The sequence below is a fragment of the Pseudomonas sp. TE12508 genome (assembly GCF_056279485.1).
This window is the reverse complement of the sequence record NZ_JBWCCN010000001.1, coordinates 228,611-286,281: the sequence shown is the minus strand read 5'-3', so window position 1 is coordinate 286,281 and position 57,671 is coordinate 228,611. Positions and strand designations below refer to the sequence as shown.

At 59.8% G+C, this 57,671-nt stretch carries 50 protein-coding genes and 2 pseudogenes (2 of these 52 running past the window's edge); 22 read left to right on the top strand and 30 right to left on the bottom strand.

The window, feature by feature from the left end:
* Positions 1-274 carry the final stretch of a class II poly(R)-hydroxyalkanoic acid synthase gene (phaC, locus tag ACZ9IM_RS01265; RefSeq protein ID WP_476223209.1) on the top strand. The gene continues 1,409 nt to the left of window position 1, outside the view, so only the last 274 of its 1,683 coding nucleotides appear in the window; the start codon falls outside the window, past its left edge; the stop codon is at positions 272-274.
* Positions 275-333: 59 nt separating this feature from the next.
* Positions 334-954 carry a TetR/AcrR family transcriptional regulator gene (locus tag ACZ9IM_RS01260; RefSeq protein WP_218397020.1) on the top strand — a complete coding sequence of 207 codons (621 nt, stop codon included), beginning with the start codon at positions 334-336 and terminating at the stop codon, positions 952-954.
* Between the two features lie 271 nt (positions 955-1,225).
* Here ACZ9IM_RS01260 and ACZ9IM_RS01255 read toward each other — a convergent pair whose 3' ends face one another.
* The 3 genes from ACZ9IM_RS01255 to ACZ9IM_RS01245 all read right to left on the bottom strand — a co-directional run bounded on the left by ACZ9IM_RS01255 (position 1,226) and on the right by ACZ9IM_RS01245 (position 2,982).
* The gene (locus tag ACZ9IM_RS01255; RefSeq protein WP_007899258.1) at positions 1,226-2,026 is read right to left on the bottom strand and encodes a phasin family protein; all 801 of its coding nucleotides are present in this window, start codon (positions 2,024-2,026) and stop codon (positions 1,226-1,228) included.
* 10 nt (positions 2,027-2,036) lie between these two features.
* Positions 2,037-2,459: a phasin family protein gene (locus tag ACZ9IM_RS01250; protein WP_007899266.1), complete on the bottom strand. Its 423-nt coding sequence runs from the start codon at positions 2,457-2,459 to the stop codon at positions 2,037-2,039.
* Positions 2,460-2,706: 247 nt separating this feature from the next.
* Positions 2,707-2,982, bottom strand: coding sequence for a polyhydroxyalkanoic acid system family protein (locus ACZ9IM_RS01245; protein WP_476223208.1), 276 nt, complete (start codon positions 2,980-2,982; stop codon positions 2,707-2,709).
* A 155-nt stretch (positions 2,983-3,137) separates the two neighbouring features.
* Between ACZ9IM_RS01245 and ubiE the strand changes: the two genes are divergently transcribed.
* The 11 genes and pseudogenes from ubiE to ACZ9IM_RS01190 all read left to right on the top strand — a co-directional run bounded on the left by ubiE (position 3,138) and on the right by ACZ9IM_RS01190 (position 11,320).
* Positions 3,138-3,908 carry a bifunctional demethylmenaquinone methyltransferase/2-methoxy-6-polyprenyl-1,4-benzoquinol methylase UbiE gene (ubiE, locus tag ACZ9IM_RS01240; protein WP_008005057.1) on the top strand — a complete coding sequence of 257 codons (771 nt, stop codon included), beginning with the start codon at positions 3,138-3,140 and terminating at the stop codon, positions 3,906-3,908.
* Positions 3,908-4,531, top strand: coding sequence for a ubiquinone biosynthesis accessory factor UbiJ (locus ACZ9IM_RS01235; protein WP_427625371.1), 624 nt, complete (start codon positions 3,908-3,910; stop codon positions 4,529-4,531). The genes ubiE and ACZ9IM_RS01235 overlap by 1 nt, the downstream gene beginning before the upstream one ends.
* On the top strand, positions 4,528-6,132 hold the full coding sequence (ubiB, locus tag ACZ9IM_RS01230; RefSeq protein ID WP_427625373.1) for a ubiquinone biosynthesis regulatory protein kinase UbiB: 1,605 nt from the start codon (positions 4,528-4,530) through the stop codon (positions 6,130-6,132). The genes ACZ9IM_RS01235 and ubiB overlap by 4 nt, the downstream gene beginning before the upstream one ends.
* Before the next feature lie 91 nt (positions 6,133-6,223).
* Positions 6,224-6,625, top strand: coding sequence for a phosphoribosyl-AMP cyclohydrolase (hisI, locus tag ACZ9IM_RS01225; protein WP_007899278.1), 402 nt, complete (start codon positions 6,224-6,226; stop codon positions 6,623-6,625).
* Complete coding sequence (locus ACZ9IM_RS01220; RefSeq protein ID WP_007899279.1) at positions 6,618-6,950, top strand: phosphoribosyl-ATP diphosphatase; 333 nt, start codon at positions 6,618-6,620, stop codon at positions 6,948-6,950. The genes hisI and ACZ9IM_RS01220 overlap by 8 nt, the downstream gene beginning before the upstream one ends.
* Positions 6,951-6,974: 24 nt before the next feature.
* A complete protein-coding gene (locus ACZ9IM_RS01215; protein WP_427625374.1) occupies positions 6,975-7,247 on the top strand; it encodes a twin-arginine translocase TatA/TatE family subunit in 273 nt (90 codons plus the stop codon).
* 10 nt (positions 7,248-7,257) lie between these two features.
* Positions 7,258-7,689, top strand: coding sequence for a Sec-independent protein translocase protein TatB (gene tatB, locus ACZ9IM_RS01210; RefSeq protein ID WP_427625376.1), 432 nt, complete (start codon positions 7,258-7,260; stop codon positions 7,687-7,689).
* A complete protein-coding gene (gene tatC, locus ACZ9IM_RS01205; protein WP_007899282.1) occupies positions 7,686-8,480 on the top strand; it encodes a twin-arginine translocase subunit TatC in 795 nt (264 codons plus the stop codon). The genes tatB and tatC overlap by 4 nt, the downstream gene beginning before the upstream one ends.
* Positions 8,477-9,184 (top strand): 16S rRNA (uracil(1498)-N(3))-methyltransferase, encoded by a 708-nt coding sequence (locus ACZ9IM_RS01200; RefSeq protein WP_427625377.1) that lies wholly within the window; start codon positions 8,477-8,479, stop codon positions 9,182-9,184. The genes tatC and ACZ9IM_RS01200 overlap by 4 nt, the downstream gene beginning before the upstream one ends.
* A 198-nt stretch (positions 9,185-9,382) precedes the next feature.
* Positions 9,383-10,462, top strand: a pseudogene (locus tag ACZ9IM_RS01195) (methyl-accepting chemotaxis protein); the annotation flags it as partial.
* Complete coding sequence (locus ACZ9IM_RS01190; RefSeq protein WP_476223271.1) at positions 10,448-11,320, top strand: methyl-accepting chemotaxis protein; 873 nt, start codon at positions 10,448-10,450, stop codon at positions 11,318-11,320. The pseudogene ACZ9IM_RS01195 and the gene ACZ9IM_RS01190, both read left to right, overlap by 15 nt.
* Positions 11,321-11,463: 143 nt before the next feature.
* Here ACZ9IM_RS01190 and mdoH read toward each other — a convergent pair whose 3' ends face one another.
* From mdoH to hutC, 18 genes are all read right to left on the bottom strand, one after another.
* A complete protein-coding gene (gene mdoH / locus ACZ9IM_RS01185) occupies positions 11,464-14,034 on the bottom strand; it encodes a glucans biosynthesis glucosyltransferase MdoH (protein WP_427625379.1) in 2,571 nt (856 codons plus the stop codon).
* Positions 14,027-15,832: a glucan biosynthesis protein G gene (locus ACZ9IM_RS01180; protein WP_427625380.1), complete on the bottom strand. Its 1,806-nt coding sequence runs from the start codon at positions 15,830-15,832 to the stop codon at positions 14,027-14,029. The genes mdoH and ACZ9IM_RS01180 overlap by 8 nt, the downstream gene beginning before the upstream one ends.
* A gap of 321 nt (positions 15,833-16,153) precedes the next feature.
* Positions 16,154-16,591, bottom strand: a complete 438-nt coding sequence (gene dtd / locus ACZ9IM_RS01175; protein ID WP_008068825.1) for a D-aminoacyl-tRNA deacylase — start codon at positions 16,589-16,591, stop codon at positions 16,154-16,156.
* Positions 16,588-17,559 (bottom strand): prolyl aminopeptidase, encoded by a 972-nt coding sequence (gene pip / locus ACZ9IM_RS01170; protein WP_427625382.1) that lies wholly within the window; start codon positions 17,557-17,559, stop codon positions 16,588-16,590. Before pip ends, dtd begins: the two co-directional genes overlap by 4 nt.
* Positions 17,560-17,664: 105 nt before the next feature.
* On the bottom strand, positions 17,665-18,594 hold the full coding sequence (locus tag ACZ9IM_RS01165) for an alpha/beta hydrolase (RefSeq protein ID WP_427625384.1): 930 nt from the start codon (positions 18,592-18,594) through the stop codon (positions 17,665-17,667).
* A gap of 207 nt (positions 18,595-18,801) precedes the next feature.
* Entirely contained in the window at positions 18,802-19,749 is a 948-nt protein-coding gene (locus tag ACZ9IM_RS01160; RefSeq protein WP_476223270.1) for a choline ABC transporter substrate-binding protein, read from the bottom strand.
* Between the two features lie 249 nt (positions 19,750-19,998).
* Complete coding sequence (gene hutG / locus ACZ9IM_RS01155; protein WP_476223207.1) at positions 19,999-20,799, bottom strand: N-formylglutamate deformylase; 801 nt, start codon at positions 20,797-20,799, stop codon at positions 19,999-20,001.
* 10 nt (positions 20,800-20,809) lie between these two features.
* The gene (gene hutI / locus ACZ9IM_RS01150) at positions 20,810-22,015 is read right to left on the bottom strand and encodes an imidazolonepropionase (protein WP_476223206.1); all 1,206 of its coding nucleotides are present in this window, start codon (positions 22,013-22,015) and stop codon (positions 20,810-20,812) included.
* 16 nt (positions 22,016-22,031) lie between these two features.
* A complete protein-coding gene (locus ACZ9IM_RS01145) occupies positions 22,032-23,441 on the bottom strand; it encodes an amino acid permease (protein ID WP_476223205.1) in 1,410 nt (469 codons plus the stop codon).
* A gap of 151 nt (positions 23,442-23,592) precedes the next feature.
* Positions 23,593-25,131, bottom strand: a complete 1,539-nt coding sequence (gene hutH / locus ACZ9IM_RS01140) for a histidine ammonia-lyase (protein ID WP_085985196.1) — start codon at positions 25,129-25,131, stop codon at positions 23,593-23,595.
* Between the two features lie 114 nt (positions 25,132-25,245).
* Positions 25,246-26,769: a histidine ammonia-lyase gene (gene hutH, locus ACZ9IM_RS01135; protein ID WP_476223204.1), complete on the bottom strand. Its 1,524-nt coding sequence runs from the start codon at positions 26,767-26,769 to the stop codon at positions 25,246-25,248.
* A 158-nt stretch (positions 26,770-26,927) separates the two neighbouring features.
* Positions 26,928-27,758, bottom strand: a complete 831-nt coding sequence (locus ACZ9IM_RS01130) for a quaternary amine ABC transporter ATP-binding protein (RefSeq protein WP_008005095.1) — start codon at positions 27,756-27,758, stop codon at positions 26,928-26,930.
* Complete coding sequence (locus tag ACZ9IM_RS01125) at positions 27,755-28,606, bottom strand: ABC transporter permease (protein WP_007907826.1); 852 nt, start codon at positions 28,604-28,606, stop codon at positions 27,755-27,757. Before ACZ9IM_RS01125 ends, ACZ9IM_RS01130 begins: the two co-directional genes overlap by 4 nt.
* A 71-nt stretch (positions 28,607-28,677) precedes the next feature.
* Positions 28,678-29,646 (bottom strand): ABC transporter substrate-binding protein, encoded by a 969-nt coding sequence (locus ACZ9IM_RS01120; RefSeq protein WP_123500000.1) that lies wholly within the window; start codon positions 29,644-29,646, stop codon positions 28,678-28,680.
* 68 nt (positions 29,647-29,714) lie between these two features.
* Positions 29,715-31,187, bottom strand: a complete 1,473-nt coding sequence (locus ACZ9IM_RS01115) for a purine-cytosine permease family protein (RefSeq protein ID WP_476223203.1) — start codon at positions 31,185-31,187, stop codon at positions 29,715-29,717.
* A gap of 162 nt (positions 31,188-31,349) precedes the next feature.
* On the bottom strand, positions 31,350-33,032 hold the full coding sequence (gene hutU, locus ACZ9IM_RS01110) for a urocanate hydratase (RefSeq protein WP_008068815.1): 1,683 nt from the start codon (positions 33,030-33,032) through the stop codon (positions 31,350-31,352).
* Positions 33,033-33,530: 498 nt separating this feature from the next.
* On the bottom strand, positions 33,531-34,103 hold the full coding sequence (locus ACZ9IM_RS01105) for a HutD/Ves family protein (RefSeq protein ID WP_476223202.1): 573 nt from the start codon (positions 34,101-34,103) through the stop codon (positions 33,531-33,533).
* Between the two features lie 10 nt (positions 34,104-34,113).
* Complete coding sequence (gene hutC, locus ACZ9IM_RS01100; RefSeq protein ID WP_231669701.1) at positions 34,114-34,782, bottom strand: histidine utilization repressor; 669 nt, start codon at positions 34,780-34,782, stop codon at positions 34,114-34,116.
* A gap of 199 nt (positions 34,783-34,981) precedes the next feature.
* Here hutC and ACZ9IM_RS01095 point away from each other — a divergent pair, with 199 nt between their 5' ends.
* Positions 34,982-36,346, top strand: coding sequence for a formimidoylglutamate deiminase (locus ACZ9IM_RS01095; protein ID WP_427625394.1), 1,365 nt, complete (start codon positions 34,982-34,984; stop codon positions 36,344-36,346).
* Between the two features lie 115 nt (positions 36,347-36,461).
* On the opposite strand, the gene ACZ9IM_RS01090 is transcribed toward ACZ9IM_RS01095, so the two are convergent.
* Together ACZ9IM_RS01090 and ACZ9IM_RS01085 are read right to left on the bottom strand one after the other, a co-directional pair.
* On the bottom strand, positions 36,462-37,031 hold the full coding sequence (locus ACZ9IM_RS01090) for a lipocalin family protein (protein WP_008068806.1): 570 nt from the start codon (positions 37,029-37,031) through the stop codon (positions 36,462-36,464).
* Positions 37,032-37,064: 33 nt separating this feature from the next.
* Entirely contained in the window at positions 37,065-37,319 is a 255-nt protein-coding gene (locus tag ACZ9IM_RS01085) for a hypothetical protein (RefSeq protein ID WP_008068804.1), read from the bottom strand.
* A gap of 278 nt (positions 37,320-37,597) precedes the next feature.
* On the opposite strand from ACZ9IM_RS01085, the pseudogene ACZ9IM_RS01080 reads away from it, so the two are divergent.
* Together ACZ9IM_RS01080 and ACZ9IM_RS01075 are read left to right on the top strand one after the other, a co-directional pair.
* A pseudogene (locus ACZ9IM_RS01080) lies at positions 37,598-38,632 on the top strand (HAMP domain-containing protein); the annotation flags it as partial.
* Positions 38,633-38,725: 93 nt separating this feature from the next.
* Positions 38,726-39,490, top strand: coding sequence for a methyl-accepting chemotaxis protein (locus ACZ9IM_RS01075; protein WP_370694726.1), 765 nt, complete (start codon positions 38,726-38,728; stop codon positions 39,488-39,490).
* 127 nt (positions 39,491-39,617) lie between these two features.
* Here the strand turns inward: ACZ9IM_RS01075 and ACZ9IM_RS01070 are convergent, their stop codons facing one another.
* The 5 genes from ACZ9IM_RS01070 to ACZ9IM_RS01050 form a co-directional block, all read right to left on the bottom strand.
* Positions 39,618-40,220: a DUF924 family protein gene (locus ACZ9IM_RS01070; protein ID WP_063341842.1), complete on the bottom strand. Its 603-nt coding sequence runs from the start codon at positions 40,218-40,220 to the stop codon at positions 39,618-39,620.
* A gap of 3 nt (positions 40,221-40,223) precedes the next feature.
* Entirely contained in the window at positions 40,224-41,234 is a 1,011-nt protein-coding gene (locus ACZ9IM_RS01065) for a class 1 fructose-bisphosphatase (protein WP_063341843.1), read from the bottom strand.
* A gap of 305 nt (positions 41,235-41,539) precedes the next feature.
* The gene (locus ACZ9IM_RS01060) at positions 41,540-42,907 is read right to left on the bottom strand and encodes a DUF3999 domain-containing protein (protein ID WP_401173022.1); all 1,368 of its coding nucleotides are present in this window, start codon (positions 42,905-42,907) and stop codon (positions 41,540-41,542) included.
* Entirely contained in the window at positions 42,904-46,488 is a 3,585-nt protein-coding gene (locus tag ACZ9IM_RS01055) for a DUF2339 domain-containing protein (RefSeq protein WP_476223201.1), read from the bottom strand. Before ACZ9IM_RS01055 ends, ACZ9IM_RS01060 begins: the two co-directional genes overlap by 4 nt.
* Before the next feature lie 289 nt (positions 46,489-46,777).
* Positions 46,778-49,228, bottom strand: a complete 2,451-nt coding sequence (locus tag ACZ9IM_RS01050; protein ID WP_008068792.1) for a glycogen/starch/alpha-glucan phosphorylase — start codon at positions 49,226-49,228, stop codon at positions 46,778-46,780.
* Positions 49,229-49,496: 268 nt separating this feature from the next.
* On the opposite strand from ACZ9IM_RS01050, the gene ACZ9IM_RS01045 reads away from it, so the two are divergent.
* Complete coding sequence (locus ACZ9IM_RS01045; protein ID WP_008005123.1) at positions 49,497-49,934, top strand: YkgJ family cysteine cluster protein; 438 nt, start codon at positions 49,497-49,499, stop codon at positions 49,932-49,934.
* Between the two features lie 205 nt (positions 49,935-50,139).
* On the opposite strand, the gene typA is transcribed toward ACZ9IM_RS01045, so the two are convergent.
* Both typA and thiI read right to left on the bottom strand, forming a co-directional pair.
* Positions 50,140-51,960, bottom strand: coding sequence for a translational GTPase TypA (typA, locus tag ACZ9IM_RS01040; RefSeq protein WP_007907857.1), 1,821 nt, complete (start codon positions 51,958-51,960; stop codon positions 50,140-50,142).
* Between the two features lie 139 nt (positions 51,961-52,099).
* Complete coding sequence (gene thiI / locus ACZ9IM_RS01035; RefSeq protein WP_008005335.1) at positions 52,100-53,554, bottom strand: tRNA uracil 4-sulfurtransferase ThiI; 1,455 nt, start codon at positions 53,552-53,554, stop codon at positions 52,100-52,102.
* A 330-nt stretch (positions 53,555-53,884) separates the two neighbouring features.
* On the opposite strand from thiI, the gene glnA reads away from it, so the two are divergent.
* From glnA to glnL, 5 genes are all read left to right on the top strand, one after another.
* Positions 53,885-55,291: a glutamate--ammonia ligase gene (glnA, locus tag ACZ9IM_RS01030; RefSeq protein ID WP_007907861.1), complete on the top strand. Its 1,407-nt coding sequence runs from the start codon at positions 53,885-53,887 to the stop codon at positions 55,289-55,291.
* A 135-nt stretch (positions 55,292-55,426) separates the two neighbouring features.
* The gene (locus tag ACZ9IM_RS01025; protein ID WP_476223200.1) at positions 55,427-55,975 is read left to right on the top strand and encodes a chorismate mutase; all 549 of its coding nucleotides are present in this window, start codon (positions 55,427-55,429) and stop codon (positions 55,973-55,975) included.
* A gap of 101 nt (positions 55,976-56,076) precedes the next feature.
* Positions 56,077-56,592: a DUF4124 domain-containing protein gene (locus ACZ9IM_RS01020; protein ID WP_427625401.1), complete on the top strand. Its 516-nt coding sequence runs from the start codon at positions 56,077-56,079 to the stop codon at positions 56,590-56,592.
* Positions 56,589-57,188 (top strand): DUF4124 domain-containing protein, encoded by a 600-nt coding sequence (locus ACZ9IM_RS01015; RefSeq protein ID WP_427625402.1) that lies wholly within the window; start codon positions 56,589-56,591, stop codon positions 57,186-57,188. Before ACZ9IM_RS01020 ends, ACZ9IM_RS01015 begins: the two co-directional genes overlap by 4 nt.
* Before the next feature lie 419 nt (positions 57,189-57,607).
* Positions 57,608-57,671, top strand: partial view of a nitrogen regulation protein NR(II) gene (gene glnL / locus ACZ9IM_RS01010; protein ID WP_427625404.1) — the 5' portion only. Its footprint extends 1,022 nt past the window's final position; 64 of the gene's 1,086 nt are visible here — the first part of the coding sequence; its start codon is at positions 57,608-57,610; its stop codon lies off the right edge, out of view.

Genomic DNA, 57,671 nt, shown 5'->3' with positions numbered 1-57,671 from the left:
GCGGCGCTTCGTGCTGTCCAACAGCGGTCATGTACAGAGCATTCTCAACCCGCCGAACAATCCGAAAGCCAACTACGTCGAGAATCCGAAACTGAGCAGCGACCCGCGGGCCTGGTATTACGACGCCAAGCGCGTCGACGGTAGTTGGTGGACGCAATGGCTGGACTGGATTCAGGAACGCTCCGGCGCACAACACGAAACCCGGATGGCCCTCGGCAACCAGAACTATCCACCGATGGAGGCGGCACCCGGTACTTACGTGCGTGTGCGCTGACGTTTAACGAACCACGGCCGCCAATGGCCGTGGCATGACTCGACCATTAAGAAGACTGGATGAAAACCCGCGACCGGATTCTCGAATGTGCCCTGCAGTTGTTCAATCAGAAGGGCGAACCGAATGTGTCCACCATGGAAGTGGCCAACGAAATGGGCATCAGCCCGGGCAACCTCTACTACCATTTCCACGGCAAGGAACCGCTGATCCTCGGGCTGTTCGAGCGCTTCCAGGCCGAGTTGACGCCCTTGCTCGACCCACCGTCCGATGTGGAATTGGCGCCCGAGGATTACTGGCTGTTCCTGCACCTGATCATCGAACGCCTGGCCCATTACCGGTTTCTGTTCCAGGACCTGTCGAACCTTGCCGGCCGCCTGCCGAAACTGGCCAAGGGAATACGCAATCTACTCAATGCGTTGAAGCGCACACTGGCTTCATTGCTGGCGCAATTGAAAGCTCAAGGTCAGTTGGTCAGTGACACCCAGGCGCTGGGGCAGTTGGTGGAACAAATCACCATGACGTTGCTGTTCTCACTGGACTATCAGCGAATTCTCGACCGTGAAGGTGAAGTGCGACTGGTGGTGTATCAGATCATGATGCTGGTGGCGCCGCACTTGCTGCCGCCTGTCAAGGTTGCGACCGAGCGGTTGGCGTTGCAGTACCTCGAAGAGCACGACTAACCCTGTGGGAGCGGGCTTGCTCGCGAAAGCTATTCATCATTCAACATTGATGTCGATTGAGCCACCGCTTTCGCGAGCAAGCCCGCTCCCACATCGGATTTGTGGTGCTTTCCAGAATCCATGCACAAACAAAAACGCCCGACCTTCGCAGGCCGGGCGTGATCGTTCCCATGCTCCGCGTGGGAATGCAGCCGGTGACGCTCTGCGTCACTGCCGCAATGGACGCGAAGCGTCCGGTGAGGCATTCCCACGCGGAGCGTGGGAACGATCATCAGGACTGACTGGTTGGCGTCGATGGAGCCGGCGCAGCAGTCGGGGTTACAGCAGGTGTCGGAGCAGTGGCGGAGTTCGCCGTGCTGACCGGTGTTACCGGCTTGGCGGCAGCCACTACTGGTTTCGGTGCAGCCGCTTTCGGGGCGGCCGGTTTTTTCACTACAGGCTTCTTGGCTGCTGGCTTTTTCGCAACGGCGGGTTTGGCTGCTGCGGTTTTAGCTGCAGGTTTGGCCGCCGGTTTTGCGGCTGGTTTGGCGGCCGCTTTGGCTGCAGGTTTCGCCGCGGCAGTTTTGGTTGCCGGTTTAGCGGCAGCCTTGGCCAATGGTTTGGCTACGCTTTTGGCTGCTGGTTTGGCCGCCGCGGTTTTCGCCGCAACAGGCGCGACCTTGGCACCGGTGAGTTTTTCGATTTGCTTGGTCAGGGTATCGACCTTGCTGTGCAGTGCCTTGACCTCATTGCGGCTCGGTACACCCAGGCGCGAAATGGCGCTGTTCAGGCGCTTGTCGAAAGCCCCTTCCAACTCATCCCATTTGCCCAGTGCACGATCTTTCACACCGCTGATGCGCGACTTGGCCGACGAAGCGGAGTCCTTGGCGGCATCAACTTTCTTGCCGACAGCGCTCTTGGTGAGCTTCTCGGCTTTCTCGCCGTCCTTAACCAATGTATCGAAGAGCTTGCTGCCGTCAGTGTCGATCTTCGAGTACACGCCTAAACCAGCCAGCCAGATCTTGCGGGAGTAGTCTTCGACCTTCCCGATCCACGAGCTGCCTTCTTTTTCAGTATTCTTTTTACCAGCCATCCCGTTCTCCTTAAGATTTACGCGCGACACGTTCGAGCAATGCCGTCAGCTCATCGAGCTTAGCAGAGAGTGTCTCAACGTCATGTTTAGACGGAATGCCGATACGATTCAAGGCACTTGCGATACGTGTATCGAAAGCCCTTTCGACTTTGTCGAGTTGAAGTTCGACTTTGCCTTTGAAAGTGCTCACTTCACTCTTGGCTTCATCGATCTCGGCATTGGCCGCTTCAAGTTTTTCAGTGACTACTTTTTTGCCTTTCTTTTCAACAGCTTGACCAGCCTTGATCAGCTCTTGAACGTACTCGCTACCCTCTTGGCCGACCTTGGTGTAAGCACCCAGGCCAGCGAGCCAGATCTTGCGGGCATACGATTTGACGTCGCCCAGAGCGTTAGTTTCAACGTCGACTTTTTTCTTCAAAATAACTTTGGCCATGGTGCACCTCACGCGCAGAAGGGTCGAGGAACTGCCCGCAGAGAGTCGGGCTCAGGCACAAAGTAGTGAGAATAATTAGAAACGGCACCCTAACAAGTGACATAAACCTTTGGGCACACCACAAACAAATGTGGGAGCGAGCCTGCTCGCGAAGAGGCAGGCACATTCAACATAGATGTCGACTGAAAGACCGCTTTCGCGGGCAAGCCCGCTCCCACAGGGTTTCTCATTTCACAGAAAGAATGGATCAGGTCAGTGCTTTATCCAGGGCCCTTTCGATTTCCGATTTGATCGTGCCGCTCATGGCAGACATCAACAGGCCCAGTTCGACATCGACCTTGATCGAGTCCTCGCCCACATACACCGCCCCTTTTACGCCCGAGCGTCTGAGGTTCAGAGTGTCGCCAGACCACTGCGGCTCCAGGCCATATTGTTCGGACAGTTTCTGCGCCAACTTGTCGGCCTTCTCGCGGGCCACTTCCTTACCCAGGCCGTGGGCACGCTCAACACTAATACGGGCCATCGAATGACTCCTGCTTTATCGTGACTTGCTCAAGACATCTTGACCCTGCATGCGTCAAAACGTCCCGGTAGTTGCCTATCTTACCTTCAGCCTTGCCAAGACAAAGCAGGCCACCGGGATTAGAATGTCCCGCATTCTCTTTTGGTGACAGCGATATGACTGATCAGCGCAAAGGCAGCGATGCCGAACCCACCACTCACTTCGGCTTCAAAAACGTTCCAGAAAGCCAGAAAGCGGAAAAAGTCGCTGAGGTTTTCCACTCGGTAGCCGCCAAGTACGACCTGATGAACGACCTCCTGTCGGGCGGCATGCACCGTCTGTGGAAGCGTTTCGCGATCGAGCTGTCGGGCGTGCGCACCGGTAACCGCGTGCTGGACATCGCCGGCGGCACTGGCGACCTGACCCGCAAGTTCTCGCATCTTGTGGGACCGACGGGCCAGGTAGTGTTGGCCGACATCAACGAATCCATGCTCAAGGTCGGTCGTGACCGCCTGCTGGATCTGGGTGTGTCCGGCAACGTCGAATTCGTCCAGGCCGATGCTGAAAAGCTGCCGTTCCCGGACAACCATTTCGATTGCGTGACCATCGCTTTCGGCCTGCGCAACGTGACGCACAAAGAAGACGCCCTGCGCTCGATGTTGCGCGTGCTGAAACCGGGCGGCCGTTTGCTGGTGCTGGAATTCTCCAAACCGACCAACGCGCTGATGTCCAAAGCCTACGACGCCTACTCGTTCGCCTTCATGCCGTTGATGGGCAAGTTGATCACCAATGATTCGGAAAGCTATCGCTACCTGGCCGAATCAATCCGCATGCACCCGAATCAGGAAACCCTGAAGTCGATGATGGTCGAGGCCGGTTTCGACCGCGTGACCTATCACAACATGACCGCAGGCATCGTCGCCCTGCACCGCGGCATCAAGCCCTGATGTTGCTGGCCGGCCTGCTCGCCAGCGTTGAGCTCGGCCTGAACCGGGTGCTGCGTCTTGACAGCACGGCCCTGCCGCGGCTGGCGCATTTGAGTGGCAAGGTGATTGCCATCGACTGCCGCAGCCCGGCGCTGCAAGTGTTCATCCTGCCCAGCGATGAAGGCCTGATGCTCGCCTCCCAGTGGGAAACCGGCGCCGACTGCACCTTGCGCGCACCGGCCTCAAGCCTGCTGAAACTGGCGACAAGCAAGGACAAGACTTCGATTCTGCATGCCCCGGAAGTCGAACTCGACGGCGACAGCGGCGTGCTGCTGGAGCTGGCGGCGATCCTTCAGGACCTCGAACTGGACTGGGAGTACGAACTCTCGCGCTGGCTGGGACCTGTGGCCACGCAACTGGTCGGCGGTCACCTGCGCAGTCGCGCACGCTGGTATCAGCAAGGGTTCGCCAGCCTGAACCAGAACCTGGGCGAATACCTGGCCGAAGAATCGCGCGCCCTCGTCGGTCAGCGCGAAGCTGACGCCCGTTTTAATGAACTGGACCAGATCAAGCTCGATCTGGAACGTCTCGAGGCGCGTTTCGAGCGCCTTTCCCGATCCCTCGACCCAAGCGATAACGCATGAAGCTGCTTGCCGTCCGCCGTTTGTTGCGCATCCAGCGCGTTGTGATTCGCTACCGCCTCGATGACCTGCTGTTCGCCCTGCCATTGCCCTGGTTTCTGCTGGCGCTGCGCTATGCCTTGCCGTGGCGCTGGTTTCCGCGCAAGACACTGGACCTGAGCCGTGGCGCGCGACTGCGCCTGGCGTTGCAGGACCTGGGGCCGATTTTCATCAAGTTCGGCCAAATCCTGTCCACGCGCCGCGACCTGCTGCCCGAAGACATCGCCGATGAACTGATGATGCTGCAGGACCGCGTGCCGCCGTTCGACTCGCAAGTGTCGATCAGGCTGATCGAAGAGCAGCTTGGCAAAAAAATCAGTGAAGTCTTCAGCCGTTTCGACGTCGAACCGCTGGCCTCGGCCTCGGTGGCGCAAGTGCATGCCGCGCAGCTGAAAACCGGCGAAGAAGTCGTCGTCAAGGTGATCCGCCCGGGTCTGAAACCGATCATTGCGCAGGACCTGGCGTGGCTGTTCATCCTCGCCCGCGCCGCAGAAAAACTCTCGGCCGACGCCCGCTTGCTGCACCCGGTGGACGTGGTCAGCGACTACGAAAAAACCATCTACGACGAACTCGACCTGCTGCGCGAGGCGGCTAACGCCAGCCAGCTGAAACGCAATTTCGAAGGTTCGCCGCTGCTGTATGTGCCGCAAGTCTATTGGGACTGGTGCCGGCCGAAAGTGCTGGTGATGGAGCGCATCTACGGGATTCAGGTCACCGACCTCGCGACCCTGGCCGACCAGCGCACCGACATGAAAATGCTCGCCGAGCGGGGCGTGGAGATTTTCTTCACCCAGGTGTTCCGCGACAGCTTCTTCCACGCCGACATGCACCCCGGCAACATCTTCGTCAGCACCGTGCAACCGTGGAGCCCGCAGTACATCGCAATCGACTGCGGCATCGTCGGCAGCCTTACCCCGGAAGACCAGGATTATCTGGCGCGCAACCTGTTCGCGTTCTTCAAGCGTGATTACCGGCGTGTCGCGCAGTTGCACATCGATTCGGGCTGGGTGCCGGCGGAAACCAAACTCAACGAATTCGAAGCAGCGATCCGTACCGTGTGCGAGCCGATCTTCGAAAAACCGTTAAAAGATATTTCCTTCGGCCAGGTGCTGATGCGCCTGTTCCAGACCGCTCGACGTTTCAACATGGAAGTGCAGCCGCAGTTGGTATTGCTGCAAAAAACCCTTTTGAACATCGAAGGCCTGGGCCGTCAGCTGTACCCGGACCTCGATCTGTGGAACACCGCCCAGCCGTTCCTCGAACGCTGGATGCGCGAGCGCGTCAGCCCCAAAGCCTTGATCGGCAACGTGCAGAGCCAGTTCGAGCAGATCCCGCACTTGGCCAACATGGCCCGCGACCTGCTCGAGCGCATGTCCCAGCCCCATGCCAACGACCCGCCGCCCCCTTGGCACAAGCGCAAGGACGACTGGTTCCTGCGGTTGCTCGGCACCGCTCACCTGGCGGGTGGCACGATACTCGCCGCCGGAGGCCCACTGAACGAATTGGGGCACTGGCCCGCCGGAATCATGGTGGCGGTCGGCTTGTATCTGGTCGTTCGCCGATAGCCAGTTGGATGATCGGCTGGCACACTGTTTGAACGCTGAATTTGAACATTGGCCTCAACTATTGAAGTAGAGCCCGCTGTCGGAGTCGAAGATGAAAAACTGGCTGGACGAGATCAAGTGGGACGCCGATGGCCTGGTGCCGGCGATTGCCCAGGATCACAAGACCGGACGCGTCCTGATGATGGCCTGGATGAACCGCGAAGCGCTGGAATTGACCGCTGCCGAGAACCGTGCCATTTACTGGTCACGTTCCCGTGGCAAGCTGTGGCGCAAGGGCGAAGAGTCCGGCCACGTGCAAACCCTGCATGAGATGCGCCTTGACTGTGACGCTGACGTGATCATCCTGATGGTTGAGCAAATCGGCGACATCGCCTGCCATACCGGCCGTCAGAGCTGCTTCTACCGCGTCTTCGAGAACGGCGACTGGAAAACCGTCGACCCGGTGCTTAAAGACCCGCACGCTATCTACTCGGCAGGACATACCCATGAGTGACACCCTGACCCGTCTGGCCCAGGTGCTGGAAGAGCGCAAAGGCGCCGCCGCCGACAGCTCGTATGTCGCCAGCCTGTACCACAAGGGCTTGAACAAGATTCTGGAAAAAGTCGGCGAAGAGTCGGTCGAAACCATCATTGCCGCCAAGGATGCCGCCATCAGCGGTGACTGCAGCGATGTGATCTACGAGACCGCCGATTTGTGGTTCCACAGCATGGTCATGCTCGCCCAGTTGGGGCAGCATCCACAGGCTGTGCTCGATGAACTGGACCGTCGCTTCGGTCTGTCCGGACACGCCGAGAAAGCCTCTCGCCCGTCCGCCTGAACAATTATTAGAGAGGAACGCAACATGGGCATTTTTGACTGGAAACACTGGATCGTCATCCTGGTTGTCGTGGTGCTGGTGTTCGGCACCAAGAAACTGAAAAACCTCGGCACTGACGTGGGCGAGTCGATCAAGGGCTTCAAAAAAGCCATGAACGACGACGAAAAACCGGCCGATCCGACCGCGACGCCGTCCCAACCGGTACCGCCGGTTCAGCCACAGGCCTCGGTGAACCAGCCGCACACCATCGACGTGCAGGCGCAAAAAGTCGAAGAGCCGATCCGCAAAGACTCGTGAGCACTGACTAATGTTTGGTATCAGCTTCTCTGAACTGCTGCTCGTCGGCCTCGTCGCCCTGCTGGTGCTGGGTCCCGAGCGCCTGCCGGGTGCTGCGCGCACCGCCGGCCTGTGGGTCGGGCGGCTGAAGCGCAGCTTCAACGCGATCAAACAGGAAGTTGAACGTGAAATCGGTGCCGACGAGATTCGCCGGCAACTGCACAACGAGCACATTCTGTCCCTGGAGCAGGAGGCGCGGAAGATCTTCACGCCGACTCAGCAGGAGCCAACGCCGGTGGAACCTGTAGCGACGCAGACGATTCATGCGCCGGCGGCTGAGGTTATGCCGGCGGTTGCAGCCGCTGAACCTGCACCTGCACCTCCAGTAGAACCTGTTGCTCCTGCCGCCGCGCCGACAATACCGGCGCCTCACGACACCACTTTGCCGCCGCGAGCCCCATGAGCGATCTCCCCGAAAACGACCAGCACATGCCGCTGGTTTCGCACCTCACCGAGTTGCGCACTCGCCTGCTGCGTTGTGTCGTGGCGGTGTTCATCATTTTTGCCGGGCTGTTCGCCTTCACCCAGCAGATCTACACCTTCGTCTCCACGCCGCTGCGCCAGTACCTGCCGGCCGGCGCGACGATGATCGCCACCGACGTGTCGTCGCCGTTCCTGACGCCGCTGAAACTGACCATGATGGTCTCGCTGTTCCTGGCGATCCCGGTGATCCTGCACCAGATCTGGGGCTTTATCGCGCCGGGCCTGTACAAGCATGAGAAGCGCATCGCGGTGCCGTTGCTGGTCTCCAGCATTCTGCTGTTCTACACCGGCATGGCCTTCGCCTATTTCCTGGTGTTCCCGCTGATCTTCAAGTTCTTCGCCGCCGCCACCCCGGCCGGCGTGGAAATGATGACTGACATCACCAGCTACCTCGATTTCGTCATGACGCTGTTCTTCGCCTTCGGCGTGGCGTTCGAGATTCCGGTAGCTGTGGTGCTGCTGGTGTGGATCGGCGTGGTCAACGTCGCCTACCTGAAGAAAATCCGCCCGTACGTGATCATCGGCTGCTTCGTGGTCGGCATGATCCTGACGCCGCCGGACATCTTCTCGCAGACGCTGTTGGCTGTACCGATGTGGTTGCTGTTCGAAATCGGCATCCTGTTCGGCAGCCTGATCAGCAAGCGTGGCGAGCATCCGGACGACCAGCCGGCTGACGATCACAACGACCAGCCGCCAGCGACCCAAGCGTGAACCTGCTGCTCCTCGAAGAGGCCGACTTCATTGCGGCCGACCGAGCGATCCTGCGCGATCGCCGGTTGACCCACATGCAGGAAGTCCATCGCTCGGTGGTTGGCGACAGCCTGCGGGTCGGGCGTATCGGCGGCTTGATGGGCTCAGCCGAGTTGCTGCGCCTGGACGCCGATGAAGCCGAGTTGCGCGTCACCCTCGACCAGCCGCCACCGGCCAAGCTGCCACTGACTTTGGTGCTGGCTCTGCCGCGACCGAAAATGCTCCGCCGAGTGTTTCAGACCGTGGCCGCCATGGGTGTGCCGCGCATCGTGCTGGTGAACAGCTATCGCGTCGAGAAGAGCTTCTGGCAAACCCCGTTCCTGGAACCCGAGGCGATTCGCGAGCAATTGATCCTGGGTCTTGAACAAGCCCGCGACAGCGTGCTGCCAGAGGTCGTCATCGAGAAGCGCTTCAAGCCTTTTGTCGAAGACCGTCTACCGGCCATTATCGAAGGCACCCTCGGCCTGGTCGGTCATCCCGGTAACTACCCACCCTGCCCTCGCGGCCTGGACGAGCCAGTGACCCTGGCTATCGGCCCCGAAGGCGGCTGGATTCCCTACGAAATCGACTTGCTGGGCAAGGCCGGCCTGCAACCGGTGCAACTTGGCGAGCGCATTCTGCGAGTCGAAACCGCCGTCACCGCGCTGCTCTCGCGCCTGTTCTAACGTCAAACACCCTACTTGTGGCGAGGGAGCTTGCTCCCGCTCGGCTGCGAAGCAGTCGTAAAACCGATGAATGCGGTCTTGCTGGTAAAAAGCGCTGGCCGCTTCGCGCCCAAGCGGGAGCAAGCTCCCTCGCCACAGGTGTTTACTCCCCTACAGATCCCTGCCAGCCGGCCGATACAGTCTCCATAAAACCAATTAATGGTCCGAGGGAGTAGCAGCATGTACCGATGGCTGGCCGAGAAACTGGGAAATGTAAGCGTCAATCGCAAACTGGGTGTCGGCTTCGGTCTGGTGCTGCTTCTGACCTTGTTGATCACCTTTACCGGCTGGACCGGCCTGAGCGGTGTGATCAGCCGTGGCGATACGCTAGGGTTTATTTCCAGCCTCAATGAGTTGACCAAAGACCTGCGTCTCGCCCGTCTGGATTACGACATGCGCCGTGGCGAACAAGGCCCGGGCGCCGTCAACGAGCTGATCGGTCAACTCGATACCGGCCTGAAAACCGCCCGTACGCTGGTCGAACAGCCTGCCGACCTGGCAATGGTCGATCAACAGCTTGCCGCCGTCAGCGAGTACAAACGCGCCTTCGCTGATATGACTCAGGCTACCGCCACCCGCGAAGATGCTCGCAGCAAACTGGGCGCCACCGCCGATAACGCCGTGGCCCGAGTCTCTGAAGTCGAAAAAACCCTGCTGCAAGGCGACAGCGTCGCCCAGTTCAACAGCGTGATCGACCTGAGCAAACTGATCCAGCAAGCGCGTTTCCAGGTACGCGGCTACACCTACAGCGGCAAGCCCGAAGCCGAGCAGCCAGCGCTAGACGCCATCGGCAACGCCCTGAAAAACCTCGAAAGCCTGCCGTCTCAACTGCCGGAACAACACATCGCCAACCTGCAACAAGCGACCGACTCGCTCAAAGCCTATCGCGCGGCTGTCAGCCAGTTCCGCGACTCCCAAGTCGCCAGCGCTGCAGCCTTCAAGCGTATGAGCGCGCAAGGCGACATTCTGTTCGACACCAGCAAAAAGCTCACTGCCTCGCAAACTGTCGTACGTGACACCGACACAGCGCATGCCAAGAACATGCTGCTGTTGGCTACTGTCCTCGCGTCGGCCTTTGGCTTGTTCGCAGCCTGGGCCATCACTCGCCAGATCGTCATTCCCCTGAGCCAGACCCTCAAAGTGGCCGAGCGTGTCGCCGCGGGCGACCTGACTCACAACCTGATTTCCGAACGTCAGGACGAACTGGGTCAGCTACAGCGCGCCATGCAAAGCATGACCCTGGGCCTGCGAGAACTGATCGGTGGCATCAGCGATGGCGTGACCCAAATCGCCAGCGCCGCTGAAGAGCTGTCCGCCGTCACCGAACAAACCAGCGCCGGGGTCAACAGCCAGAAGGTCGAGACCGATCAGGTGGCCACCACCATGCACGAAATGACCGCCACTGTGCAGGAAGTCGCGCGCAACGCCGAGGAAGCGTCCGAAGCTGCCGTGGCCGCCGACCAACAAGCCCGCGAAGGTGACAGAGTGGTCGGCGAAGCCATCGCCCAGATCGAGCGCCTGGCCGTCGAAGTCGGCAACTCCACCGCCGCCATGGGCGATCTGAAACGCGAAAGCGACAAGATCGGCAGCGTGCTCGATGTGATCAAGTCCGTGGCCCAGCAAACCAACCTGCTGGCGCTCAACGCCGCCATCGAAGCCGCCCGCGCCGGTGAAGCCGGGCGCGGTTTTGCGGTGGTCGCTGACGAAGTCCGCAGCCTGGCCCAGCGCACACAGAAGTCCACCGAAGAAATCGAAGAGCTGATCGTCGGTCTGCAAACTGGCACTCAGCAGGTCGCGACCATCATGGACAACAGCCGCAGCCTGACTGACAGCAGTGTCGAACTGACCCGCCGCGCCGGTGGCTCGCTGGAAAGCATCACCCGCACCGTATCGGCGATCCAGTCAATGAACCAGCAGATCGCCGCCGCTGCCGAGCAACAGAGCGCGGTGGCTGAAGAGATCAACCGCAGCGTGCTGAACGTGCGTGATGTGTCCGAGCAGACCTCGGCAGCCAGTGAAGAGACCGCGGCCTCCAGCGTCGAGCTGGCGCGGCTGGGGACGCATTTGCAGATGCTGGTGGGGCGGTTCAAGGTTTGAGCTGATGCGGGTATCCCGGCTCGCTTGAAACCGGGGTGATGCAATCGCGGGCAAGCCCGCTCCCACAGGATCCGCGCCGAACACAAAGTTGTGCTCAGTCAGATCATCAGCCCAAAAAAAACCCCGCTTTCGCGGGGTTTTCGTTATGCCGGCTGAGGCTGAACACTCACAGGCTTGAGCGGCAACAGCGGCGCATGGGGATCGGCATCCACCGATGTGCGCCAGGCTTGCAGCCACTCGGCATGGCCTTCGTTCCAGACTTGCTCATGCAAGCGACCCAGCGCCACCGGATCACTCAGCAGGGCCACGCGCTCGTCGTTGGTCAGCCCGGCAGGCCCGACCTTCATCGCATGGCGAACCCGCTCGATGCGCAACCATTCGATCGGCTCGGCCTGACGGTGACGAGACGTCGCCAGCGCACACGCCAAAGCGTTCTGCTGAGGATCGACCACTGACCGGACAAAGCCGTCGTTCAGTGCATGCCAACGGTTTTCGTGGGTGTACTGATCGGTCGCCAGCAATTCCTGTGGCGGGGCATATTCCTCAGGAATCAGGAACAGGCTTTCGTCACGGGACTTCAGGCCCAGGCCGACGCGACTGGAGATCACCGATACCGGGATCGACAACATCAGCGAACCGACGATCGGCACCAGCCACCACAAGAAGCTCGGGTTCAGCCAGATCACCAACAGGGCCCAGAAGAAGCCCAGCAAGGTTTGCGGGCCGTGGCGCTTGACCGCTTCGCTCCACGGCGTGGAGTCGTCGTCACGTTGCGGCGAGTTCCAGGTCGCGGCCCAGCCGAGGAACGCGGCGAGTACGAAACGGGTGTGGAAGATCATCCGCACCGGCGCCAGCAGCATGGAAAACAACATCTCCAGCAGCATCGACAGCGTCACCTTGAACTTGCCACCAAACTCTTTCGCGCCCTTGGCCCAGATCAGGATGATGCTCAACAACTTCGGCAGGAACAGCAGCACGATGGTCGTCGAGAACAGCGCAATTGCCTTGTCCGGCTGCCATTGTGGCCACAGTGGATAGAGCTGACGCGGTTCCAGGAAGTACTGCGGCTCCATCAACGTGTTGACCGCCAGCAAGGCCGTCGACAACACCAGGAACAAGAACCACAACGGCGCAGACAGGTACGACATCACGCCGGTCAGGAACACCGCACGGTGCACCGGGTGCATGCCTTTTACCAGGAACAGCCGGAAGTTCATCAGGTTACCGTGGCACCAGCGACGGTCACGCTTGAGTTCGTCCAGCAGGTTCGGCGGCAGTTCTTCGTAGCTGCCCGGCAAGTCGTAGGCAATCCACACGCCCCAGCCGGCACGGCGCATCAGCGCAGCTTCGACGAAGTCGTGGGACAGAATCGCACCGGCAAACGCGCCTTTACCGGGCAACGGCGCCAGGGCGCAGTGCTCGATGAACGGCTTCATGCGGATGATCGCGTTGTGACCCCAATAGTGGGATTCGCCCAACTGCCAGAAGTGCAGACCGGCGGTGAACAACGGACCGTACACACGCGTGGCGAACTGCTGCATACGCGCATAAAGGGTGTCCATGCCCGACGCACGCGGCGCGGTCTGGATGATCCCGGCGTCCGGCGTGGCCTCCATCAGGCGCACCAGACTGCTCAGGCATTCGCCGCTCATCACGCTGTCGGCGTCGAGTACGACCATGTACTTGTAGTCACCACCCCAACGACGGCAGAAGTCGTCGAGGTTGCCGCTTTTACGTTTTACGCGGCGACGGCGGCGGCGATAGAAGATCTTGCCGAAGCCTTTGCCTTCACGGCAAACGTCCAGCCAGGCCTGCTGCTCGGCAACGCAGATATCGGCGTCGTTACTGTCGCTGAGTACGAAAAAGTCGAAGCGATCCAGGTTACCCGAGGCCGCAACCGATTCGAAGGTCGCCCGCAAACCGGCGAACACCCGCGGCACGTCTTCGTTGCAGATCGGCATCACCAGTGCAGTGCGTGCGTCCTTCGCGATCGGCTCGTTGCCGGCGCTGGCGCCGGAAATGCGGTACTTGTCACGGCCGGTGATCAGCTCGAGGAAGCCCATCAGCGCAGTCCAGAAACCGGCCGAGACCCAGCAGAACAGAATCCCGAACATAATCAGAATGCTGGTTTGCAAGGCATATGGCAGCACTTGCGTGGCGGTTTGGGTCAGAGGTTGATGCAGGACTTCTTCAAGATCGACGAACGACCAGCCCTGGTACGGCATGATGCCTTTCATGTACCAGCCGGCGACGATCGTCTGACCGAGCATCAGCACCAGAAGAATGTAGCGTCGGATCGAACCGACGGTGCGCCAGCGAGCCGCCGGCAGCACGTTCTCATCTTTCGGCGGTGCAGGCGGATTGGTGCGACCGGTCAGCCGACGCCAGCCACGCACCAGAATGTTGGTGCGCCACGGCTCGGGCACGACTTTGGTCCGACGGATCGGTGGGGTTGCCTTCAGGCAAACCCGACCACTGGCGTCGAGCACCAGCATTTCCGCATCCGCCAGTTCTTCGGCGGAGTTCAGGGTCAGGCGCCGGCCAACCGAGGCTTGAGCAGCCTCGGTCGGCGCGTCGAACGTCGAGGACGACAGACGTTCGTGCAGTTCACTGAAAGACTTGCAGCCCGCGAGTTCCGCGCGCTGCTCGTCGCTCATCGGCAAATGCGCCAGATACTCGGCAAGCGATTGTGGCTGTACTTGTGAATTACTCATCGGCGGGCAACTGATAGCTCCAGGTCTCGGTCAGGACTTGTTCAGTCGGTGCCGATTCCGTTGTGGCTGGGGCCGCTTGAGCAGCGACAGGCTGCTTGGCGTCTTTGTTGTCCTTGTCCTTGGTATCCTTGACTTGCAGGGCTTGTGATTCAGCCTGCTTGGCTTCCTTGTCCTTCTTCTCTTGCTGGCGGGCGGCGATCTTGTCTGCCTTGGCAACGGAAGAACTGGACGCTGGCGCCGCGGTCTTGAGCGCCTCGGCAGGCGTGATGTTCTTGACCAGCGCAGCGCGCATTTCGGTGGCCTTGCCCGGATCCTTGATCTTCATCCGCAAAGTCAGGCGCCAGCCCTTGGTTTCAGGGTTGTAACGGACGCTGTTCTCAACCAGTTCTGCGTTGTCGCCAACGCTCACCTGGCTGCGCACTTCAGCATCTTCCGGCAGGACTTGCAGGGAAGGGCCTTCGAAATCCACCAGATAGGCCACGCTGCCGTCCGGCTGACGAATCAGGTTCGACTGCTTGACGTCACCCGTGGAACGCAGGGTCTGTTGAACCCAGGCGCTGTCCGGCGAATGCAGGGAGGCTTCGTCGATGGTCCAGTGCATGCGGTAGGCAACGTCCAGGGACTGGCCAGGTTCAGGCAGTTTTTCCGGACTCCAGAAAGCGACGATATTGTCGTTGGTTTCGTCGGCCGTAGGAATCTCTACCAGATCGACGGAGCCTTTGCCCCAATCGCCTTTCGGTTCGATCCAGGCACTTGGGCGCTTGTCGTAGCGGTCATCGAGGTCTTCGTAGTGACTGAAGTCACGGCCACGTTGCAGCAAGCCAAAACCGCGCGGGTTCTCGATCGAGAAGTTGCTCACCGCCAGGTGTTTCGGATTGTTCAGTGGGCGCCAGATCCATTCGCCGTTGCCGGCATGGATCGACAGGCCGCTGGAATCGTGCAGCTCGCGACGGTAGTTCAGCACTTTCGACGGCTGGTTGGCGCCGAACAGGAACATGCTGGTCAACGGCGCAACGCCGAGCTTGGTGACTTTGTCACGCAGGAACATCTTGGCCTTGACGTCGACGACCGTGTCGCTGCCTGGACGTACGGTCAGGCGATAGGCACCGGTGGCACGCGGTGAATCCAGCAGGGCAAAGATCACCAGGTGCTTGTCGCCCGGTTTGGGCTGTTGAATCCAGAACTCGGTGAAGCGCGGGAACTCTTCGCCGGATGGCAACGCGGTATCAATGGCCATGCCGCGAGCGGAGAGCCCGTAGGTTTGCCCCTTGCCGATGACGCGGAAGTAGCTCGCGCCAAGCATGGTCATGATTTCGTCTTGCTTGTCGGCCTTGTTGATCGGGTACAGCACACGGAAACCGGCATAGCCCAGCTGTTCGGTGGCTTTAGGATCGAACTTCACGTCGCCGAAATCGAAACGACTTGGGTCGTATTTGATCTCTTCGACGGTGTTGGCCGTGATTTCGTTGATTTTCACCGGCGTATCGAAGTGCATGCCCTGGTGATAGAACGACAGCTTGAAGGGGGTTTTCTGGTTCGCCCATTCGGCTTTTTCCGTGAGGAACCGGATTTTTTGATAGTCCGCGAATTTCATCTCGCGAAATTCATTCGGCAGGTTACTGCGCGGGGCTTCGTACTTTTGCCCGGCCAGCTCTTTTGCCTTGACCGATACGTCATCCAGATTGAATGCCCAAAGTTGACCGGCGCTGAACAGGCAGAGCAGTGCAGAGCCTGCTACCAGAGCGCTTCGAAACCGTTTGGCAGACAATTTTGGTGCATTACAGGGACTAACAATCACGAGCAACCCTCGCCGAAAACAGATCAAAAAACCAACGGCCAGTTAAAGTGCCAGCACGGTGTGCGGTGGAAAAAAACCGACCCTGCGAACGACTCTTGCCAAGTTGGCGAGCATTGTTCCGACTCCTATGGGGCAAAATGATTCCCCAACAGGTCTCGGACAAGTCTCTACCTAAGTCAAAACGGACCAACGAACGCTGATCCCCGTAGCGCGCGATTATCTAGCAGGCCGCGTTACAACGCATCAGGTGGAACCAAGTATTTATAGGGAAAAGCCTCTGTTTTCAGTCGAAATGCCCTTAAAAAGATGTTTTAAGCGCTTTCACGTCTGTAACAGGAAGGTTACCGGGCCATCATTGACCAGATGCACCTGCATATCCGCGCCGAATCTACCTGATGCCACAGTGCCATGCATCTGTTTCGCTTTACCTGTTAGATAGTCGAACAGCTCCTCACCCAAACCTGGAGGAGCCGCAGTCGAAAAACTTGGGCGCAACCCGTTTTTGGTGTCGGCGGCCAAGGTGAACTGCGAGACCAGCAGCAACCCGCCGCCTACGTCCGCCAGGGACAGATTCATCTTGCCCTCGGCGTCACTGAATACTCGATAGTTAAGCAGTTTATGCAGAAGTTTGTCGGCGCTGGCCCGCGTATCGTCGGGCTCGACCGCCACCAGCACCAGCAACCCCTGATCTATCGCGCCAACCACCTCTCCCGCAACCTCGACTCGCGCGCCACGCACGCGTTGTAGCAGGCCCTTCATGCTTCGTCAGGCGACAAGTCGAGCATACGACGGGCCATCAGATCAGCGGCGCGTACCAAAGCATCGGTGATACCCGATTCGGACGCCGCATGGCCGGCGTCGCGAATCACCTGCAATTCGCTGTTCGGCCAGGCCTGATGCAGTTCCCAGGCGTTGTCCAACGGACAGATCACGTCGTAACGACCATGGACGATGACGCCGGGCAGGTGGGCAATCTTGTCCATGTCACGAATCAGTTGGTTCGGCTCGAGGAAAGCATTGTTGGTGAAGTAGTGGCACTCGATACGGGCAATGGACAACGCACGCTGAGGCTCGGAGAAGCGGTCGACCACCAGCGGATTCGGCCGCAGGGTCGCGGTGCGGCCTTCCCACATGGACCAGGCCTTGGCCGCGTGCATCTGGGCGATCTGATCGTTGCCGACCAGGCGTTTGTGGAACGCCGACAGTAAGTCATGGCGTTCGTCCTGCGGGATCGGCGCGATGTAGTCCTGCCAGTAATCGGGAAACAAACGACTGGCGCCACACTGGTAGAACCACTCGATTTCCTGGGGACGGCAGAGAAAAATCCCGCGCAGAATCAAACCGTGCACGCGTTCCGGGTGGGTTTGTGCGTAGGCCAGGGCCAGGGTCGAACCCCAGGAGCCGCCGAACAGCACCCATTTGTCGATGCCCAGGTGCTTGCGAATCCGCTCCAGGTCGGCGACCAGATCCCAGGTGGTATTGTTTTCCAGGCTGGCGTGGGGCGTGGAGCGACCGCAACCACGCTGGTCGAAGGTGACAATGCGATACAGGTTCGGATCAAAATACCGGCGGCTCTGGGCATCACACCCGGCGCCGGGGCCGCCGTGGATGAACACCACCGGCAAACCTTCCGGCGAACCGCTTTCGTCGACATACAGCGTGTGGGTTTTATCGACGGCCAGATCGTGCCGGGCGTGGGGTTTGATCTGCGGGTACAAAGTCTGCATTGCGCGCTCCGTAAGGGGTCGAGGTCATCCCTGGGGGGACTTCTATTATTCTGCCGTCCGGCATCATAAACCCGAATTACGTCAATGAGCATGCCCCTTGCAGCGTCAGAGTTTGTCAGCCGTCGTCTCAGCCAAATAGCCGAGCAGGGTTTCATAGAGCCGGTCGACCTCGGCGACCTGCCCCCGCGCCCGCAAACAGCCGTGAACCAGTCCTTCCCCGTAATAAAGCGTTGCGCCCACGCCAGCTGCGTTGAGTCGCTCGGCGTAAAGCACGCCGTCATCGCGCAGCGGGTCGAACTGCGCCACGGCGATCAACGCCGGTGGCAGACCGCTGAAATCGTCGGCGAGCAAGGGCATCGCATAGGCACCCGGTTGTCGACTACCGCCCAAATACAACGCGTGATAACAATCCAGGTCGCTGCTGCTGAGCAATGGCGCATCGGTGCACTCGCTGCGCGACGGCAATCGGTGATCGCCGCCCAGTCCCGGATAGATCAGAACTTGCGCGCACGGCATAGGCTCGCCGGCATCGCGTAAAGCGAGGCACAACGCGGCGGCAAGGTTGCCGCCAGCGCTGTCGCCCACCACCAGGGTGCGTGCAGGGTCGAGCCGAAACGGTCCTGTAAGCAGCGCGCGCCAGACACCCAGGCAGTCATCGAACGCCGCTGGAAACGGATGCTCCGGCGCCAACCGATAATCGACGGCGATCACCAGCACGCCGAGCACCGACGCCAGTTCGGCACAGATGAAGGCGTGGGAGTCCAGATCCCCCACCACCCAACCACCGCCGTGCAAGTACACAATGCACGGCCAACCGTTGGTCGGCGGCGTGACCGGTGGTTGCCAGGAGCGTACGGCTACGCCTGCCAATTGAAAGTCGACCACCTCAAGCCCCGCAGGATGCGGCGGGGAAAACGCCCGACACATCTCGCTGTAGGCCTGACGCAAACCGGGGAGGCTGCTGTCGGTGCTGTTGAAGCTGAGGGTTTTCTCGACAAAAGCCGCCATCTGTTCAGAGAGTGGATAAAAAGCCATGAGCCTGCAGCCAGTCAGTCAACGGTTGGGGATTGGAACTCAGTTCTGTGGCGAGGGAGCTTGCTCCCGCTGGGCTGCGTAGCAGCCCCCAAACCACTCAACCCAGTTTTATCAGATACGCCCGACCAGCCGGGTTTACGACGGCTGCGCCGCCGAACGGGAGCAAGCTCCCTCGCCACAGACAGCGTACTTTCCGAAAAATGGTGATCAGTTCTTCAAACTGGCCTGAACGGTTGCCACACCCTCCTTGCCATCAAAACTGCTGACACCTGCCAGCCAACGCTGAAGATCTTCGGGATGATCACGCAGCCACTGTTTGGCAACATCCTGCGGCGTCTTGCGCTCCATGATTGGCACCATCAACTGGCTTTCCTGAGCGGCGGTGAAGGTCAGGTTTGCCAGCAAGCGGTTCACGTTCGGGCAGCGCTCGGCATAGTCCGGCGCAGTCACGGTGGAAACGGTCGCCGCTCCCTCGTTCGGACCGTAGACGTCTTCGCTGCCGGTCAGGTAGGTGACATTCATGTTGATGTTCATCGGATGCGGGGTCCAGCCGACGAACACCACAAACTCCTTGCGATTGACCGCCCGCTGAACGGCGGCAAGCATGCCGGCCTCACCGGACTCGATCAGTTTGAAATCCTTCAAGCCAAATTGATTGGTCTCGATCATGGTTTTGATCGTGGTGTTCGCGCCGCTACCCGGCTCGATGCCGTAGATCTTGCCGCCGAGCCGGTCTTTGAATTTCGCGATATCACTGAAGGTTTTCAAGCCTGCCGCGGCAACGTAGTCAGGAACAGCAAGCGTCGCCTGAGCGTCGGCCAGGCTCGGTTTGTCCATGACCTTCACTTGATTGGCAGCCACGAACGGGGCGATGTTTTTATCCATCGCCGGCTTCCAGTAACCGAGGAAGATATCGAGGCGTTTGTCGCGGATGCCGGCGAAGATGATTTGCTGCACGGCGCTGGTTTGTTTGCTTTCGTAGCCGAGGCCGTTGAGCAACACATCGGCCATGCCGCTGGTGGCGATCACGTCGGTCCAGTTGACCACGCCCATGCGTACGGTCTTGCAGGAAGCGGGGTCGTTGGCGAAAACGCTGGTGCTCAGAAGAGCAGTGCCACAGAGGATTGAGAGACAGCGGGTGAACAAACCTTTGATGCTTGTCATAGGGAGCTTTCTCGCGCGGCAGATTATTGTCAGGGGCCGGTGTCTTCGTGCACCGTGCCCAGAACATTACGCAGCGTCGAGAGGCTGAAAGCGAACTGTAGCGACCGAGATTTGCACGGTGGCGACAGTTCCGATGATCGTTCCCACGCTCCGCGTGGGAATGCAGCCCGTGACGCTCCGCGTCACTGGACGCGGAGCGTCCCTTGAGGCATTCCCACGCAGGAGCGTGGGAACGATCAGTCACCAGTAGTGTTTCTCGCCCCACGCCAGCAGCCCTTGCAGCAATTCCCTGAGCACCACTTGCGTCGGCGCCGCCAAATCCGGGCGATAACGGAACGGCTCGAACTCTTCCATGTACGTGCACTGGCCTAATTCCAGTTGCACGGCATGAATGTTCTCGGCCGGGTTGCCGTAGTGCCGGGTGATGTGCCCGCCCTTGAAGCGACCGTTCAGCACATGGCTGTAATCGCCGTGCCGTGCGCAGATGGCTTCCAGTTGGCTGGCCAGTTGTGGATCGCAACTGGCGCCGTTGAAGGTGCCGAGGTTGAAGTCCGGCAGCTTGCCTTCGAACAGGTGCGGGATGATCGAGCGGATCGAGTGTGCATCGAACAGCAGCGCGTAGCCGAACTCGGCCTTCAGCCGTGCCAGCTCTTCCTGCAAGGTGCGATGGTACGGTGTCCAGATCTGTTCCAGATAATTCGCGCGTTCTGTGGCCGAGGGCTCCATACCCTCACGGAACAATGGAATACCGTCGAACAATGTCGCCGGGTACAAACCAGTGGTGGCGCCGACATATAAAGGCTTGTCATCGGACGGTCGGTTCAGGTCGATGACAAATCGCGAGTACTCGGCGGCCAGCGTGCTGGCGCCGAGCTCGGCGGCGAATTCGTAAAGCCTGGGGATGTGCCAGTCGGTGTCCGGCAGGCTTTTCGCGTCGGGAATCAACCCGGCTTCGACCGCCGGGGTCAGGCGCAGGCCGGCGTGGGGCATGCTGATCAGCAGCGGCACGCGGCCTTGTTTGAAGTTCAGAACCTTATCCACAACTGCTCTCCTAAACGCTCGTTTCGACGCCGTGACGCACGACGCGTTTTTCCAGGTCGCCGCCCAGCCAGTACGACAGGTCGGCTGGTCGATCAATCTGCCAGGCGACGAAGTCTGCGACTTTGCCGGCTTCCAGCGAACCATGAGTCTCGGCCATGCCCAGCGCGGTGGCGGCATGAATCGTTGCGCCAGCCAGGGCCTCTTCCGGGGTCATGCGCAAACAGGTGCAGGCCATGTTCAGCATCAAGCGCAGGGACAACGCCGGCGAAGTGCCCGGGTTGAGGTCGCTGGCGATGGCGATTTTGACGCCGTGTTTGCGCAGGGCTTCCATCGGCGGCAATTGGGTTTCCCGCAGGAAGTAGAACGCGCCGGGCAGCAATACCGCGACGGTGCCCGATTTGGCCATGGCAATGGCGTCATCTTCGGTCATGAACTCCAGATGATCGGCGGACAGGGCGTGATAACGCGCCGCCAGGCTCGAACCGTGCAGCGACGACAATTGCTCGGCATGCAGCTTCACCGGCAAACCGAGTTTCTGAGCGGCGACGAAAACCCGTTCGACCTGTTCCGGCGAAAACCCCAGGTATTCACAGAAAGCGTCCACTGCATCCACTAGCCCTTCGGCAGCCAGGGCCGGGAGCATTTCGCTGCAGATGTGATCGATGTAGGCATCGGCACGGTCCGCGTATTCCGGCGGCAAGGCGTGGGCGGCCAGGCAGGTGCTGCGCACGCTGACTGGCAGCTCGGCGCCGAGACGACGAACGACCCGAAGCATCTTGCGTTCGTTGGTCAGGTCCAGGCCATAACCGGACTTGATTTCAATGCTGGTGACGCCATCGCGCATCAGGCTTTTCAGACGCTTGGCGGCGCTGGCGAACAACTCGTCTTCGCTGGCAGCCCGGGTGGCGCGCACGGTGCTGGCGATACCGCCGCCGGCCGCTGCAATTTCCGCATAACTGACGCCTTGCAGACGTTGCTCGAATTCACCGCTGCGGTTACCGCCGAACACCGTATGGGTGTGGCAGTCGATCAGGCCCGGTGTCACCCAAGCCCCGTTCAGGTCATTGACCGCCGGGTATTCGCCCGGCGGCAGTTCGCCGCGCGGACCAATCCACTCAATGTGCGCACCGGACGTCACGATGGCCGCATCCTCGATGATCGAGTAGGCGCCTTGCGCCATGGTTGCGACGTGGCAGTGTTGCCAGAGCGTTTTCATCCTGGCCTCCGTTAGGTTATCGATGAGAAAAATCAGGGTCCCGCGCCACCAATGCGGCCTGGCCTGCCGCCGGTTTCACCCACGTCAGGTAGGCCAGCACCAGCAACACGATCCAGACCACGCCGACGATCAGCGCTGCCTGGGTGTCCGGGAAGTAGCCCAGCACGCCGAAAATGAACAGCATGAAGGCAATCGCCGCCATTGGCGCGTAGGGCCAGAACGGCACCGGGAACTTCAGTTGTGCGACCTGCTCGGCGCTCATGGAGCGACGCATCGCCACCTGGGTGAACAGAATCATCAGCCAGACCCACACCGTGGCAAAGGTCGCAACGGAGGCAATTAACAGAAAGACGTTTTCCGGAATCAGGTAGTTCAGCACCACGCCCAGCAGCAGCGCGCTGCTCATCACCACCACTGTCAGCCACGGCACACCATTGCGCGACAAGCGGGCAAAGCCTTTGGGGGCGTGCCCTTGCTGAGCCAGGCCATACATCATGCGACCCGCGCCGAAGATGTCACTGTTGATGGCCGACACCGCCGCCGAGATCACCACGATATTGAGGATGGTCGCCGCCGAGCTGATACCCAGGTTGTCGAAAATCTGCACGAACGGGCTGCCTTGGCTGCCGATCTGCTGCCACGGAAAGATCGACATCAGCACCAGCATCGTCAGCACGTAGAACAACAAAATACGCAACGGTACGGCATTGATCGCCCGGGGCAGCACGCGCTGTGGGTCTTTGGCCTCACCGGCCGTTACGCCGATGATTTCAATGCCGCCAAACGCAAACATCACCACGGCGAACGAAGCGATCAGGCCACCCACGCCGTTGGGCATGAAGCCCCCATGGCTCCAGAGATTGCTGATGTCGGTCGCCTGGGCACCGGGGGCCGTGCTGATGCCGAACAGCATGATGCCGAAGCCACCGAGGATCATCGCGACGATGGCCGCGACCTTGAGCAGCGACAGCCAGAACTCCATTTCGCCAAAGACTTTGACGTTACACAGGTTCAAGCCGCCGACCACCGAAACGATGCCCAGGACCCAGATCCAGCGATCGACTTCCGGAAACCAGAAGCCCATATAGATACCGAACGCGGTGACGTCGGCCATACCGACGATGACCATTTCAAATGCGTAGGTCCAACCGAGGATGAAGCCCGCCATCGGCCCTAGATAGGTGCTGGCGTACTGGCCGAATGAGCCGGCCACCGGGTTGTGCACCGCCATCTCGCCGAGGGCGCGCATGACCATGAACACCGCCGCGCCACCGATTAGGTAAGCGAGCAGGACCGCAGGACCGGCCATTTGAATGGCCGAGGCAGAACCGTAGAACAGCCCGGTGCCGATAGCCGACCCCAGCGCCATGAAGCGAATATGTCGGGCAGAGAGCCCGCGTTTCAAACCCTTTGCTGGCTGTTGCATTTCTCGTCCTTAATTATTTTTGTTGGCGACATGATCGTTCCCACGCTCTGCGTGGGAATGCAGCCCCGTGACGCTCTGCGTCACTGGACGCGGAGCGTCCCAAGAGGCATTCCCACGCCGAGCGTGGGAACGATCATCAGAGAAGGAGTCGTTACAGACTAGGCAACAACTTCGCCGAAACCAGCTCGTTCAAGCAACGAGTCGCCAGAAGCTCGCTAGCAGCATTGATGTCCGGCGCAAAGAATCGATCCTTCTCATAGAACGGCACTTCGGCACGCAGAATGGCACGAGCCTTTTCCAGTTTCGTCGAGGTCTTCAGACCTTCACGCAGGTCGAGGCCCTGAGCCGCCGCCAGCCACTCCACTGCCAGAACACCACGCGTGTTTTCCGCCATTTCCCACAGACGCTTGCCGGCAGCCGGGGCCATCGACACATGGTCTTCCTGGTTGGCGGAAGTCGGCAGACTGTCGACCGAGTGCGGATGAGACAGTGCCTTGTTCTCGCTGGCCAATGCCGCCGCGGTCACCTGGGCGATCATGAAGCCGGAGTTCACGCCACCATTGGCCACCAGGAATGGCGGCAGTTGCGACATGTGCTTGTCCATCATCAGCGAGATGCGGCGCTCGCTCAGGGAGCCGATTTCGGCGATGGCCAGGGCCATGTTGTCGGCGGCCATGGCCACCGGTTCGGCGTGGAAGTTACCACCGGAGATCACATCGCCTTCAGCGGCGAACACCAACGGGTTGTCGGAAACGGCGTTGGCTTCGATGGCTAACACTTCGGCAGCCTGGCGGAACTGGGTCAGGCAGGCGCCCATGACTTGCGGCTGGCAGCGCAGGGAGTACGGGTCCTGGACCTTTTCGCAGTTCTGGTGCGAGTCGGACACTTCGCTGCGCTCGCCCAGCAGATCGCGATAAGCGGCAGCGGCATCGATCTGGCCTTTCTGGCCGCGAGCGGCATGAATGCGGGCGTCGAATGGCGAGCGCGAGCCCAATACCGCTTCAACCGTCATACCACCAATGGCCAGGGCGCCGGCGAACAGGTCTTCGCCTTCGAACAGACCGCGCAATGCATAAGCGGTGGACACCTGAGTACCGTTGAGCAGCGCCAGACCTTCTTTCGCGGCCAGGGTCAGCGGTGTCAGACCGGCGACTTTCAGCGCTTCGGTGGCTTCCATCCATTCGCCTTTGTAGCGCGCCTTGCCTTCACCCAGCAGCACCAGCGACATGTGCGCCAATGGCGCCAAGTCGCCGGAGGCACCGACTGAACCTTTCAATGGAATGTGCGGGTAAACCTCGGCATTGATCAGGGCGATCAGTGCGTCGATCACGACGCGACGAATACCGGAGAAGCCACGGCTCAGGCTGTTGACCTTGAGCACCATGACCAAGCGAACCAGTGCGTCGCTGATCGGCTCGCCGACACCGGCGGCGTGGGACAGCACCAGCGAGCGCTGCAGGTTTTCCAGGTCTTCGCTGGCGATGCGGGTCGAGGCCAGCAGGCCGAAACCGGTGTTGATGCCATAAGCGGTGCGGTTCTCGGCGAGGATCTGTTCCACGCAGGCAACGCTGGCTTCGATCTGGGCCGAGGCACTGTTGTCGAGGGTGATTTTGACCGGTTGCTGATAAACATCACGCAGTTGGGCAAGGCTCAGTTGGCCGGGAATCAAATTAAGCGCAGTCACATTCATTCTCCTTTTGAGAGTTTTTTATTAACTAACCAGACGCTCCGGAGATGTCCGTTGTCCGTCGCTTCCCGACTTGTTGAGAGGGGCTGGCGCCTTGGCACGCTGGTGTTGTGGATTTCAGTTCAGGTTCGGTAAAGCCTTGTGCAACAAAATCGGGTCTTTCAAAACACTGGCAGCGGCAGCAATGTCCGGTGCCAGCCAGCGGTCCTGGTCGTAGGCCGGGACTCGTTCACGCAACAGGCGCCAGGCGGCATCGGTGCCTGCGCCGAAGCGTTGTTCCTTGAGAAATTCAAACGCCTGAGCCGCCAGCAAGTACTCGATGGCGAGGATCTGCGTGCAGTTTTCCAACGCGCGATGCAGCTTCAGCGCCGCATTGGTGCCCATGCTCAAGTGGTCTTCCTGCAAGCCCGAGGTGACATAGTTGTCGAGCACCGCCGGTTGCGCCAGTTGACGATTTTCCGCACACAGGGACGCGGCAACGTACTGGACGATCATCATCCCGGAATTCACCCCGGGATTGGCCACCAGAAACGCCGGCAGACCGCTGACGTGCGGGTTGATCAAGCGGTCCAGCCGACGCTCGGCGATGGAGCCGATTTCGGCCATGGCGATCGCCAGCAAATCCGCCGCCAATGCCACTGACTGACCGTGCGGGTTGGCTTGGGACACCACCCGGAAGTTGTCCGGCGTGCCCAGCAGCATCGGGTTGTCGGTGACAGAGTTGAGTTCGGTTTCAATCTGCTTTTTCGCGTGTTCAAGTTGATCGCGAGCGGCGCCGTGGACTTGCGGGATCGAACGGATGCTCAACGCATCTTGAGTGCGAATGCCCTTGCTGCTGGCAATCACTTCACTGCCATCGAGCAGCGCCCGCAGGTTGATGCCGACTTGCTGCATGCCCGGGTGAGGCTTGAGCGCGATGATCTCGGCATCGAACGCGGCAATCTGGCCACGCTGAGCTTCGAAGCTCATGGCACCGATCACATCGGCCCACTGCACCAGACGCGTCGCATCGGCAATTGCCAGACAGCTGAGACCGGTCATGCATGGCGTGCCGTTGACCAGGCACAAACCATCTTTGGCGCCGAGCTGAACCGGTTGCAGACCTTCCTCACTCAAGGCCTGTTGCGCGGTAACGATCTGCCCGCGATAGCTGACATTGCCAACACCCAGCAGCGTGATTCCAATGTGGGCCATGTGGGTCAGGTAGCCCACCGAGCCCTGGGATGGCACTTGCGGGGTGATGCCGCGATTGAGCAGTGCCAACAAAGATTCGACCACCCGGCGATGAATGCCGGATTTGCCATGGCTATAGTTGCGAATAGCGGCGCAGATGATTGCGCGGGTCTGTTCGTCGGCCAATGGCGCGCCGACGCCACAGGCGTGACTGAGCAAGGTGTTGCGCGACAGTTGGCTGAGTTGTTCGCCTTTGAGCGAGACGTTGCACAAGGCGCCCAGGCCGGTGTTGACGCCGTAGGCACGCTCGCCGCTGGCGACGATGCGCTGGACGATCGCCTGGGCATTTTCGATCCGCGCCCAGACCTGTGGTGACAGCTCAAGCTGTGCGCCATGACGGGCTACGGCGACCACATCCTGCCAGCGCAACGGGGCGTCGGCGATAACGATTTTTTCAGCCTGGGACATCTGGAGCCTCATACAAAATTCTGTTGATCAATGAAACCCTGTGGCGAGGGGGCTTGCCCCCGTTCGAGCGCGAAGCGGTCGCAGTTTTTTGGGTCTGCTGCGCAGCCCAACGGGGGCAAGCCCCCTCGCCACAATAGATTTCACCACCCGCAAATCTCTCAAACCACCGCCGCCCGCCGCTGTACGAACCGGTCCACATACTCATCCGCCGGCGAATGCAGAATCTCTCTCGGCGTACCCACCTGAATCAGGCGGCCATCCTTGAGAATCGCAATGCGGTTGCCGATGCGCACGGCCTCGTCGAGGTCGTGGGTGATGAAGACGATGGTCTTGTGCAGGGTCTTTTGCAGTTCCAGCAACTGATCCTGCATTTCGGCGCGGATCAGCGGGTCGAGGGCGCTGAAGGCTTCGTCCATCAAGATGATGTCGGTGTCCGCCGCCAGGGCGCGGGCCAGGCCCACACGCTGGCGCATACCGCCAGACAGCTGATGCGGGTATTTGTTTTCGTAGCCCTTCAGGCCCACGGTGTTGATCCAGTGCAACGCACGCTCGGCACACATCTGCTTGCTCTCGCCACGCACTTTCAAGCCATAGGCGACGTTATCCAGCACGGTCTTGTGCGGCAGCAGGCCGAAGCTCTGGAACACCATGCTGATCTTGTGCCGACGAAATTCGCGCAGGGCTTCCATGTCGTATTGCAGGATGTCCACGCCGTCCACCAGGATCGCGCCGCTGGTAGGGTCGATCAGGCGATTGAAGTGGCGCACCAGGGTCGACTTGCCGGAACCCGACAGGCCCATGATCACGAAGATCTCGCCAGTGCCAATGCTCAGCGACAGGTCATTCACGCCGACCACGCAGCCGGTTTCGGCCAACACCTGGTCTTTGGTCTTGCCCTGGCCAATCATGCCCAGCGCATCCTTGGAACGGTTGCCGAAAATCTTGAAGACGTTTTTGACTTCAATCTTGCTGATGGCTTCGTTGCTCATTTGCTCACCTCATGCCGTGGCCGACCATACGCCTGAGTAATGCGGTCGATGACCACTGCCAGAATCACGATCGCCAGACCGGCTTCAAGGCCACGTCCGACGTTGAGGGTCTGAATCCCCACCAACACATCTTCACCCAAGCCACGGGCACCGATCATCGAGGCGATTACCACCATCGACAGGGCCATCATGGTGGTCTGGTTGATCCCGGCCATGATGCTCGGCAGGGCCAGCGGCAGTTGCACGCCAAACAGTTGCTGCCAGCGATTGGCGCCGAAAGCGTTGATCGCTTCCATCACTTCACCGTCGACCTGACGAATACCCAGATCAGTCAGGCGGATCAGCGGCGGCGCGGCGTAGATCACCGTGGCGAAAATCGCCGGGACCTTGCCCAGGCCGAACAGCATCAGCACCGGGATCAGGTACACGAAACTCGGCATGGTCTGCATGATGTCCAGCAGCGGCATCAGCACCGAACGCAGGCGATTGCTGCGCGCCGAGAGAATACCCAGCGGAATGCCGATCAGCACCGAGATGACCGTCGCTACCATCATCAGCGCCAGGGTCTGCATCAGCTTGTCCCAGAGGCCGACCGCACCCACCAGGAACAGCAGACCGACGATGACCGACGTGGTCACGACTTTGCGGGTCGCGTGCCAGGCAACGCCCGCCACGATCGCCAGCATCAGCCACCAGGGCGCCGCACGCAGCAGCCCTTCGAGATTGACGATGGCCCACAACAGGGTGTCGGAGATGCTGCGGAACACATCGCCGTAGTTGGTGACCAGCGTATCGACCCAACTGTTGACCCAGTCGGCGATGGAAAAGGTAAAGCTTTCGGGAAACATAAAAAGACTCTCAATCAAGGGGTTGCGATCAAGCATCCGACTGCCGTTGCCGACAGTCGGAGACACTCGACCTACAAGGCCGCGTCGATCTTTTTGGCTGCGTCTTCGCTCACCCACGCGTGCCAGACTTCAGGATGTTCCTTCAGGAAGATCTTGGCCAGTTTTGGCGATTCGATCCGCTCTTTGGCCATGCGCCCGAGGTTCTGATTCAGCAGGTCGATCGGCAGGTTGACCTTTTCCAGCACGGCCACCAGTTCCGGGGCTTGCTCGTGGAAGGTCTTGGACAGGCCGACCTTGATGGTCACGCTCTTGTCCACGCCTGGCTTCTCTTCGAGTTTGACCAGGTCGACCTGGCCCATCAGCGGGGTTGGCGACCAGTAGTAGAAAAGGATCGGTTCGCCACGCTTGTAGCTCGACAGCACCGCCGCATCCAGCGCCGGGCCGGTGCCTGGGCGGAAGTTGGTGTAGGTGCTTTCCAGGCCGTAGCTTTTGAGCATCTCGCTGTTGTCCAGCTCACAGGTCCAGCCGGCCGGGCAGTTGTAGAAACGGCCCTTGGATGGCTCTTCCTGATCCTTGAACACGGCAGCGTATTTGCCCAGATCGGCGATCGCTTTCAGGTCCGGGGCTTTTGGCTCCAGCTTGCGCTTGGCATCGCCTTCGATCACGTAACGCGGCACGTACCAGCCTTCGATCGCGCCAACCACCGGAGCGCCGACACCGATAACCTTGCCGGCCTTCTCGGCCTTGTTCCAGACTTCGCTACGACCGACCCACTCTTCGGCAAACACTTGAATGTCGTTGCTGCTCAGGGCGTTTTCCATGGTGATGGAGTTGCCCGGCAGGCTGTCGGTCTTGCAGTCGTAGCCTTTCTCCAACACGATTTGCATCACGTCGGTCAGCAGCATGCCGCTTTCCCAGTTCAGGCCGGCGAATTTCACCGGTTTGCCCGATTCGCACCAGCCAGCCGCCTGAGTGGCGCCGGCACTGGCCAACAGGCCCATGGAAAGCAATGTGGTCAGCAGGGTCTTGTTCGATTTCATTGTTTGACGCTCCTAATCATGAGTTGGCTTACGGCAGTCAAGAGGCATCCAGCCCTGTCCACGTCCAATCAGGCCTGCGCCGCAGCGCGACTGGCCCCGCTTGTTATAGGTGCTGCATCGCTGTCCTGCTCGACCGGCAGGATCAGTTGATCGGGTACTGCGCTGTGCCATTTTTTCGCGCACACGTAATACAGAGCCGCGGGAAGCACCAGACCGATGATCCAGGAAATATCCACACCACCCAGAGCGTCCACCAGCGGACCGGTATAGAACTTGGTAGCGATGAACGGCAATTGCACCAGCACACCGAAGACATAGACGCTGATACCGAGGGGGTTCCAACGGCCGTAGCGACCGTTCGGATCGCCCAGCGCCGGCACGTCATAGCGCTCGCGAGTGATGCAGTAGTAGTCCACCAGGTTGATCGCGCTCCATGGCGTGAAAAAAGCCAGCAAAAACAGGATGAAGGACTTGAACGCACCGAGGAACGAGTGCTGACCGAGCAACGCGATCAGGGTCGCAGTGCCGACGATGACCAGCACGAAGACCAGACGCTGCAAGCGCGTTACCCGCAGGTCTCCACGGAAACCGCTGATGATGGTCGCAATGCACATGAAGCTGCCGTAGGAGTTCAGCGTTGAAATGGTGACTTTGCCGAACGCGATGCTGAAGTACAGCAGCGCAGCGGTGGCACCGCTGCCGCTCAAACCAACGATGTAGGCCACTTCGTGGCCGGCGAATTGTCCGTTGGCCATGGCGGCGGCAAACACACCGAGGATCATCGCCACCTGTGCGCCAATGACCGAACCCGCGCCGGCGGCGAAAAAGGTTTTCACCGAAGACGTGCTGCTCGGCAGATAGCGTGAATAGTCAGCCACGTATGGGCCGAAGGCGATCTGCCAGGATGCCGCGAGCGATACCGCGAGCAGGAAGCTGGTCCAGCTGAAGTGGCGGATCTGCAGGAGTGCGCCAACGTCAGTCTGGCTCATCAGGCGACTGAACAGGTAAACGAAGGCAATCACGCCAATGACACTGGCGACACGGCCGATGAAATGGATCACCCGATAACCGAGCACCGTGACCAGCACGATGACACTGGCGAAGATAAGGATCCCGACGCTGTCGCTGACGCCAAACAACTGGCCCAGCGCCTGGCCGGAAAGCACGGTGCCCGTTGCGGTGAAGCCCAAGTACATCAGGCACACCAGCACGATCGGGATCGCCGCGCCATACACGCCGAACTGTACCCGGCTGGAGATCATCTGCGGCAGGCCAAGCTTGGGCCCTTGCGCCGCATGCAGCGCCATTACGCCACCGCCGAGCAGTTGACCGATCAACAGACCGATCAACGACCAGAACACATCACCGCCCAGCACCACGGCCAGGGCCCCGGTGACAATTGCGGTGATTTGCAGGTTGGCCCCCATCCACAGGGTGAACTGGCTCAACAGACGACCGTGTCTCTCCGCTTCCGGGATGTAGTCGATCGAACGTTTCTCGATCAACGGTTTACTGCCTGCACGATCGTCATTAACAGCCATGATTCAACCTCTGTGGATTGTTATTCGATGTTGGTTGTATCTGCGTAGAAACTGGTAGGAGCTGTCGAGTGAAACGAGGCTGCGATCTTTTGGCGTCGTTATTGACGCCGAAGATCAAGATCAAAAGATCGCAGCCTGCGGCAGCTCCTACAGGGTTCCGCGTTATTTACCGGTAATCATCGGCAGGTTCAGGCCTTGTTCCTTGGCACAGTCGATTGCGATTTGGTAGCCCGCATCGGCGTGACGCATGACACCGGTAGCCGGGTCGTTATGCAGCACGCGAGCGATACGTTCGGCCGCTTCGTCAGTACCGTCGCAGACAATCACCATGCCCGAGTGCTGGGAGAAGCCCATGCCGACGCCGCCGCCGTGATGCAGGGAAACCCAGGTCGCACCGCTCGCGGTGTTGAGCAGAGCGTTAAGCAGTGGCCAGTCGGACACGGCGTCGGAACCGTCCTGCATCGATTCGGTTTCGCGGTTCGGGCTGGATACCGAGCCGGAGTCCAAGTGGTCGCGACCGATCACGATCGGCGCCGACAACTCACCGCTGCGAACCATTTCGTTGAACGCCAGACCGAGCTTGGCGCGCAGGCCCAGGCCAACCCAGCAGATACGTGCCGGCAGACCCTGGAAGCTGATGCGCTCGCGCGCCATGTCCAGCCAGTTGTGCAGGTGGGCGTCGTCCGGGATCAGTTCTTTTACCTTGGCGTCGGTTTTGTAGATGTCTTGCGGATCGCCCGACAGTGCAGCCCAACGGAACGGACCGATACCGCGGCAGAACAGCGGACGGATGTAAGCCGGTACGAAACCCGGGAAGTCGAATGCGTTCTCGACGCCTTCTTCTTGGGCCATCTGACGAATGTTGTTGCCGTAGTCGAAGGTCGGAATACCCATTTTCTGGAAGTCGAGCATCGCTTTAACGTGCACGGCCATGGACTGCTTGGCGGCTTTGACGACAGCGGCTGGCTCGGTTTTGGCGCGAGCGCGGTACTCTTCCCAGGTCCAGCCGGCTGGCAGGTAACCGTTGAGTGGGTCGTGGGCGCTGGTCTGGTCGGTGACCATGTCTGGGCGCACGCCGCGCTTGACCAGTTCCGGCAGGATTTCAGCCGCGTTACCCAACAGGGCGATGGAAATCGCTTTGCCTTCCTTGGTGTATTTGGCGATGCGGGCCAGCGCGTCGTCGAGGTCGGTGGCTTGTTCATCGACATAACGGCTGTTCAGGCGGAAATCGATGCTGACCTGCTGGCATTCGATGTTCAGCGAGCAAGCGCCGGCCAGGGTTGCAGCCAGAGGCTGAGCGCCGCCCATGCCGCCGAGGCCTGCGGTCAGGACCCAACGACCTTTGAGGTCATCGTTATAGTGTTGGCGACCGGCTTCGACGAAGGTTTCGTAGGTGCCCTGAACGATGCCCTGGCTGCCGATGTAGATCCAGCTGCCGGCGGTCATCTGGCCGTACATGGCCAGGCCTTTGGCGTCCAGTTCGTTGAAGTGTTCCCAGTTCGCCCAGTGTGGCACCAGGTTGGAGTTGGCGATCAGCACGCGTGGGGCGTTGCTGTGGGTCTTGAACACGCCGACCGGCTTGCCGGATTGCACCAGCAGGGTCTCGTCGTCGTTCAGGTTGGTCAGGCTTTCGACGATCTTGTCGTAGCATTCCCAATTACGTGCCGCACGACCGATACCACCGTAAACCACCAGTTCTTTAGGGTTCTCGGCGACTTCCGGGTCGAGGTTGTTCATCAGCATGCGCAGCGGCGCTTCAGTCAGCCAGCTCTTGGCGGTCAGCTTGTTACCGCGGGCAGCGCGGATTTCGACGTTACGGTACTTAGTGGGCTTATTGTCAGTCACGAAAAAGACTCCTCATCAATCAATCCAAACCAACCCTGGCGGTGGGCAAGCCAGCCTGTGCGCGCCAAAGCGCCACAAGCGAATCAGTGGACGTTGCGAGGAGTCTCGATCGACTCATACGCATACGTCTTTACTTGTACATACAAGCATATGCAATCAAGCGGCCAACTTGCTGGATGGGTGCTCAAGAAAAGTTTTGAACATGGCTGGAGAGCGCCTGAATCAAGGGTTCTGGCGAAGATGAAATTTTTCTGGGGGATTTTGCGAAGGGCGTGACGGTTGTTACTTGAGCGTGGTTTTGCGCCACACTGGGGCGTTCGGTAACAAAGTGGTGCGCAATGGGAAACGGCGTGGGCTACTGCTTTGTGGCGAGGGAGCTTGCTCCCGCTGGGCTGCGAAGCAGACCCAAAAACCGGAGCAAGTGGTGTGTCAGATGAAACCGGCATGCTGGATGACGACTGCTGCGCAGCCGAGCGGGAGCAAGCTCCCTCGCCACAGTTAACCGCGTGCGATCAGCTCGATCACACAGCACTGGCCCTTGATGGAGATATCCAGCAGGCTAACGTTACCGTCCAGTTGCAGACAATCATGGCGCCCTAGCTGAGAGGCGCTGTTATCAACCGTCACTTCAAGCTGTTCAGACACGCTGAACACCAGCACGGTGCCGGCCGAACTGAAAAACCGCTGATCACCCCCCAACCATTGCAACCGCGCGCTGTAACGGTCCGGCGCATAAATCAGGTTGAAGTCGCGAATCGGTCCGCCGAGCAATGTGCAGGACACATGACTCTCGCCACTGAAAGCAAACGGGTCCAGCGGTAACAACGGCCGCGTGTCCTGGCCGTCGACGCGCAGGCTCATGCCCTCGCCTTGCAGCACGGTGATCACCCGCTCATAGCCGGCAAAGGTTGAAAACCCGCCCGACTCACCAATATCGGCAATCGACAGACGCCAGCCGAAACCCTCAAGGCCAGCACCTCCATCACGGGTGATTTCTTCAGTGCTGCCGCCGCCGTTTTTCCACGGCATACGCGGGTAATCGGCCGCGTGTAAAACTTTCAACTGGCTCATTTCGGGCTCTTTATTTATGGAACCGTCCTTCCAGACGATGACGGGAACCGGGGTGGATCAAACGGGCGGCGGTCACGGGCTGACGACCAGACCAGGTGCGGCGACGAATCAGCAGGCAAGGCTCGCCCTTTTCAATCTGCAGCAACTTGCATTCGGACGGCTCGGCGAGAATCGCTTCGACCACGTGCTCGCCTTCGGTCAACGGCGCGACCTGGTTCAGATAGGCGTAAGGCGTTTGCAGGGTGAAGTCTTGCTTGAGGTAGTCCGGCGCCACCAGCGCGTTGACGAAACGGTCTTCGATTTGCACCGGAATATCGTTTTCGAAATGCACGATCAGCGAGTGGAAAACTTTCTGGCCTTCGCGCATGTCCAGGGCCACGGCCCGCTCGGAACCGGCGGCCTCTTCTTCGAGGGTGATCACCTTGCAGGTGTGGCGATGGCCGCGGGAGGCGATCTCGTCGGCGATGTTGTGCACTTCAAACAAAGCAGACTGACTTTTCGGCTCGGCGACGAACGTACCGACACCCTGCATGCGCACCAGCAAGCCGTCGGCGGTCATCTCGCGCAGGGCGCGGTTGATGGTCATGCGGCTGAAACCCAGCTGATTGACCAACTCGCTTTCCGACGGGACGCGGTAGTGCGGCGGCCAGTTTCCACTGTCGATCTGCTGGGTGATCATCTGTTTGACGCGGGCGTACAAGGGCGCCGGACTGTCGCCCAGATTGGCGCTCAGATTGGCATTCGGCGGCAATGTGGCAGAGGGAGTCGGCACGGTTAATCCTTGTTCATCTATGAGAGTTGCTAGCTTGCCGGAGTTTACCGAGCAGGCAAACGTCTGTATATGTATATACAAATAACACACGATGGGGTGCTGAACCATGTCCGCCTTCTTTGCCGAACGCGCGCTGCTGCCTAGTGGATGGGCCAACAATGTACGTCTTGAGGTCAGCGCCGATGGCGTGCTGACCCATATCCAGGCCGATTCTCACGCAGATGACGCCGAACGGCTGAGCGGTCCGCTACTGCCGGGGATGCCGAATTTACACTCCCACGCCTTCCAGCGCGCCATGGCCGGGCTGGCGGAAGTGGCGGGCAATCCAAATGACAGTTTCTGGACCTGGCGCGATTTGATGTACCGGCTCGTCGGAAAAATCAGCCCGGACCAACTCGGCGTCATCGCCCGTCAGCTGTACATCGAAATGCTCAAGGCCGGTTACACCTCGGTCGCGGAATTTCATTATGTACACCACGATACGAGCGGCCAACCGTACGCAGACCCGGCCGAACTGGCGTTGCGCATCAGCCAGGCCGCCAGCTCCGCCGGTATCGGCTTGACCCTGCTGCCAGTGCTCTACAGCCACTCCGGTTTTGGTGGCCAGGCCCCGAACGAAGGTCAGCGCCGCTTTATCAACAGCACCGAAAACTACCTGAAACTCCAGTCGCGCTTGCAGCCGATCCTGGCGCAACAGCCGGCGCAGGCATTGGGTTTGTGTTTCCACTCGTTACGCGCGGTCACCCCGCAGCAGATCAGTGAAGTGCTGGCGGCCAGCGACAAGCAGTGCCCGGTGCACATTCACATTGCCGAACAGCAGAAGGAAGTCGATGACTGCCTGAGCTGGAGCGGTCGCCGTCCGTTGCAATGGCTGTACGAAAACACCGACGTCGATCAGCGCTGGTGCCTGGTCCACGCGACCCACGCCAACCCGGAAGAAGTCACGCTCATGGCCAAGAGCCGCGCCATCGCGGGTCTATGCCTGACCACCGAAGCCAACCTCGGCGACGGGATTTTTCCGGCAGTAGACTTCCTGGCGCAGGGCGGGCGCATGGGCATCGGCTCCGACAGCCATGTGTCGTTAAGCGTGGTGGAAGAATTGCGCTGGCTGGAATACGGCCAGCGTCTGCGCGATCAGCGGCGGAATCGTTTGTATGGCGCGGATCAGCCGATGGTCGGCCGCACACTGTATGACGCCGCGCTGGATGGCGGTGCCCAGGCGCTGGGGCAACCGATTGGCGCCCTGGAAGTCGGCAAGCGTGCGGATTGGTTGGTGCTCGATGGCAACGATCCGTATCTGGCAACGGCCAGTGGCGACGGGATTCTCAATCGTTGGCTGTTTGCCGGTGGTGACCGTCAGGTGCGGGATGTGCTGGTCAACGGCCAGTGGGTTGTGCGTGATGGGCGGCATGCCGGGGAAGAAGAGAGTAATCGGGCGTTTACCCAGGTGCTGCGCGAACTTCTGGGCTAACACCAAAAACAATGTGGGAGCGAGCCTGCTCGCGATGGGGCCATCAGATTCAACAATGAAGTTGACTGAAGGTCCGCTATCGCGAGCAGGCTCGCTCCCACAGAGTTATGCGTAATCAGTTGGAAGTCTTGGCCATCTTGGAATCCGACGCGCGCCAGATCAGTCGCGTCGTGTCATAACCCTGCTGACGCGCCTTGCTCAGCAGTTCTTCGCGCACGACACCATTGACCGTCGGGGTGCGCGACAGCAGCCAGAGGTGACGGCGGCTCGGGTCGCCGACAATCGCGGTCTTGTAATCATCGCTGACGTACAACACCCAGTACTCTCCCTTCGCCACACCCGGGATCAGTCGCGAGAACCAGGTATCGAACTCGACCCACAGCTTGTCGGCCTTGCCGGGCACCTGTGGATAAGCCGTGCCTTTGGCCTCTTCCCATTGCCAGTCCGACGTCAGGCAACGGTTCAGCACCGCCATGTCACCTTCAGGCTTGAGACTGTAATGGGCTTCGGATTGTGCGCAGTTGCGCTGAAAATACACCGGCAGACGCGCCAGTTCGTACCAGGTTCCCTGGTAGCGCTTGAGGTTGACCGTGTTGACGGTCTTGGGTGCCAACGGATCTACGCCAGAAGTGGCGCAGCCGGCCAATACCAGGCCGGCAAAAAGTACGATCAGTAACCGCTTCATTATTTTTTTCTCCCGTGGGCGAATAGCCCCGGTTTACTTCAGGCCTTGGCCAGAAAACATCAGCACTTTGTCACCGGCATACTGCACGCTGATAAAGCTGTTTTTGTCACCCCAGGTGCAACTGGACATGCCGAGTGCGCCGGAGCAATCGGCAGGTTTGCCCAGCAAGGTTTCAACCTCGGCCTTGGGCATGCCGGTCGACAGCTTCGAATAATTTTCTTGATTGATCTTGCCGCACGCTGCCAACAACACGCAGAACGAGAGCAAGGCGATAGATCGCAGCGACATGGTGTAACTCCTGGGGCGTAGGGAATGGCATGGCTGCCAAGCTGAAGCTTAGAAGAGAAAACCCTTGTCTGGTTCCCTGACCCTGCGGCTATTTGTTCGGCCATCCGTCTGCCTTTTACGATAAATCAGCCACTTTTTCGCGCCGTTGAGTATTTCGTCGGTTTTCCCGCAGGCCGCCTAATCTTTGGCGCCGGCCAGTCGACATAGAAGCAGTGTAAAGCCTTCCACTGTGGCAAATTGACACCCCTGTTGACCAGCCCTTCGCGGTAGCTCATTTAATGACCAGAAACATGAAATTCAGCCACAAAATCCTGTTGGCCGCCGCCCTTGTGGTGGCCGTTGCATTCGTCTGTTTCATCCTGTTCAACGATTACCGCCAGCGGCAGACTCTGCGCAGCAGTACCGAGTCCTCGATGCAGGAACTCGGCAGCCTGACCACCAGCAACATTCAGACCTGGCTGGAAAGCCGCATTCAATTGCTGCAATCGCTGTCCCAGCAAATCGCCGTGGACGGCAGCGCCCTGGCCAATCTCAAGCGCGCCATCGATCTGCCGGCCTATACCAGCAACTTCCAGCTGAGCTACTTCGGCGGCACCGATGGCGTGATGTTCTCGGTCCCGGCCGGCAATCGCGCCGCGGACTATGACCCGCGCTCTCGTGGCTGGTACAAGGCGGCCAACAACGCACAACAGACCATCGTCACCGAACCCTACATTGCGGCATCGTCGGGCAAACTGGTGATTACCGTTGCCACGCCGGTGAAGCACCAGAATCAAATGATTGGCGTCGCCGGTGCAGACATTGATCTGTCCAGCGTCAGCGCGATCATCAACTCGCTGAACTTCGGCGGTCATGGCCATGCGTTTATCGTCAGCGCCGACGGCAAGATCCTGATCCACCCGGACAGCAAACTGGTGCTCAAGAACCTGGCTGACGCGTACCCCAACGAGGCGCCGAAAATCAGCCCGGGCCTGAAGGAAGTCGAACTGGACGGAAAAACCCGGTTCATCTCCTTCACTCACGTCAACGGCGTGCCGTCTGCAGACTGGTACGTGGCGCTGGTGCTGGATAAAGACACCGCGTTCTCGATGCTCAGCGAATTCCGTACCTCGGCGATCATCGCCATGATCATTGCCGTGGTGATCATCATCGCGCTGCTGAGCATGTTGATCCGCGTGCTGATGCAACCGCTGCTGACCATGGGCCGCGCCATGCATGACATCGCCGAGGGCGAAGGCGACCTGACCAAACGCCTGACCATTCACGGCCAGGATGAATTCGGTGCGCTGGGCACTTCGTTCAACCGTTTTGTGGAACGCATTCATACCTCGATCCGCGAAGTGTCCTCGGCCACCGGCCAGGTCAACGAAGTCGCCTTGCGGGTCGTCGCGGCATCCAACTCGTCAATGTTCAACTCCGATCAGCAGGCCTCACGCACCAGCAGCGTGGCGGCAGCAATCAACGAATTGGGCGCCGCCGCCCAGGAAATCGCCCAGAACGCCGCCCTCGCCTCGCAACATTCGAGCGACGCCCGCGCCTTGGCCGAAGACGGTCAGCAAGTGGTGGATAAAACCATCGCCGCCATGCAGCAGCTATCGGCAAAAATCAGCGATTCCTGCGGCAACATCGAAACCCTGAACAGCAACACAGTGAACATCGGCCAGATTCTGGAAGTAATCACCAGCATCTCGCAGCAAACCAACCTGCTAGCGCTCAACGCGGCCATCGAAGCGGCCCGTGCCGGTGAAGCCGGCCGTGGTTTTGCCGTGGTTGCCGATGAGGTGCGCAACCTCGCCCACCGCACTCAGGATTCGGCGCAGCAAGTGCAGAAGATGATCGAAGAACTGCAAGTCGGCGCCCGGGAAGCGGTCAGCACCATGACCGACAGCCAGCGCCAGAGCGAAAGCAGCGTCGGCATCGCCAACCAGGCCGGTGAGCGCCTGGGCAGCGTGACGCAGCGCATCGGTGAGATCGACGGGATGAACCAGTCCGTGGCCACCGCGACTGAGGAACAAACCGCTGTGGTGGAGTCGATCAACGTCGACATCACCGAGATCAACACGTTGAACCAGGAAGGTGTAGAGAACTTGCAGTCGACTTTGCGTGCGTGCGCTGACCTTGAGCAGCAGGCGGCGCGGTTGAAGCAGTTGGTGGGTAGTTTCAGGATTTAACTGCCAGTCACTGATCGTTCCCACGCTCTGCTTGGGAATGCCTCAACGGACGCTCCGCGTTCGGCTCTGGAAGGGACGCGGAGCGTCCCGGGCTGCATTCCCACGCGGAGCGTGGGAACGATCAAAGCTAGAAGCGGGATCCAGGCCCTGAAAGAAACTCAACTTCCTCCGCCGTAGACTCACGCCCCAGCACCGCATTGCGATGGGGAAACCGTCCAAATCGCGCAATAATCTTCTGATGCCGCTCGGCATAATCCAGGTTGTCGGCAAACACCGCCCGATCCGCCTCCGGTTGCTGTTCAACCAGATCAAGAAACCGCGAAACCGCTTCGTTCTGCACCGCCAGATTTTCGCAGTGCTCAAACACCAGATAGATAAACACCCGCTGGATCGGCCGCAGTTGCCGATCGAAATCCGCAGCAATGCCTTGCGCTACCAGTGCCTGAGCCCTGAGATCGCCTGAAAAGGATTTGGGGGTATCGCGAAAGATCATTCGCGGAAGTTGATCGAGTAGCAGCACCAAGGCCAGCCAACCTTCAGGGTGTTGCACCCATTCGGTCAAACCGCCGGCCAGTGCCTGCTCGACCAGGTCCCCGAAACGCGTCCGCGCCTCGAGGTCCTGGCTGTCGCGCTTGCCGAACCATAACTTGCCCTTGTCAGCCGCTATTTCGTTGGGTGATTCGAAAGATCCAAACCACCATTCGAGTAACGGCTGCCAGGGCGCGGTCATGGTTTATTCCTTGTGGTAAGCCGTGACGCGGGCAACTTCTTCTTTCGAACCGAGGAACACCGCAACACGCTGGTGCAGGCCTTCCGGCTGGATGTCGAGGATACGCTGGTGGCCGTCAGTGGATGCGCCACCCGCTTGTTCCACCAGGAACGACATTGGGTTGGCTTCGTACATCAGGCGCAGTTTGCCCGGCTTCGACGGCTCGCGGCTGTCGCGTGGGTACATGAACAGACCGCCGCGGGTCAGGATGCGGTGCACGTCTGCGACCATCGCCGCGACCCAGCGCATGTTGTAGTTCTTTTTCAACGGGCCTTCTTCGCCAGCCAGCAATTCGCTGACGTAGCGTTGTACCGGAGCTTCCCAGTGCCGCTGGTTGGACGCGTTGATCGCGAACTCCTGAGTGGACTCCGGGATCTTGATGTCTTCATGGGTCAGCACGAAGCTGCCCATTTCGCGGTCCAGGGTGAAGCCTTTCACACCGTCGCCCAGGGTCAGGATCAACATGGTCTGTGGACCATAGATGGCATAACCGGCGGCCACTTGCTGGGTACCTGGCTGCAGGAAAGCCTTTTCATTCAAGGGCTCGTTCTGGCTCAGGTATTCGTTCGGGCAACGCAGTACCGAGAAGATGGTGCCGACCGGCGCGTTGATGTCGATGTTCGACGAACCGTCCAGTGGGTCAAATACCAGCAGGTACGCGCCTTTCGGGTATTTGCCCGGGATCTGGTAGGCGTTGTCCATTTCTTCGGACGCCATGCCGGCCAGGTGACCGCCCCACTCGTTGGCTTCGAGCAGGATTTCGTTGGAGATCACGTCGAGTTTCTTCTGCACTTCGCCCTGGACGTTTTCAGTGCCCATGCTGCCCAGAACACCACCCAGGGCGCCTTTGGAGACGGCGTGGTTGATTTCCTTGCAGGCACGCGCCACCACTTCGATCAGGAAGCGCAGATCGGCAGGAGTGTTGTTGCTACGGGTCTGCTCAATCAAATAGCGACTCAAGGTAACGCGGGACATGGACGGCTCCGGTGGAATGGGGGGGGCTAAAAACCCGCGCAGTTTAACGCGAGTCGGGGCGCATTTCCTCCTATCAGACGTGATACACCCAATAGAGTTCATGTGCGGGGTTGAGCGTAGTTCGAAATGGGGCCGATGTGGTCTGCGGATCAGTGGCAGATTGAGGTTTTTTTGTGGCTGATAGACCGCTTTCGCGAGCAAGCCCGCTCCCACAGTAGATCTTCAGCGTGCACAACATTTGTGTGCGACCGAGATCCAGTGTGGGAGCGGGCTTGCTCGCGAATGGCGCATAGCGCCAGCCATCCTCAGGACTTGGCAGCAGGCTTGCGCAGCAAGCTGAACGCCATGGCCCCCAAAAACAGCACACTGAGCAACAGCACCGCCCACAACCCGAATTTCTTCCAGTTCGTGTCCGCCACCGCAGGCACGGTCGCCGCCGGAGTCACCACGACCCCACCTTCCACGGTCGCCTTGCCCAACGCCGCCAGCTTCGCCGCGCTGTAATCGGGAATCAGCGTCGACAACGGCAAGCTCGCCGCCTTCACCGTCGCACTCCCCAACGCCAGCGTATAAGGCCCGGCACCGCGTGCCAGGAACACCAGTTGCGTGGAGCGCACGGCAAACCGCACGGTCGGCGCTTCGGCGCCCAGGCCACCGCCGCGCTCATCCACCGTCAGCTTCAATTGCTGCACGGTCTGGCCCGGCAGCTGCAATTCGTTCTGCACCACGTCCTGGCCATTCTGGGTCAAGCGGTAGAGCAAACCGCTGGTCAGCGTTTGCCACGGCAGGCTGGTTTCCCGGCGACCCGACAACGTCACCGGCGCCAGGCTGTTGGGCTGATTCAGCTCGATCTGCAAGCGCTGGACATTCAACCCCATCGGCAATTGCCAGATGTACTCACCGGCCTTCACGCTGGTGCCAGCCAACGGTTGTGACCAGACCAACGGCAGCGGCAAGGTGCGAGGGTTGGTGCTTTCCAGTTGCGCCGAAGTCAGCGCTGGCGCCGATTGCGGTGAGCTCCACAGCAAACGCAGATAGCGCGCCGATTGCCCCGGCAGGCCGACTTCATGCTGCTCGACCCGTTCGTCGGCAAACGTCAGACGCGCCACTTGCCCTTCGCCCCACGACTGCCAATGCTGCAAATCGTCGCTGGCTTCGATGCTGAAACGCTGGAAGCCGTCGCGATCGCTGGTCCAATCGAGGATCAATTGCTGTAACGGCGCCTTGATTCGACTGGCATCGAGTAACCAGCCGCGCAGCTCTTCTTCGCCCGCCTCCAACTGGCTGGACGGCTGCACCTCGATCAACGTGCCGTTGGTGTTCGATTGCACGCGCACACTCGGCGCGCGTTCGGTGGCTTCCGCCGAGTTGTACAACGGGAACCACTTCACGTCGTGAAGTGTGCGGTTTTCGCGGGTCTGCGCGGGTTCTCGGGCCAGCGCATAAGCCTGAGGCTCACCGGCGGCGTTGAACACGCGTAGATCGCTGAGATCGGTTTGCCGCGCTTTCAGTTGCACGCCCAAGGGCAATTCCAGGCGATACCACGGGCCTTCGCCACTCACCGACAACGGCACCTGCGCGGCAAAGTCCGCCGGTTTTTCCTGCGCGCCGGCCGACAGCGTCACACCCAACACCACAGCCCCCCACCAGCCCAGGTTCAGTTTCTGACTCAAGACGACACTCCTTCGGTTTCAGGGGCCGGTTTTTCAACATCCGGCACAGCTTCGGCACGCTTGGGTGGCAATGGAGCGAAATAGCCCACCACCAACAGCAACACGCCAACGCCGATAAACGACACGATCCGCGCGAGCCCGCCGCGGTTACTCAATTCAACGAAGAACAGCTTGGCGACCACCAACGCGATCAGCGCCGCGCCGATCAGCCAGACTTCGCGGCGATGACGCAGATGCCCACCGATCATCAGACTCAGGGCCATCAGGGTCCAGACGATGGACAGGCCGGCCTGCACCAACATCGACCCAAGCAGCAGATCCAGCGCGTACGGCACGCCCCCCCAATGGTGAGCCGCGCGCATCACCAGCGCGGTGAAGAAGACGAACAGCGAAACCCCGGCGATCACTTGCGTGGCGTTATCGGCGTACTCCTTGCGAATTGCCAGTTGCGCCACGGCGCTGCGAGACCAGATGTAAACGCCGAACAGGGCAAACAGCAGGCCCAGCTCCAGCGGGTTGATCAGTGGCACATATGGCAACGGCTCGGCGGTGCCGTCACTGGCGATGTTCGCCAACCAAAACCAGCCGAGCATCAACAGTGCCAACGGCGCAGCGGCATAGACCCGGTACTCGCGGGGATAAGCCGACACCGGCCATGGCCATGCACGCGGTGCAGCCATCAGCACCAGATACAGGCTCGGCAGAATCGCCCAGCCCAACCAGCGCCAGGCGTTGTACTGTTCCGACAACAGCAGCAGACCGTAACGCAGCTCCAGGGCCAACACGCCGATCAACAGCCAGCAGCCGAGCACATGGGCGGTGCTCAGGGCTGTTGCGGGCAGCGTCGGCGCCAGACGCCGCAGCGAGATGAAATGCACGACAAACACCGCGATCCAAACCAGCCAGCCGAAGTTGGCGGCCGGGTGATAACGCGAATGCCAGGCCGCGAGCAGCACCATACCGGCAGCGGGAATCAGCAACGTGCAGAGCAAGCCCAGCGACGACCACTTCAGGCGCAGCGCCAATACCGTCCACAGCGCGACACTCACGGCGGCGACGGCCAGCAACAAGGTGGCTTGCAGATTCAACGGCGCAAAGCGCAGCACTTCACTGACCCACGCCAGCGCCCACCAACCCGCGCCCCACACCAGCAATACTTCGGACAAGCGCTGCAGGCTCAACCCATCGAAGGCCGAGGCATGATTGCCGAGCTGCAAACGCCAGGCCCCGACGAAGGCGGCCAGCCCCAGCATCAGCGGCGTCCAGAAACCGCTATGCGCCAACGGTCGCAACCCTTCGCTGAGCAGCGGCCCGAGCAGGTCCGGCCCGGCGAACAGGAACGCCGCGCCACCGATCACCTGCAACAGCAGACCAAAGACAAAACTCACCCGCTGCTTCAGGTACAGGCTCAGCCAGATGATGAACAAACCACTGGCGGCCCACACCGCGCTCGCGGTTTGCCATGGCAACACAAACAACACGGCAAGGTTGATCAGCACCAGGCCGGCCAGCAACACCACTGACAAACCGCGCAGCAAACGCACGTCGCTGCGCACCATTTCGTCGCGGGCCGCCAGCAACATCCCGGCGATCAACGCCAACCCGATCAGGGACGCGCTGAGCAAACCGCTCCAACCGGCGTTGAACACCGCGGCAGACTCGCCGCCCGCCCCTTGCAGCCGCAACAGGAACAACGCACCGCCAAGCAGTTGCACGGCGAACGCGGTGAACAGGAAGGTTCTCGATTGCAGGCGCAGGCCGACGAACAGCGTCGCCAACCCGGCCAGCGCCCAACTGATCGCCGTGCCGTGGGTGAAGAAAAACAGCGGCGCCAGCAGATAGAGGAACGTCAGCCCCAGACAGGCCAGTACCGGCAGTGCTTGGTGCTCCCACTGCGAGGCCTGTTCGGGCAACGCTTTGCGCAACTGGTAGAAGCTGAACAGCAGCGCCACGCCGAGCATCAACGCTCCCAGCGGGGCGCCATCGAGCAGGCTGCTCTCACCAGTCCGCAGCTCACTGAGAAAGGCCAGTGCCGAGCCCAGCTGCAGCAGCAAGGCAAAGGCTCGCGCCAGCGGTCGTTGTTGACGCAGACCGAGCCAGAAAATCCCCGCGCCTTCCACCGCCCAGGCAGCTGCGGTCCAACGCGCGTCGAGCCCCAAGGGAATCGCCAGGCTGGCGAAAATCACCCCCAACGCCAGACAGGTTTCCGCCAACAACAATGCTCGACCGCCCATCAGCAATCGGGCCAGCCCCATGTAAATCATGCCCAGTGCCAAGGCGCTGAAGGCGGCGGCAAATTCCAGATGCTCCACCAGCGCGAACTGCAAACCGAAACCCACCAGCGGAGGGGCGAACAGCATCGTGCCGTCGACGTAATCGCCCTTGCGCGCCGACCAGTGCAGCAGCGCCTCGCGGCTGTCGTCCTCGGGCGCATCGCTCATTTCCAGCAGTTTGCGCCGGGCGAACAACAAGCCGATGGCCAGGTACATCAGGAAAAACAGAATCAGGAACGGCTCGGTACTCCACAGCAATTGCGGTGTATAGGAACGCAGACCCCAGGCCAACCCGATGCCGAAGGTGCCGACAAAACCGATCAGGTTAAGCAGCCGCCAGGCCTTGAACCACGCGATGGCGAGGATGCCGGCATTGAGCAAGGCGAAGTAGCTGAACAGCGCGACATGGTTGCCGGCGCCGGTGGAGGTCAGGATCGGCGCGGCGAAACCACCCAGGGCAGCTGCGGCGGCCAAGCCCAAGGCGTTTTGGGTAATGGCGAGAATTGCCGAGAACACCGTCACCACCACCAACAGCCCCAGTGCAGCCGTGGGGTCGAGCAACGGATGCAAACGCATCGCGGCAAATACGGTCAGGTACAACACCGCGATCCCGGTACCTTGCAGCATCAACGCGTAATTGCTGTTGCGCAGACGCAGCAACCAGCCCAGCGCGAGCAAGCCCAAGGCCGCCGCCGCGACACCGGTGTAACGCAACTCGACCGGCACCACCATGCCTTCGGTGGCATAGCGCAACAGGAAGGCCAGGCCGAGGAACAACAGCACCACGCCAACTCGCAACACGGTATTACCGCCGAACAACCAGTTGCGCGCGCCGCTGATGGCGCGCTCGATGAAGTTCGGGCCGCGAGGCGCCGCCGGTTGTTGTGGTTCGCGGGCAACCGGTTCGGGTTTCCAGGCATCTGTCTGCGGACGACTGGCTTCGGCCGCGGCCGCTGTGATGGGTTCGAGTTCAGGCGGCAGCTCCCAGATCAGCTCCGGGGATGCGACAGGGGCTTGCTCGAGAATGATTTCAGGGGATGGAACCGGCTCGCTAGCCGCAGGTTCACTGGCTTCAGGTCTTTTGACGCCCGACACTTCCAGCAATGCCAGTCGCTGCTCGACCGCATGCAGCGCAACCTGCGCCTGATCGAGCAAGCGTCGCTGCTCGGCGCTTTGAGTACTCAAGCGGCCGATGCGGATGGCCTGGCCAATACCCAGCCCGAGCAAAGCGCCCAACAGCGCATCGCTGAACGACTCGTCGAGTAGCCAGCCCAGCAGCAGCCCAATCAGCATGAACATCCATTGCATGGTCGATATCCCTAAGCAGCCCCGCGGTGGGGCAAATCCGGGCGATACAGCGTCAACGCTCAGTCTAGTGAGCAGACACCCGGAGTCCAGTGTGAGAGCAGATTGCATCTGCACCACAAATCCAATGTGGGAGCGGGCTTGCTCGCGAAGAGGGCCTGACATTCGACAATGATGTTGAATGTCGGTCCGCTTTCGCGAGCAAGCCCGCTCCCACAAGGGTCAAGTTGGTGCTTAGTATATCGATCAGGCCCAACGGACGTTGGGCCTTGCGCACATTTGTTGCAGAAAGTTACTCCAAAGCCTTCCAGATATCCGTGGCGTACTCGCGAATGGTCCGGTCGGACGAGAACCAGCCCATCCGCGCGCTGCTCAATACCGCCGAGCGCCACCATTCTTTGGAGTCGTGCCAATGAGCCTCGACCCGCATCTGAGCGTTCCAGTAAGAATCGAAATCGGCGCAGACCAGGAAGCGGTCATAGTCCACCAGCGAATCAATCAGTGTGGTGTAGCGGGACGGATCGTCTGGCGAGAACACCCCTCCGCGAATCGCTTGCAACACATCGTTGAGTCGATGGGAGGCGGCAATGTCCGGTGCCGCGTTGAACTCATGGTTGAGCTTGCGCGCTTCCACTTGCTCGGCGCTGAGGCCGAAGATGAACATGTGTTCGACACCAATGCGCTCGCTCATCTCCACGTTGGCCCCGTCCAGGGTGCCGATGGTCAGCGCGCCGTTGAGGCCGAACTTCATGTTGCTGGTGCCCGAGGCTTCGAAGCCTGCGGTGGAAATCTGTTCCGACAAATCCGCCGCTGGAATGATGCTTTCGGCCAGGCTGACGTTGTAGTTGGGCAAGAACACCACTTTGAGCAAACCACGCACGGTCGGGTCGTTGTTGACCACCCGGGCGATGTCGTTGGTCAGTTTGATGATCAATTTGGCCTGGTGATAACTGGCCGCAGCCTTGCCGGCGAAGATTTTCACCCGCGGCACCCAGTCAATTTCCGGTTCGGCACGAATCGCCTGATACAGCGCAACGGTGTGCAGCAGGTTGAGCAACTGACGTTTGTATTCGTGGATCCGCTTGACCTGCACGTCGAACATCGCCGCCGGGTTGATCGCAACCCCCAGCCGTTCATGAATCAGGTACGCCAGGGCTTTTTTGCTGTGCAGCCGCTGTTCGGCGAACTGTTTGCGGAATGCTGTCTTCTCGGCAAACGGTTCCAGCCCTATCAGGCTTTCTTCGGGGTTATCCAGCAGATCCGGGCCGAGGGCGTCGACCATCATCGAGGTCAACTCGGGGTTGGCCTGGTAGAGCCAGCGGCGGAAGGTAATGCCGTTGGTCTTGTTGTTGATCCGCTCCGGATAGAGTTTATGCAACTCGGAAAACACTGTGCTGCGCATCAGCTGCGTGTGCAGGCCGGACACGCCGTTGACACTGTGAGAACCAAGGAATGCCAGGTTACCCATGCGCACGCGACGACCGTTGTCCTCCTCGATCAGCGACACCGCACGCAATACGTCGAAATCGTGAACGCCCTTGGCCCGCAATGAGTCGATGTGCTGGGCGTTGATCAAATAAATGATCTGCATGTGCCGTGGCAGCATCCGCTCCATCAAACCGACCGGCCAGGTTTCCAGCGCCTCCGGCAACAGCGTGTGGTTGGTGTACGACAGCGTGTCGACCGTAACTTGCCACGCCGCATCCCACGCCACGTCATAAACGTCGACCAACTGACGCATCAACTCGGCCACGGCAATCGAGGGGTGAGTGTCGTTGAGTTGAATGGCCGCGTGATCGCCCAGGGTCAGCACCGAGGTGTGCATGTTGCGATGGCGGCGCAGCAGATCCTGCAGGGATGCGGCGACGAAGAAGTATTCCTGACGCAGACGCAGTTCCTGGCCGGCCTCGGTGCTGTCCGCCGGGTAGAGCACGCGGGAGATACTTTCGGCCCGGGCCACTTCTGCTACCGCGCCCAGGTGGTCGCCAGCGTTGAAGCGCTCCAGGTGCAACTCTTCCATGGCCCGGGCACGCCACAGTCGCAGCGTGTTGACACTCGCGCCGCGCCAACCGACCACCGGGGTGTCATAGGCAATGGCCCGCACGGTTTCCGCCGGGGACCAGACTTGCCTGGATTTGCCGTTTTCATCGGTCACGGTTTCGACACTGCCGCCGAAGCCGATCGGGTAGGCGACTTCCGGCCGTTCGAACTCCCACGGGTTGCCGAAATCCAGCCAGTGTTCGGTCTGCTCCTGCTGCCAGCCGTCGACGATGGCCTGACGGAACAAACCGTGTTCGTAACGAATGCCATAACCATGGCCGGCGATGCCGAGGGTCGACATGCTTTCCATGAAGCACGCCGCCAGACGCCCGAGGCCTCCGTTGCCCAGCGCCGCATCGGGCTCCAGCAGACGGATGCGTTCGATGTCGACGCCAAGTTCGGTCATGGCCTCGCGAGCCACATCGAGCAGGCCGAGATTGCTCAGGCTGTCATAGAGCAAGCGGCCGATCAGGAATTCAAGGGAGAGGTAATAGACCCGTTTCTGGCCTTTGCGGTAGATCTGCCGGGTGTGGTCCATCCAGTGCTCGACCATGTGATCGCGCGCCGCCAGGGCGATGGCTTCGAACCAGTCGTGGTCGAAGGCGTGATCAGGGTCTTTGCCCACCGCGTAGGTAAGCTTGGTCAAGACGGCGTCGCGGAATGCGGCCACCTCTGCTTCGCGAACAAGTGGTTCTTGAGTCATCGATAAGACCTCGAGCGAGCGTGAAGTTGTCTGAGCCTAGTCGGTCTGACAGACCATTGAGACTCTGGTTCGGCAGTTTTTCCTGTTTGTGCGAGCTATTCGTGTGAGAGAGATCGGCATTAGGTTATCGCGCCCCGAAACAATGCAGGGGCCGTGCCGGACACAGGGATTATTTTGCGCCAAGCGAAAAAATCTGGCGAAAGGTTGTTCAAAAATCCACCAGTCCCGGTATGATCGCGCGCCCTGATGCACACGCTGGTAACAACCGATGATGAAGCCCAACCTGATCGCCGCCGCGGAGATCGATCGCCTCGATACCTGGGCAAAATACTCTGCCCCAATGTGCGGTTCCTGCGTGTCCAGCTGCTGCACCTTGCCGGTCGAGGTCAAGATCAAGGATTTGATCCGTATCGGCATCGTCGACGAATTCGAGCGTGGCGATCCGCCGAAGAACATCGCCAAGCGTTTGCAGAAGGAAGGTATCGTCGAGCGCTATAACCAGAAGTCCGAGATCTTCACCCTTCAGCGCATGAGCAACAACGATTGCCTGTACCTGGATCGCAAGAGCCGTCTGTGCACTATTTATGATAAGCGCCCGGATACCTGCCGCAATCACCCGAAGATCGGACCGCGGCCGGGGTATTGCGCGTACAAACCAAAAGAAGTGGTGCGCGAGAACAATCCGCGGACGCTGGACAAGTTTTAAACAATCGTTGCGTTCTTACCATGATCATTCCCACGCTCCGCGTGGGAATGCAGCCCGGGACGCTCCGCGTCCCAAAGCGGACGCAGAGCGTCCATTGAGGCATTCCCACGCAGAGCGTGGGAACGATCATCAAACCCCAGACAAACAAAAACGCCCCCGACCTTGCGGTCGGGGGCGTTTTTTTAAGCGTTAACTAAGTCGAAACTCAGTTACCAGCTTTCTTGGCAGCGCGGGTACGCTCGCTTTCGCCCAGGATCTTCTTACGAAGACGGATGGACTTAGGAGTGACTTCGCACAGTTCGTCTTCTTGCACGAACTCAAGAGCTTGTTCCAGGGTGAAACGGATAGGCGGAACCAGAGCGATGGTTTCGTCTTTACCCGAAGCACGCATGTTGTCGAGCTTCTTGCCTTTGGTTGGGTTGACGCCCAGGTCGTTGTCGCGGCTGTTGATACCGACGATTTGACCTTCGTACACGTCTTCACCGTGACCCAGGAACAGTTTGCCGCGAGCTTGCAGGGTTTCCAGCGAGTAAGTCAGCGCCTTACCGGTAGCAACCGAAACCAGCACGCCGTTCTGACGGCCGGACATGTCGCCGGACTTCATCACGTCGTAACGGTCGAAGATCGAGGTCAGGATGCCTGCACCGGAGGTCAGGGTCAGGAACTCGTTACGGAAACCGATCAAGCCACGAGCCGGGATGTTGTACTCAAGGCGCACACGGCCCTTGCCATCCGGAACCATGTTGGTCAGGTCGCCTTTACGGATACCGATCTGTTCCATGATCGAACCTTGCGATTCTTCCGGCAGGTCGATGGTCACGTTTTCGTACGGTTCGTGCTTGACGCCGTCAACCATGCGGATGATCACTTCCGGACGACCAACACCCATTTCGAAGCCTTCGCGACGCATGGTTTCGATCAGTACCGAGAGGTGCAGCTCACCACGGCCGGAGACTTTGAACTTGTCGGCGGTGTCGCCTTCTTCAACGCGCAGAGCAACGTTGTAGAGCAGTTCCTTGTCCAGACGTTCCTTGATGTTACGGCTGGTGACGAACTTGCCTTCTTTACCGCAGAAAGGCGAGTCGTTTACCTGGAAGGTCATGGAAACGGTTGGCTCGTCAACGGTCAGCGGCTTCATCGCTTCGACGTTCAGTGGGTCGCACAGAGTGTCGGAGATGAACAGCTGGTCGAAGCCGCTGATGCAGACGATGTCGCCGGCAGCTGCTTCTTCAACGTCGATGCGGTGCAGGCCGTGGTGACCCATCAGCTTCAGGATACGACCGTTACGCTTCTTGCCGTCGGCGTCGATAGCAACAACCGGAGTGTTCGGCTTGATGCGACCACGAGCGATACGGCCAACGCCGATAACACCCAGGAAGCTGTTGTAGTCCAGAGCGGAGATTTGCATCTGGAACGGACCGTCACGGTCGACTTTCGGCGCAGGTACGTTGTCGACGATCGACTGGTACAGCGGAGTCATGTCTTCAGCCATGTCGGTGTGTTCCAGACCGGCAATGCCGTTCAGGGCCGAGGCGTAGACGACTTTGAAGTCCAGCTGTTCTTCGGTAGCACCGAGGTTGTCGAACAGGTCGAAGATCTGATCCAGAACCCAGTCCGGACGCGCGCCTGGACGGTCAACCTTGTTGATGACCACGATTGGACGCAGGCCGGCTTCGAAAGCCTTCTTGGTCACGAAACGGGTTTGCGGCATAGGGCCGTCTTGAGCGTCAACCAGCAGCAGAACGGAGTCAACCATCGACATTACGCGTTCAACTTCGCCGCCGAAGTCGGCGTGGCCCGGGGTGTCCACGATGTTGATGTGGTAGCCGTTCCAGTTGATGGCGGTGTTTTTCGCCAGAATGGTAATACCGCGCTCTTTCTCCTGGTCGTTGGAGTCCATCACGCGCTCGTCGTTGAGCTCGTTGCGCTCCAGGGTGCCGGATTGACGCAAGAGTTTGTCTACCAGGGTGGTTTTACCATGGTCAACGTGAGCAATGATGGCGATGTTGCGTAGATTTTCGATCACTTGTGTATCTCGATCAGAGGATTCGGTGTGCTGACAAGTCTTGGCAGCGATTTACAGTAGAGTCCGGCAAAGCCGTTACAGCTTGACGGCGGCGTCGGGGGGCCGGTGACGCAGGCCACAGGCAAACAGCCCCGGGCACTTAGCTCGGTCGATAAACGCGCACATTGGCATGCCCCTCACTGAGCAAATGGTGGGCATGCAGGCGACTCATCACGCCTTTGTCGCAATACAGCAGGTACTGGCGAGTAGGGTCCAGTTCCTTGAAACGAGCGTTCAATGCATAAAACGGCATCGTCTGCACCTCAATGCCAGCGAGTTCCAGCGGCTCGTCTTCAGCGGCATCCGGGTGACGGATGTCGATGATGATCTGGCCCGCCAGAGCTTCGCTGACTTCTTCGATCTGCAAATCCTGGCCCAATTCGTCGATTACGCGATCGATCGGCACCAGTTTGGCGTTCTCGAGCGCACGCTCAAGTACCGCCATGTCGAATTCTTTCTCTTCATGCTCCACGCGCGGACGCTTGGCGTGGGTCTTTGGGTTCACCGAGATGACCCCGCAGTATTCCGGCATGTGCTTGGCGAAATCGGCAGTACCGATTTCGTTGGCCAGGTCGATGATGTCCTGCTTGTGACTGGCGATCAGCGGGCGCAAGACCAGCTTGTCGGTCACGCAGTCGATCACGGACAGGTTCGGCAACGTCTGGCTCGATACCTGGGAAATCGCTTCGCCGGTGACCAGCGCTTCGATCTCCAGCCGATCGGCAATACGGGAAGCAGCGCGCAACATCATACGCTTCAAAACTACACCCATATGACTGTTATCGACTTTCCCGAGAATTTCTCCCAGTACTTCCTCGAACGGCACACTGACAAATAACACGCGTTGGGAGCTGCCGTACTTCTTCCAGATGAAGTGCGCGACTTCCATGACGCCCAGTTCGTGGGCTCGCCCGCCCAGATTGAAGAAGCAGAAATGGCTCATCAGCCCGCGGCGCATGATCTGGTAGGCGGCGACGGTGGAATCGAAGCCACCGGACATCAGTACAAGCGTCTGTTCCAGGGCACCCAGCGGATAACCGCCGATGCTGTTGTGCTGGCTGTGGATCACGAACAACCGTTTGTCGCGAATTTCGATGCGAACTTCGATTTCAGGCTCTTTGAGCGAGATTCCGGCGGCGCCGCACTGACGACGCAGTTGGCTGCCGACGTATTTCTCGACGTCCATGGAGCTGAATTCGTGCTTGCCGGCACGCTTGCAGCGCACCGAAAAAATCTTCCCGGCCAGGGCGTCACCAAAATGCTGTTTGCACTTGGCGACGATGTCGTCGAAGTCGCCCAACGGGTATTCATCGACCTGCAGGAAATGCGCGATACCCGGCATGCAGCTCAGGCGCTCGGTCATCTCCTTCAGGGCTTTCGGCTCGCTGACGCGGGTTTCCAACTCGAGATTGTCCCACACACCGTTGACCACCACAGCCGGGTCCAGATCGCGGAGCACGGTACGGATGTTTTTGGCCAACTGGCGGATGAAACGCATCCGTACCGGGCGGCTCTTGATGGTGATCTCGGGGAAGACTTTTACGATTAGTTTCATGAAAACAGCGCGCGCTGGGCCAGCCGAAAAAGGGGGGCGCGGATTATAGCGGAAATTGCTCAAGGTTTAACCAGTTAATGTGCAGAAGGTTTTGCGCGCACCAAAACAGGTCATTTATGGAATTCGACGCTACATTACAGGGCGAGGTTTGGCGCTTTTCGAGGCTTTGCACCTTTATAAGCGTGATATTGGGGCAAAAAACCCATGGTGGGGCACTGGCATGCAATTTGCTCCCTTGTGAGGCAGGTTGCCTTGGCAGAGTATTCGCGCCGGCATCACCCACATTCTAAGGGCATCCACTACTAAGCCCGAAGCCACCCGGAGGACACTATGTCGAAGTCGGTTCAACTCATCAAAGATCATGACGTCAAGTGGATTGATCTGCGCTTCACGGACACCAAAGGCACTCAGCACCACGTGACCATGCCGGCTCGCGATGGGCTGGATGAAGCTTTCTTCGAAGAAGGCAAAATGTTCGACGGTTCCTCCATCGCTGGCTGGAAAGGCATCGAAGCCTCCGACATGATTCTGATGCCGGACGACAGCACTGCCGTTCTCGACCCGTTCACCGAAGAGCCAACCCTGATCCTGGTTTGCGACGTGATCGAGCCTTCGACCATGCAAGGCTACGACCGTGACCCACGTGCGATCGCCAAGCGTGCCGAGGAATACCTGAAGTCGACCGGTATCGGTGACACCGTATTCGTGGGTCCAGAGCCTGAATTCTTCATCTTCGACGAAGTGAAGTTCAAGTCCGACATCTCCGGTTCGATGTTCAAAATCTTCTCCGAACAAGGTTCGTGGATGTCCGACCAGGACGTGGAAGGCGGCAACAAAGGCCACCGTCCAGGCGTCAAAGGCGGCTACTTCCCTGTTCCGCCGTTCGACCACGACCACGAAATCCGTACCTCCATGTGCAACGCCATGGAAGAAATGGGCCTGGTCATCGAAGTTCACCACCACGAAGTGGCGACTGCCGGTCAGAACGAAATCGGCGTGAAGTTCAACACCCTGGTTGCCAAGGCTGACGAAGTTCAAACCCTGAAGTACTGCGTACACAACGTTGCTGATGCATACGGCCGCACCGCGACCTTCATGCCTAAGCCTCTGTACGGCGACAACGGTTCGGGTATGCACGTTCACCTGTCCATCGCCAAAGATGGCAAGAACACCTTCGCTGGCGAAGGCTATGCCGGCCTGTCCGATACCGCTCTGTACTTCATCGGCGGCATCATCAAGCACGGTAAGGCTCTGAACGGCTTCACCAACCCGTCGACCAACTCCTACAAGCGTCTGGTCCCAGGTTTCGAAGCGCCAGTGATGCTGGCTTACTCGGCTCGCAACCGTTCGGCTTCGATCCGTATTCCTTACGTGTCCAGCCCTCGCGCTCGCCGTATCGAAGCTCGCTTCCCGGATCCGGCAGCTAACCCGTACCTGGGCTTCGCTGCACTGTTGATGGCTGGCCTGGACGGCATCCAGAACAAGATCCACCCTGGCGACGCAGCTGACAAAAACCTGTACGACCTGCCGCCTGAAGAGGCGAAAGAGATCCCACAAGTTTGCGGCAGCCTGAAAGAAGCCCTGGAAGAGCTGGACAAAGGTCGTGCGTTCCTGACCAAAGGCGGCGTTTTCAGCGACGATTTCATCGACGCTTACATCGCCCTGAAAAGCGAAGAAGAAATCAAGGTTCGTACCTTCGTACACCCACTGGAATATGAGCTGTACTACAGCTGCTGATCCGGTAGCGCCGCGCTACGCGGCGTGACAAAAGAGAGGCCTCCTTCGGGAGGCCTTTTTTTGTGGGCGACCGTCTGTCATCGGATACCCGGTTGCGTGCATCATGACTTTCATCCGATAAAGCCGAGATGCCCCATGCGCCTACGTCCATGCCTTGCCCTGCTCACCGCCCTGCTGGCCAACAGCGCTTTTGCCAGCCCGGCACCTGCCGCCCTCGCCCCGTTGCTTGGCACCATCGAAGAACGCCTGGCGATTGCCGATCAGGTCGCGCTGAGCAAATGGGACAGCGGCAAACCTGTCGAAGACCGGCAGCGCGAGCGCGAGGTGATTGCCGGCGCCGTCGCCCTGGCACCAGCCTATAAACTGAGCAACGAAGCCGTCGAACAGTTCTTCTCGGCACAGATCGAGGCCAACAAACTGGTGCAATACGCGCACCTGTCTGACTGGCATGCCCAAGGCAAGGCGCCCAATGATCCTCGCCCCGATCTCATCGGGCAGATCCGCCCACAACTTGACCGGTTACAAAAACGCCTGCTGCAACAACTGGCCGATTTCAGCCCTTATCGCAACGACCCGCAGTGCCCGTCCTGGCTGGCCAAGGCCAATAAAACCGGCGCCCACGCGCCATTGCGCGAGCTTGCCCAGGTACGCGCCACCGCCGAGTTGTGCAGCGCCAACCGCTGAGCCGACCTGCCGATGTGCGCTGAAGTGCTCTATGCTCAGCGCTTAGTCGCCATGAACGGAACAGGGCCGGACACTTGCCCAACGGCCAATGGAAGCCTGCAATGCGCTCATTGTTGTTATGCCTGCTTGTGCTGATCGCCCTGCCCGCCGCCGCGCAGATCTACAAGTACACCGACGCCAACGGCAACACTGCGTACAGCAATCAACCGCCCGATGGCGTAAAGGCTCACCCCGTGGAGCTGCCACCGCTCAACAGCGTCGAGCGTCAACCTCCGAGCGAGCCTGTAGCGCCTGCGCAAGCCAGTAGCCGCGAACAGCCCAACAGCGCCTATCAGGTGCTGGAGCTGACCGGCTTGCCCACCGAAGAAGCCTTGCGCGCCAATAACGGCACGTTCACGGTCAGCGTATTGATCCAGCCGCGCCTGCAAGGCTCTCATCGGTTGCGGCTGTTACTGGACGATCAACCCTACGGCCAACCGAGCAACGTCCCGATCCTGCAACTGGTGAACATCGACCGTGGCGAACACCGCCTCGCGGTTCAGGTGATCGATGGGCAAAACGTGGTGCAGCAGAGCCCCACCGTGACCTTCACCGTACAACGGGTGCATAAGCCTTGAGGTGCTGGCTGTTGGTCGCATGCCTGATCAGCCTGCCAGCAATGGCCGAGGTTTTCACCTACATCGACGCCCAGGGCAATCGGGTCTTCACCGATCAGCCAGGCACCCGTAATGCCAAGCGTGTACCACTGGCGACCAGCAATCGGATGTCGGCCAACCCGAGCAGCACCGCGCCAATGACGGCCACGAAAGCCAAACCACTGTTTCATTACGACATGCTTCGTGTGCTGGTGCCGGACCCGGATGCCACGATCCGTAGCACTGCCGGTGAATTGATCGTCAGCGTTACCAGCGAACCCGGCCTGCAACAGGGCCATCGCTATCGCCTGCTGCTGGATGGCCAACCCACCGCCGAGCCCGGCCCGAGCCCGGTGTTCGCCCTGAGCAACATTGACCGCGGCAGCCATAACCTGTCGGTGGAAATCCTCGACGAACAGGGCCGCACCGTCGAACGCACGGCCAATCAACCCTTCCACATGCAGCGCATTTCCCTCGCGCAGAAACGTCAGGTCAAACCCTGCGTCCTTACCGACTACGGCCAACGGCCGGAATGCCCCCTCAAAGACAAACCCGAAGAAGAAAAGAGCTTCTTTTAGCGCTAACGCCGGCCAGTTAAGACATAGAACCTGTGGGAGCGTGGCTTGCCCGCGAAGAACGATGACGCGTAATACCTGAAAAACCGCGGTGCATTCTTCGCGGGCAAGCCTCTCCCCCACAGAATTCTCGTCGCTCAAATTTCTTCGCCACAGTTCTGCAGCTTGGCCCGGGCTCTTCTGCTTCTTTTACTTCGTTCAGGTTTGCGCACTATATTGGTGCAATAGAGTGCACAGTACTCACACCCCAACCCATTTTGGTTCGAAAGTACTCGCAAAAGCTGGCAGAACGCCACGCAAATGAGCGTCAAACGCCTGTTTCAGGCTCTAAACGCTTCTTTTCGGAGCCTTGGTTTGGTTTTTGCATTTTCCTCGTATCGGCGCGTTATTCATGCGCATGCCCTGCTCCAAAAGAGGTCCTGATGACCATTAGCGACGCACTACACCGCTTGCTACTCGACAACCTGACCACCGCAACCATTCTGC

What these genes read in the sequence shown, in the direction of transcription:
- ACZ9IM_RS01260 (WP_218397020.1), top strand. Translation starts at nt 334, where the DNA reads ATGAAAACCCGCGACCGGATTCTCGAATGTGCCCTGCAGTTGTTCAAT.
- ACZ9IM_RS01255 (WP_007899258.1), bottom strand. Translation starts at nt 2,026, where the DNA reads ATGGCTGGTAAAAAGAATACTGAAAAAGAAGGCAGCTCGTGGATCGGG.
- ACZ9IM_RS01250 (WP_007899266.1), bottom strand. Translation starts at nt 2,459, where the DNA reads ATGGCCAAAGTTATTTTGAAGAAAAAAGTCGACGTTGAAACTAACGCT.
- ACZ9IM_RS01245 (WP_476223208.1), bottom strand. Translation starts at nt 2,982, where the DNA reads ATGGCCCGTATTAGTGTTGAGCGTGCCCACGGCCTGGGTAAGGAAGTG.
- ubiE (WP_008005057.1), top strand. Translation starts at nt 3,138, where the DNA reads ATGACTGATCAGCGCAAAGGCAGCGATGCCGAACCCACCACTCACTTC.
- ACZ9IM_RS01235 (WP_427625371.1), top strand. Translation starts at nt 3,908, where the DNA reads ATGTTGCTGGCCGGCCTGCTCGCCAGCGTTGAGCTCGGCCTGAACCGG.
- ubiB (WP_427625373.1), top strand. Translation starts at nt 4,528, where the DNA reads ATGAAGCTGCTTGCCGTCCGCCGTTTGTTGCGCATCCAGCGCGTTGTG.
- hisI (WP_007899278.1), top strand. Translation starts at nt 6,224, where the DNA reads ATGAAAAACTGGCTGGACGAGATCAAGTGGGACGCCGATGGCCTGGTG.
- ACZ9IM_RS01220 (WP_007899279.1), top strand. Translation starts at nt 6,618, where the DNA reads ATGAGTGACACCCTGACCCGTCTGGCCCAGGTGCTGGAAGAGCGCAAA.
- ACZ9IM_RS01215 (WP_427625374.1), top strand. Translation starts at nt 6,975, where the DNA reads ATGGGCATTTTTGACTGGAAACACTGGATCGTCATCCTGGTTGTCGTG.
- tatB (WP_427625376.1), top strand. Translation starts at nt 7,258, where the DNA reads ATGTTTGGTATCAGCTTCTCTGAACTGCTGCTCGTCGGCCTCGTCGCC.
- tatC (WP_007899282.1), top strand. Translation starts at nt 7,686, where the DNA reads ATGAGCGATCTCCCCGAAAACGACCAGCACATGCCGCTGGTTTCGCAC.
- ACZ9IM_RS01190 (WP_476223271.1), top strand. Translation starts at nt 10,448, where the DNA reads ATGCAAAGCATGACCCTGGGCCTGCGAGAACTGATCGGTGGCATCAGC.
- mdoH (WP_427625379.1), bottom strand. Translation starts at nt 14,034, where the DNA reads ATGAGTAATTCACAAGTACAGCCACAATCGCTTGCCGAGTATCTGGCG.
- dtd (WP_008068825.1), bottom strand. Translation starts at nt 16,591, where the DNA reads ATGAAGGGCCTGCTACAACGCGTGCGTGGCGCGCGAGTCGAGGTTGCG.
- pip (WP_427625382.1), bottom strand. Translation starts at nt 17,559, where the DNA reads ATGCAGACTTTGTACCCGCAGATCAAACCCCACGCCCGGCACGATCTG.
- ACZ9IM_RS01165 (WP_427625384.1), bottom strand. Translation starts at nt 18,594, where the DNA reads ATGGCTTTTTATCCACTCTCTGAACAGATGGCGGCTTTTGTCGAGAAA.
- hutI (WP_476223206.1), bottom strand. Translation starts at nt 22,015, where the DNA reads ATGAAAACGCTCTGGCAACACTGCCACGTCGCAACCATGGCGCAAGGC.
- ACZ9IM_RS01145 (WP_476223205.1), bottom strand. Translation starts at nt 23,441, where the DNA reads ATGCAACAGCCAGCAAAGGGTTTGAAACGCGGGCTCTCTGCCCGACAT.
- hutH (WP_085985196.1), bottom strand. Translation starts at nt 25,131, where the DNA reads ATGAATGTGACTGCGCTTAATTTGATTCCCGGCCAACTGAGCCTTGCC.
- hutH (WP_476223204.1), bottom strand. Translation starts at nt 26,769, where the DNA reads ATGTCCCAGGCTGAAAAAATCGTTATCGCCGACGCCCCGTTGCGCTGG.
- ACZ9IM_RS01130 (WP_008005095.1), bottom strand. Translation starts at nt 27,758, where the DNA reads ATGAGCAACGAAGCCATCAGCAAGATTGAAGTCAAAAACGTCTTCAAG.
- ACZ9IM_RS01125 (WP_007907826.1), bottom strand. Translation starts at nt 28,606, where the DNA reads ATGTTTCCCGAAAGCTTTACCTTTTCCATCGCCGACTGGGTCAACAGT.
- ACZ9IM_RS01120 (WP_123500000.1), bottom strand. Translation starts at nt 29,646, where the DNA reads ATGAAATCGAACAAGACCCTGCTGACCACATTGCTTTCCATGGGCCTG.
- ACZ9IM_RS01115 (WP_476223203.1), bottom strand. Translation starts at nt 31,187, where the DNA reads ATGGCTGTTAATGACGATCGTGCAGGCAGTAAACCGTTGATCGAGAAA.
- ACZ9IM_RS01105 (WP_476223202.1), bottom strand. Translation starts at nt 34,103, where the DNA reads ATGAGCCAGTTGAAAGTTTTACACGCGGCCGATTACCCGCGTATGCCG.
- hutC (WP_231669701.1), bottom strand. Translation starts at nt 34,782, where the DNA reads ATGATCACCCAGCAGATCGACAGTGGAAACTGGCCGCCGCACTACCGC.
- ACZ9IM_RS01095 (WP_427625394.1), top strand. Translation starts at nt 34,982, where the DNA reads ATGTCCGCCTTCTTTGCCGAACGCGCGCTGCTGCCTAGTGGATGGGCC.
- ACZ9IM_RS01090 (WP_008068806.1), bottom strand. Translation starts at nt 37,031, where the DNA reads ATGAAGCGGTTACTGATCGTACTTTTTGCCGGCCTGGTATTGGCCGGC.
- ACZ9IM_RS01085 (WP_008068804.1), bottom strand. Translation starts at nt 37,319, where the DNA reads ATGTCGCTGCGATCTATCGCCTTGCTCTCGTTCTGCGTGTTGTTGGCA.
- ACZ9IM_RS01075 (WP_370694726.1), top strand. Translation starts at nt 38,726, where the DNA reads ATGTTCAACTCCGATCAGCAGGCCTCACGCACCAGCAGCGTGGCGGCA.
- ACZ9IM_RS01070 (WP_063341842.1), bottom strand. Translation starts at nt 40,220, where the DNA reads ATGACCGCGCCCTGGCAGCCGTTACTCGAATGGTGGTTTGGATCTTTC.
- ACZ9IM_RS01065 (WP_063341843.1), bottom strand. Translation starts at nt 41,234, where the DNA reads ATGTCCCGCGTTACCTTGAGTCGCTATTTGATTGAGCAGACCCGTAGC.
- ACZ9IM_RS01055 (WP_476223201.1), bottom strand. Translation starts at nt 46,488, where the DNA reads ATGCAATGGATGTTCATGCTGATTGGGCTGCTGCTGGGCTGGCTACTC.
- ACZ9IM_RS01050 (WP_008068792.1), bottom strand. Translation starts at nt 49,228, where the DNA reads ATGACTCAAGAACCACTTGTTCGCGAAGCAGAGGTGGCCGCATTCCGC.
- ACZ9IM_RS01045 (WP_008005123.1), top strand. Translation starts at nt 49,497, where the DNA reads ATGATGAAGCCCAACCTGATCGCCGCCGCGGAGATCGATCGCCTCGAT.
- thiI (WP_008005335.1), bottom strand. Translation starts at nt 53,554, where the DNA reads ATGAAACTAATCGTAAAAGTCTTCCCCGAGATCACCATCAAGAGCCGC.
- glnA (WP_007907861.1), top strand. Translation starts at nt 53,885, where the DNA reads ATGTCGAAGTCGGTTCAACTCATCAAAGATCATGACGTCAAGTGGATT.
- ACZ9IM_RS01025 (WP_476223200.1), top strand. Translation starts at nt 55,427, where the DNA reads ATGCGCCTACGTCCATGCCTTGCCCTGCTCACCGCCCTGCTGGCCAAC.
- ACZ9IM_RS01020 (WP_427625401.1), top strand. Translation starts at nt 56,077, where the DNA reads ATGCGCTCATTGTTGTTATGCCTGCTTGTGCTGATCGCCCTGCCCGCC.